Origin of the sequence: Streptomyces avidinii, from assembly GCF_045161815.1 — a bacterium.
GTDB classification, from domain to species: Bacteria; Actinomycetota; Actinomycetes; order Streptomycetales; family Streptomycetaceae; genus Streptomyces; species Streptomyces avidinii.
In genome coordinates this window covers 4,956,031-5,012,645 of the sequence record NZ_CP108863.1, presented here as the reverse complement: position 1 = coordinate 5,012,645, position 56,615 = coordinate 4,956,031, and the positions used below count along the sequence as shown (strand labels likewise).

Here is a 56,615-nt window from a genome sequence, read left to right as displayed (position 1 = left end):
CCTCTCGTCCCAGCGTGCTCAGCGTGGCGATCTCCGCCCCCAGCTCCGCTACACGGCGGTCACGACTCAAGGCTGACCACCGCCCCAGTGGACCCCGCCCGCAGGCGGCGTGCCGAGGGGATGAAGGCCCCGCGTGCGCAGGACCCGTACCCCGCACCCGCACCCGCCCCCACCCCCGCCCCTACAACCTGCTCAGTGACGCCGCCGCGAACAGGACGTCGCGGATCGCCTCGCGGTCCCCGTGCTGGCCCACCGCCGCCTCCTCCGGGGAGATGTGGCCCGCGGCCAGCTGGCAGAACTCGATGCCGTCCAGGGCGATCTCCGCGACCGTCCGTTCCGGCGACGGCTTCGCTCCGGGCGAGTCCAGCGCGATGTCCCAGCCGCCGCCACCCGCGCCCTCGATCTCCAGGTGCAGGGTCCGTCCGGGCGCGCCCGCCGCGACCAGGCCCCGCGGCGGGGCCGCCAGACCCGCACGCCTGCGCTGTGCCAGCGCGCCCGGCAGGAGCCGCGCCGCCAGGTCGATCATCCCGTGCAGGTGCGGCCCGGACGGCGGCTCGTACGGGTAGTCCACCGCCTCCGCGATGTCCCACGCGTGCACCCAGCACTCGAAGGCCCGTTCCAGGAACGCGTCCCCCAGCGGCAGGGCGAAGCCGCCGTAGTCCACGGCCAGCTCGGCGACTCCCCGGCCGGCGAAGGAGACCGTGCGCACCAGCGTGTGGCCCTGTTCCCGCCACGGGTCGCGGACCTGCCGGGTGACCGGGTTCGCCGACGCGCCCCAGAAGTGTTCCGTCCGCACGGTCGGACCGCCCTTCGGCGCGTCCGGACCCAGCGGGTCGTCCAGCCCCAGCGCCGAGGCGATCAGCCCGTCCACCGTCAGCAGATGACCGATCACCCCTGCCACCGTGGTCCGCTGCGACCGGCGCCGCTCCTCCTCGAACCATTTGAGCCGCACCGGGGTGTGCCACTCCGAGTCCCCGAAGTCCTGCAGCAACGCGTCGAGCCGCGCGGTCTCGGTGTCGTACGGACTCGCCCACACCGGCACCGGAATACGGGCCGGCCGCTTGCCCAGGCAGTCCTCCAGGACGCGCGAGCGCAGCAGCGGCTTCAGGTCGAGGTTCTCCTCCGGATGCAGCAGCCCGACGGCGTCGCGCAGCCGCAGCGCCTCCTCCGCGCAGGGCGCGCATTCGGTGAGGTGGTCCTCCACCGCCTGGGTCTCCTCGGCCGAGCAGGCTGCCAGTGCCCATGCCCCGAGCAGGGACTTCAGCACGGCGTGCGAGGGCGGCGGCGACGGATCGAGCACCGGCTCGGGCATCGATTCGCCCATCGGGTCACGCATCGGGGCCGGGTCCGGCAGCGCCGCGGGCGGCGACGCCGGTGACCCCGGCAGCGGCAGCGACTGCGGCGCGTGGCCCGGATCGAGATCGTCGGCGGCTCCGCGCGGACCCGGTATCCGCGCCTGGCCGCCGGGACGCGCGTATCCGTCATCGGGCGACTGGGGAGGGCCGTTCATCGAGGCGTTCCATATCCGGACCGGGCGGTCTCCTCCTGCGGGAGGGTGTTGGCGGTCGACAGCAACTGGAGCCCGAGCCGCAGCCTGCGCCGCGCCTCGTCCTCGCTGATCTGCAGGTCGGCGGCGGCCTGCCGGTAGTCGCGCCGCTTGAAGTACGCGAGTTCCAGCGCGGCGCGCAGGGGCGCGGGCATCGAGGTGACGATGTAGTCGGCGCGTGCGGCCGCGTTGGCACTGCGCACCTTCTGCTCCAGCTCCTCGCGCGAGCCGCGGCCCAGTTCGGCCTGGCGCAGCCGGGCCACCGCCTGGCCCTGGGTGATCCGGGCGACCCAGGAGCGCATGGAGCCCTGCTTGGGGTCGTAGGCGTCCGGGTTCTCCCAGATGTAGCCGAAGACCTCGCGGGTGATCCGGTCCGCCGCCTTCTCGTCGCCCAGCACCCGGTGCGCCAGGCTGTGCACGAGCGAGGCGAAGCGGTCGTACAGTTCCCCGAGCGCGGCGGCCTCGCCACGGGCGAGCCGCTGCTGCATGCGGCGGTCCCAGCGCGGTGGTGCGTCCTTCGGCATGAATGCCCCCAGCCGTGTGTCGACGCATCGAATGTACGGGGCACATGGCGGATCGCGCCTGTTTTGGGAGAACCTCACCCTGGAAGTGCGCCCTGCGTGATAAGGCCGTGGCAGGGTGTGAACGGTGCTACGGCCGAGGGCACATGGGGACAGGTGTACGCGCCCCACCGCGCTCCCCGTGCGCGGGTTCGATGCGCACGCCTCCTTGACCGCTTCGCTTAACGCGCTGGCCACGTAGGCCTTACGCTCCTGCCTTGTCTTGATCTGAACCCCACTGCACACGTGAAGGCGGAACGCCGAATATGGAAAGCGCAGAATACGAGCGCAAGATCGCCGCCCGATTCGCCACCTTCGACCAGGACGGGTCCGGCTACATCGACCGGGAGGACTTCAGCGCGGCCGCGAAGGCCGTCCTGGCCGAATTCGGCACCACCGCCCGGTCGGACAAGGGCCAGGCCGTCTTCGCGGGCGCCGAGGCCTTCTGGCAGGGCATGGCGGGCATCGCGGACGTCGACGGGGACCAGCGGGTCTCCCGGGAGGAGTTCATCACCGGGGCGGCGAAGCGGCTGCGCGACAACCCGCAGCGGTTCGCGGAGATCGCGCGGCCGTTCCTGCGGGCCGTGATCGCCGTGGCGGACGAGGACGGCGCGGGCGCGACCCCACCGAACGCGGCCCGGGTCCTGCGCGTCCTGGGCACGGCCCCGGAGCTGGCCACGCAGGTGGCGCAGGCCCTGGACGCCGACGGCGACGGCCGCATCTCGGAGGAGGAGATCCTGTCGGCCTTCGCGGGCTACTGCGGCGTGGAAGCCCCGGACGCGTAACGCGAACCCGGCCAGGCCGTACCGTACGGCCTCGCCGGCGCCGCGTCCTTCCGGCATGGCCGCGCCAATTCAGCCTCGCCGGCGTTTGAGGCGCGGGGTCCGGGGCGGCGCCCCCGGACCCGCGCCTCAAACGCCGGCGAGGCTGGATGCTGCGGCCATTCCGGAGTTGCGCGGCCCCCGGGGCTGGATGGTGGGGCGGCTACGCGAAGACCACCGTGCGGGCGCCGTTCAGCAGCACGCGGTGCTCGCTGTGCCACTTCACCGCCCGCGCGAGCGCCTGGCACTCCACGTCCCGCCCGATCGCCACCAGCTGGTCGGGCGTCACCTCGTGCCCGACCCGCTCGACCTCCTGCTCGATGATCGGCCCCTCGTCGAGGTTCGCCGTCACGTAGTGCGCGGTCGCGCCGATCAGCTTCACGCCCCGTGCGTGCGCCTGGTGATACGGCTTCGCTCCCTTGAAGCTCGGCAGGAACGAGTGGTGGATGTTGATGATCCGCCCGCTCAGCTCCGTGCACAGCTTGTCGGACAGCACCTGCATGTACCGCGCCAGCACCACCAGGTCGACGTTCTCGGCGCGCACGAGCTCCAGCAGCTGCTCCTCCGCCGCCGCCTTCGTGTCCTTCGTCACCGGGATGTGCACGAACGGGATGTCGTACGAGGCGACCAGCTCGGCGAAGTCGGTGTGGTTGGAGACCACGGCCGCGATCTCGACCGGCAGCGCGCCGATGCTCGAGCGGAAGAGCAGGTCGTTGAGGCAGTGCCCGAACTTGGACACCATGAGGATGATCCGCATGCGCTCCTCGGAGCGGTGGATCTGCCAGTCCATCTTGAACGAGTCGCCGATCGCGGCGAAGCTGGCGCGCAGTTTCTCGACCGTCACCGGGGGCTCGGCCTCGAAGTGCACCCGCATGAAGAAGAGCCCGGTCTCCCGGTCTCCGAACTGCTGGCTGTCCACGATGTTGCATCCGGTCATGAAGAGGTAACTCGACACGGCATGCACGATGCCCTGCTTGTCGGGGCAGGACATGGTCAGGACGTACTGGGGCTGGGCCTGGGCCTCGTTGTGCGGGTCGCTCATGACCGCACAGCCTTTCACACCGCGCGGGTCAGGATCCTCAGCACATCGAGCGAGGTGGGCCGCACGTCGGGGTCGTCCCCGTCCGCCTCCGCCAGCCGTACGTGCGCCTCGCGCGCGGCACGTACCGCCTCGGGCCACGCGTGGTGCTCCAGGTAGGCGGAGACGGGTGCGTCGGGCCCGACCTGGTGGAGGATGCGGAGCACCCGCAGCACGGCGAGGTCGACGAGGGTCGCCTCCTGCGAGTCGCGGAAGATCGTGCCGACGTACTTCTCGGCGGACCAGCTGTCGAGCCAGGTGTCCTCGACGAGCCGGTACACGGCGTCGGTGACGTCTCCGTACGCCTCGTCGCCGGTCAGCCAGGTGTCCTCGTGGAAGACCGGATCCGAAAGCATGTGCAGCGCCGAGCGCACGTTGCCGCGCCAGCGCCACCACGGCATGTCATTGAGGGGCATGCCGCCCATGGTGGAGGAGCGGCCACCGCGGCGGGAAGAGTTCTTCGAACCTTGGGCGAATGTCACGCTTTCGATCGTACGTTCCTGTTCGGGGCGATCTTCAGGCGCCCACGGGGGAACGCCCGCGCCCACCCACCCCCGCAATTCACCTGGGCGTCACCGCATGTTGTGCGCATCTCACTCGACAGTTACCGGTGGGGCGGAATGGTGCGTGGACATGACCGACTCGCGGCGCGACGCATCCCCCTCCCGCATCCTCGTGGCCACGGTGATGGGTGCATGTCTCATCGCCGGGTGCGGGGCCCTGCCCGGCGGCCCGGGGGGCTCCGGGAAGACCATCACCGTCATGACGTTCGCCCCGGAAAACACCAAGGCGACCAACATGCCTGGTATGACCGGCATGGCCAAGGCCTATGAGCGCTGGGTGAACTCCAAGGGCGGGATCAACGGTTACAAACTGCGCGTACTGACCTGCAACGAGAAGAACACGCCCACCGGCGCCGCCGACTGCGCCCGCAAGGCCGTCGCCGAGAAGGCCGTCGCCGTCGTCGGCTCCTACAGCCAGCACGGGCGCGCCTTCATGGCCCCGCTGGAGGCGGAGGGCATCCCCTTCATCGGCGGCTACGGAGTCTCCTCCGAGGAGTTCCAGTCCCCCCTGTCCTACCCGGTGAACGGCGGCCAGTCCGTCCTGATCGCCGGCGCCGGCCACCAGCTGGGACGCGCCTGCGACCAGGTCGCACTGGTCCGGCCCGACACCATCGCGGGCGACACGCTGCCGGTGCTGCTCAACGCCGGACTGCGGGCCAACAAGATGGCCGACGCCGCCGACATCCGGGCCGCCGAGGACTCCGCGGACTTCGGACCGCAGGCCCGCGAGGCCCTCACGCACACCAGCGGCACCGGCAAGGAGAAGGAGAAGGAGAAGGGCTGCGTCACCGCCGTCCTCGGCGAGCGCACCGAGACCTTCTTCGACGCCTTCCGCCGGACCGACGCCCAGCGCAAGAAGCCGCAGATCTCCTCCGTGCTGGGCAGTGTCAGCCAGTCCCTGGTGGACCGCACGGGCGGCAAGGAGAGCCCCTTCGAGGGCGCGTACCTGACCAGCTGGTACCCGGTCTCCTCCGACCCCGTCTGGGAGCCCATGCGCAAGGTGGTCGCCGACTTCGCCTTCGGTGACGACACCGTCGACCCCGACGACAGCGGCGCGCAGACCACCTGGATCGCCTACACCGTCTTCGGTGAGGTGCTGAAGCGCCTCAAGGAGGACGAGGCCGTCACCGCCCGCATGGTCAAGCGGTCGCTGAACGAGGCCCAGCCGATCAGGACCGGCGGCCTCACCCCCGACCTGAGCTGGCGCTACCAGGACATGCGCGCCGTCGCCGGCTTCCCCCGCATCGTCAACGGCCAGGTCACCTTCCAGATCGTGCAGGCCGGACGGGTCGTGGCCCAGCCCGGCGAGCAGTCCCTGGACATGACCCCGACCCTGGAGCAGGCCCCGCGCACGGCCTGAGCCCCGTCCGGTCCCGTCCGGACCCCGCCCGGACCCCGTCGGCCGCCGTTCAGCCTTTTTCGTAGTACTCCGCGCGGGGCCTCTGGTGGCCCCCCGGAACCTCGGTGCCGTCCGGGAAGGTGACGGTGGCGAAGCACGAGGCGGCCCACACCTGGATGCGCTCCGGCTCGTGGGCCGTCTCGAAGGGCCGGTCGCTCCAGTGCCCGTACGAGGTCACGATGAAGCTCTCGCCGGGCAGGAGCCAGTAGTCCTGCCCGAAGGGCTCCAGCCACAGCTCCAGGAGCCCCGTCCCGGCGTTCTCGACGAGCATCGGAACGGGGTTCCCCAGCCTCTGGATGCCCTCCATGCTGAAGTCCCCGTCGATCGCGGCCATGTTCCGGCTCAGGGGCTCCGTGATCTGCGCCATGCTCACGCCCTCCGGCTCCGGGCCCTGCCCCGAGGAGCCGCCGGGTCGCGGATCCCCACCGCCGAACAGCCGGCCCCACACGGCGCGCCTCGTCACAGCTGGGACTTGTCGCGCTTGGTGAGGCCGTACTTGGTCGCGATCGAGTTCCACAGGGTCGCGGCGGACTCCTTGGCCTTCGTCGCCTCGCCGCTGGACTTGTTGCCGTCGGCGGCGTTCTTGGTGGCCTTGGCCTTGCCGTCCTTGCACTTGTCGTCGTCGACGTCGTCCGCCCAGGCCGCGTAGCTGTTGTCGGCGTCCGCGGAGGACTGCCAGGCCTTCGTGAGGGACGCGGAGAGCTTGGCGTGGTCCGGGAGCCGGTCCAGCTTCAGCTCCTGGAGGCGGGTGACGAGCTCCTCGCGCTGGCGGGCCGCGTCGCGCAGGTCGGCGGCCGCCTGGTCGAGGTTGTTGCAGCCCTTGATGTCCTCCACGGCCTTGATCACCGCGGCCCGGCTGTCGTTGCTGTCCGCGAGGAGCTTGTCCAGCTGGACGGCCTGCGGGCGGGCCGGGTCCACGGGAGCCTCGCCACCGGGGGCCGCGGAGCCGCCGCTCGCGGTCGGGGTGCCGGCGACCGCGCCGGGGTCGTTGTTCTGCGGCTTGCCGTCGGCGAGCAGCGAACCGACGCCGAGCCCGACGACGGCCAGGCCGATGACCACCGCGCCGATGATCGCGGGCGAGACCCGGCGCGCGGGCTCCGGGGGCGGCGGGGGCGGGGCGTACTGCTGCTGAGGCGGCGGCTGCTGGTACTGCGGTTGTTGCGGCTGCGGCGGGCGTGGCTGCTGGGGCCGCCGCGGCTGCTGCCGCAGCACGGGCTCCTGGACGGGCGGCAGGTGCTGGGTCTGCCCGGCGGCGTCGTCGCCGCGGAAGAGCCCGTCGAACCCCTCGACGGCGGGAACCGGCGGTATGTACTGCGTCGCCGCCTCCTCGTGCGCGGGAACGGCCGGCACGGGCGGGATGTACTGGGTCGCGGCCTCGTCGTGCGCGGGGGCCGCGGGCACCGGCGGGATGTACTGCGTCGCCGCCTCCTCGTGCGCGGCGGCGGCCGGCACGGGCGGGATGTACTGGGTCGCGGCCTCGGGCAGCGGCGGGTAGCCGTAGCCGTGCGGAGCCCCCGGACCCTCGTAGCCGGGCCCGACCACGTGCCCGGGCTCGCCCTCCGGGGCGGGATAGGCCTGCGGGTACCCGTACGCGGCCCCGGGGTGCGGTGGCTGCGGCTGCTCCGGGTACGCCGGATATCCGGACGCCGGGTCCGGACCCCACGGGGCACCCGGCTGGGGGGCGCCCCCTTGTCCGCTCTGCGTCACCGGGACTCCTTCTCCGACTCGCCCGACCCTACGGAACCGTCGGGCCACGCTACCCCGTCACGCACCGCCACCGTGAGAGCACCCCGAACCCGGTCCACCCGGCCCACGCCGTGCACCCGGTCCCCCCGGTCCGGCCCCGTCGGCGTTCGGGGCGCGCGGTCCGGGGCGTCGCCCCGGCCGCAGGCCTACGCCGTCACCTCCGGCCGCGCCGCGAACTCCCGCACCGCCGCCTCCTCCCGGTACGGCTCCAGCCGGGCCCGGAAGTCGTCCAGGTACTCCACCCCCCGGTTCGAGCGGAGCCCCTCCAGCAGCTCCGCCGCCTTCGTCGCCGTCTGGCAGGCCTGTTCCACCTCCCGCTGCTGCACCTGCGCCGCCGCCAGCAGCAGCAGCCCGATGGCCCGGCGGCGCTCCTTGCCCGCCGGGAGACCCCGTAGCGCCTCCTCCGCCCGCCGGGCCGCCGCGTCCGCCTGGCCCAGATCGCGGTGGCAGTGCGCCAGCTCGTCCGCGAGGTACGCCGTGTCGAAGTGGCGGATCCACACCGGGTCGTCGTCCGACTCAGGCTCCGCCCGCTCCAGCGCGCTCACCGCCCGCCCGGACAGCACCGCCGTCGCCCGGGTGTCCCCGAGCAGCGCGTGCCCGCGCGCCTCGGCGGCGTAGAACATGGCCTCGACCCGCGGTGTGACCTGCCCCCGCGTCCCCTCCTGGGCGGCCCGCGCCAGCTGCGCGATCTCCCGCGGGTTGCCCAGTTCGGCCGCGAGGTGGCTCATGGACGCCGCGAGCACGTAGCCCCCGTACGCCCGGTCCCCCGCGGCCTGGGCGAGGCGCAGCGCCTGGATGTAGTAGCGCTGGGCCAGGCCGGGCTGGCCCGTGTCCACCGCCATGTAGCCGGCGAGCTCGGTCAGCCGGGCCACCGCCGCGAACAGGGCCCGCCCGACGGGTTCCCGGTACGAGCCGCCGATCAGCCCGGACACCACCGAGTTGAGGTAGTGCACGACCACCGGCCGGACGTGCCCGCTGCCGAAGCGGTGGTCGAGGTCCTTGAGGGCCTCGGTGGTCGCCCGGACCGCCTCGACGTCCGGCATGCCGACCCGCGAGCCGCCGCTGCGGGCGACCTGGGTGTCGGCCCCGGTGATCAGCCAGTCGCGGCTCGGCTCGACGAGCGCGGAGGCGGCCACGCTGGAGCCCGCGAGGAAGTCGCGGCGGCCGACGTCGCTGCGCCACAGCTCGCAGACCTGCTCGATGGCGCCGATGACGGTCGGGGAGAACTGCAGGCCGACGCCGGAGGCGAGGTTCTTCCCGTTGGCCATGCCGATCTCGTCGATGGTGACGGTCCGGCCGAGCTTGCGCCCGAGCGCCTCGGCGATGATTCCGGGGGCCCGGCCGCGCGGCTGCTGGCCGCGCAGCCACCGGGCCACGGAGGTCTTGTCGTAGCGGAGATCGAGGCCGTGCTCGGCCCCGCACATGTTCACGCGCCGGGCGAGCCCGGCGTTGGAGCACCCGGCTTCCTGGATGAGCGCCTGCAGCCGTTCGTTCGGCTGGCGGGCGACGAGAGGCCTGGCTGCCATGAAAACCCCCTGCTGACCGCGGGTGATCCGTTGGAATGATCACTTCCCGCCTGATGTGCGGAGAATCTTCCGCTCTGCGTCGTGTCGCTACCCAACTCCGGCGCCCCGGCCTCCTACGCGCCCCCACGCGTGCATCAGTGCGCCCCGTATGCAGGATCGATGCTCCGCCCGCCCCTTGGTTTACGCCCGTAACCCCGGGTGACCCGGGCAGTTGTGATGGGCGTGGAAGAGACCATCACAGTCACGGAGACCGCACCCATCCCCAAGCAGCGCGGCGAGCAGCTGCTGGACCATGCCGTGCGGTACGCGGAAGAACGGCACTGGGATGTCTTCGCCGGCACCTGGTTGGAGCCCGCAGACGGCCGCGAGGTGTGCTCCTGCGGGGCGGCGGACTGCCCGGCGCCCGGCGCGCACCCGGCGGTGAAGGACTGGGCGGCGCAGGCCACCGGCAGCGCGGTACAGGTCCGGCGGATCTGGGCGAAGCACCCGCAGGCCTCGATCCTGCTGCCGACCGGCCGGACCTTCGACGCGCTGGACGTGCCCGACTCGGCCGGATTCCTCGCGCTGGCCCGCCTGGAGCGGATGGAGCGCACCCTCGGCCCGGTCACCCTCACGCCCGACCACCGGATGCTGTTCTTCGTCCTGCCGGGCGCCGGCGTCAAGGTGCCCGACCTCGTGCGCAAGCTGGGCTGGCCGCCGGCCACGATCGACCTGGTCGCGCGCGGCGAGGGCGAGTACGTGGCGGCGCCGCCCACCCGCTTCGGCGGCCGCGGCTCGGTCCAGTGGGCGCGGCGGCCCACGCCGGCGAACCGCTGGCTGCCGGACACGGAGGAGCTGATCGACGCGCTCGCGTACGCCTGCGGGAGCGAGGCCGCGGCGGACCGGAAGCGGCGCCAGGACTGAGGCACCGACGTGACAACCCGCCCCGCCGGGCCTGCGATCCGGGGCGAAAACTGATGACATAAGTAACTGCTCAGGCCTCTCCCCCTCCTCCTATGGTGAAGAAGGAACGACCAACGGGGACGTAATGAGAGGCAGGCGCATGCCGGACCAGGGCGATGCGACGGGTGGGACGAACGGAACGGGTGGCGCGCGGTCCGCGCCGCCCGCCGTGCGGGTGGAAGGTCTGTGGAAGCGGTTCGGCGACCAGGTGGCCGTCGCCGGAATCGATCTGGAACTGCCCGCGGGCCGGTTCATCGGCCTGGTGGGCCCCAACGGCGCGGGCAAGACGACCACGCTGTCGATGGTGACCGGGCTGCTGCGTCCGGACATGGGACGGGTCCACGTCGCGGGGCACGACGTGTGGGCGGACCCGACCGAGGTGAAGGCCCGGATCGGCGTACTGCCCGAGGGACTGCGGCTCTTCGAGCGGCTGTCGGGGCGCGAACTGCTCGGCTACATGGGCCGGATGCGCGGGCTGCCGGGCGAGGAGACCGACAAGCGGGCGACGCAGCTGCTGGAGGTCCTCGACCTGGCGGGTTCGCAGCACAAGCTGGTCGTGGACTACTCGACCGGTATGCGCAAGAAGATCGGCCTGGCGGCGGCGCTGCTGCACAACCCCGAAGTGCTCTTCCTGGACGAGCCGTTCGAGGGCGTCGACCCGGTGTCGGCGCAGACCATCCGCGGGGTGCTGGAGCGCTACACCGCTTCCGGCGCCACCGTCATCTTCTCCTCGCACGTGATGGAGCTCGTCGAGTCGCTGTGCGACTGGGTGGCCGTGATGGCCGCCGGACGCATCCGCGCCGCGGGCCCGCTGGCCGAGGTACGGGGCTCCGCGCCCTCCCTGCAGGCCGCCTTCCTCGAACTGGTCGGAGCGCACGGGCGCCACGCGGCCGGGGACTCGCTGGAGTGGCTCGGCGGCGGCTCCGGGGCGGGATCGCGATGACCTCGCCCGCCGGCCCGGCCGCCGATCCGGCCGCCATAGCGACCACACCCTCCACGTCGAGCACCGCAAGCGTCGCCGGGGGCGCCGGGGGCGCCGGGAGCGCCGGGAGCGCCGGGAGCGCCGCGGCCTCTTCCCTCGCGGCCGTCCCGCTGACCCAGATCTTCGTCCGCCTGAAGCTGTCGCTTCTGCGCAACGGCCTGAAGGGCTCGTCGAAGCGCAAGGCCGCCTACTTCTCGTCGCTCGCCTTCGCCCTCGTCGTCGGCTTCTTCGTGACGCTCGGCCTGGCCCTGCTGCACGGCAACGTCCACGCGGGCACCGTCGTCGTCCTGCTGGCCGCGCTCCTGGCCCTCGGCTGGGCCTTCATGCCGCTGTTCTTCCCCACCGGGGACGAGACGCTCGACCCGAGCCGGCTGGTGATGCTGCCGCTGCGGCCGCGGCCGCTGGTACGGGCTCTGCTCGCCTCCTCGCTGGTCGGCATCGGGCCGCTGTTCACGCTGTGCCTGGCCGTGGGCTCCGTACTGGCCGTCGCGCGCGGCGCCGCCGGCGCGGTGGCCGCGGTGGTGGCCGCGCCCCTGCTCGTCCTCGGCTGCGTGACCCTCGCGCGGGCCGTGGCCACGGCCAACGTCCGGCTGCTGAGCAGCCGCAAGGGGCGTGACCTGGCGATCCTCAGCGGTCTGCTGATCGCGGTGGGCGGCCAGCTGGTCAACTTCGGCAGCCAGCGCCTGTTCCAGGCGGGCGGCCTCGCCGCGCTGGAGCCCGTCGAGGCCGTGGTGCGCTGGCTGCCGCCGGCGACCGCCATCGGCATGGTGGACTCCGCGAGCGAGGGCGCGTACGGGGTGGCGGCCGCCCAACTGGCCCTGACCGTCGCCGCCGTGACCGCCCTCCTGTGGTTCTGGGAGCGGAGCCTGACCCGGCTGATGGTCACCCCGGACGGCTCGACCATCGCAGCCGCCCGGCCGACGAAGGACCGTGGCGCGGGCGGCGTGTGGTCCCTGCTGCCCGCCGGCCGGACGGGCGCGGCCGTGCAGCGCACCCTGCGCTACGCCGTCCGCGACCCGAAGACCAAGGCCGCCTGGGTGACCGCGCTGGCGATCGGCATGATCATCCCGGTCTTCAACGCCCTCCAGGGCACGGGATCCGTCTACCTCGCCTGCTTCGGCGCGAGCATGCTCGGCATGCAGATGTACAACCAGTTCGGGCAGGACACCTCGGCCTTCTGGATGGTCGCGCAGACCATCTCGAACACGCGTGACGCCTACGTGGAGCTGCGCGCCCGGGCCGTCGCACTGGGCCTGGTCACCGTCCCGTTCACGGTCCTCGTCACCGTGGTCACGGCCGCCGTCATCGGCGACTGGTCGGCCTTCCCCGCAGCCACGGGCCTGTCCCTGGCCCTGCTGGGCTCGATGCTCTGCACCGGGGCGCTGGCCTCCGCCCGCTTCCCGTACTCCATCCCGTCGGACGGCGCCTTCAAGAACGTCGTCCCGGGGCAGGCCGGGCTCGCCTGGGCGGGCATCTTCGGCGGGCTGCTGGTCTCGGCGGTGATCTCCGCCCCGGTCATCGCCCTGACGATCTGGCTCAACGCGGCCGACCACCGGGCCATCTCCTGGATCGTGCTGCCGGTGGGCGTGGCCTGGGGCGCCCTGGCCACCTGGGCGGGCCTGCGGCTCTCGGCCCCGACGGTGGCGCGCAAGCTGCCGGAGATCCTGTCGGCGGTCAGCAAGGGCTGACCGCCGATCACCGACCACCGGCCGTACCCGATCGGGCCGGCCTCCTTTCCCTTGCGGGAGAGGAGGCCGGCCCGTTCTCGTGGGTCCGGCGCCGGGCGGGACCACTGGTGTCGGTGGGCGGTGGGCCGGACCGGCGCGGCCGCGGAGCCCGTGAGGACGACGGCGTGCCGGGGCGTGTCAGGGGGCTTCGGCCTTGATCCCGTCGAGGAAGGGTTCCACGACGGCGCGCCAGGCCGTCGGCTGGTCGTAGTGGAGGTAGTGACCGGCGTCGGGGATTTCCGCGTACTGGCCCGCCGGGAGGACGCGGACCATCTCCTGGGCCTCGGCCCGGCCCAGTTCGCCGTCGAGACCGCGGACCACCAGGGTCGGGCAGCGGACCTGGGCCAGCTCCTCCCAGTGCGCGTCGTGGACCCAGGTCTCACGGGCCGTGAGCATCTGGCGGCGGGAGAAGAGCGGGCGCCAGCCGTCCGGCGCCTCGTGCATGACCTCGGCGAAGAAGGCGCCGCGGCCGGGATCGGGCCGCTCCACCCGGGGGTCGTCCTCGCCGAACCAGCGGCGGGCCGCGTCCTGGGTGGGGAAGGGCAGCGGCCAGTGGTGGAACCAGTCCTCCCACTCCTCCTGGGAGGCCGCGCCCAGGGCGGAGGCACGCATGTCACAGATGACGAGGGCTTCGACGAGATCGGGGCGGCGGGCGGCGAGCTGCCAGGCCGTCAGGGCGCCCATGGAGTGGCCGATCAGGGTGACGGGGGCGAGACCGAGCTGCTCGACGGCGGTCTCGGCGTCGGCCACGAAGGCCTCGCGGCCCAGGGAGGTCGGGGTGTCGGCGGGCGGTCGGCCGCTCTGGCCGTGTCCGCGCTGGTCCAGGGCCACGACGCGGTGGCGCTCGCGGAGCCAGCGGGCGGTGCCGGCCCAGTGGAAGGCGCGGCCCATCAGGCCGTGCAGTAACAGCACCCCGGGGCGGGGGTCGGGCTCGGCCCCTGCTTCGCGGAACTCCCAGGCGGCCAGGCGCACACCCTCGGCCCCTGTCACATCGACGCGCTGTACCACCGCAGATGCACCCCCTTCGCTCCCCGCCAGACTATCGAACCCGTATTCGAAAACGGGTTTCTCGCCCACAACACCGCTCTTTCGAGTGACCTTGCTCAAGGATTGGCCGCCGCTGCCGATGGAGATCCTTTCAACAGGGAGGCGGGCCGCTCGGGGAAGACGGTCCGAGGGGACGACCTTGAGAGCTCGGGGCTCCGGGTCACAAGGGGAGGACCGGTCCCGGCGCCGAAAGGCGCCGGGACCGACCACACCAAGAGCTGATCACCGGTACGGGTCGGGCCCCGAAGGGCCACGGCTCGTGCAAACGCATCCACCGGAGGAGTCCGCGCCGGCCCGGCCGCCGAAGCGAACGCCGACGCACCGAGGTCAGCGCTTCGCCACGAACACGTGCGAGGCGACCTCCACGTCCAGCTCGGCCGCCTCGCCGCCACTGCCGACCAGAACACCGCCGGGCGACTCGGTCACACTCACCACCGAGCCGGGCTGTACCCCCGCCCGCCGGAGCGTATACATCAACTGGGCATCCGTCTGGATCGGCTCACCGATCCGCCGGACGACCACGGTCTTGCCCTCGGTCCCCGGGTCGAGCTCGGACAGGCTGACCATGCCGTCCTCCAGGAACGGGTCCGCCTCGGCCTTCTCACCCAGCTCCTCCAGCCCCGGGATCGGGTTCCCGTACGGCGACTCGGTCGGGTGACGCAGCAGCTCCAGCACCCGCCGCTCCACCGCCTCGCTCATCACGTGCTCCCAACGGCAGGCCTCCGCGTGCACCTGCTCCCACTCCAGGCCGATGACATCGACGAGCAGGCACTCCGCGAGCCGGTGCTTGCGCATGACACGCGTGGCCAGCCGTCGTCCCTCCTCCGTCAGCTCGAGATGCCGGTCGCTGGCGACGGCCACCAGGCCGTCCCGCTCCATTCGCGCCACCGTCTGGCTCACCGTCGGGCCGCTCTGGTCGAGCCGCTCCGCGATACGGGCGCGCATGGGGACCACGCCTTCCTCTTCCAGCTCGAGGATGGTGCGGAGATACATCTCCGTGGTATCGATCAGTCCGGACATTCGTGCCCCTCGGATTGCGTGCGCTGGCCCTGCCCCCAATTCTGACGCATCGGGCCGACAACCGTCCCGTGCCGACGGTCAAGACCGCTCCCGGACATCTCCCGGACACCCCCGCGAAGATCGCCCCGGGATGTCCCGGGCGCGCGACCGGGGCTTTCGGCCCGGGATTGACGTTCGTATTGACACGCCCTTGGTCCAGACCGCACGGTGAGCGGCGGACACGGACGCTCCCCCACCTCTGGAAGGGCCATCGGCGTATGAGCGAGAGCAAGCTGGCCGGTCAGTTCTTCGATGCCGCCATCGGTCTGCTGGAGCGCGTACGGGACGAGGAGGCCCCGCGGATCGCGGAGGCCGGCGCCCTCGTCGCCGACGCGGTCGCCGCCGGCAACCGGCTCTTCGCCTTCGGCGCCGGGCACTCCTCGCTGCCCGCCCAGGACGTGGTCTACCGGGCCGGCGGCCTGGCCCTGATGAACTTCCTCGCCGTCCCCGGCACCGCCGGCATCGACGTCATGCCCGCGACCCTCGGCAGCGCCCTGGAACGGGTCGACGGACTGGCCGGCGCCGTGCTCGACAGCAGCCCCGCCTCCGACGGCGACGTCCTCGTGATCATCTCCCTCTCCGGGCGCAACGCGCTGCCCGTCGAGATGGCGATGAACGCCCGCGCGATCGGCCTCAAGGTCATCGGGGTGACCTCGGTGGCGTACGCGACCGGGACGAAGTCGCGGCACGTCTCCGGCACGTTCCTGAAGGACCACTGCGACGTCGTCCTCGACAGCAAGATCGCGGTCGGCGACGCCGAGCTGACCCTCGACGGCATCGACGCACCCTTCGCCCCCGCCTCCACCGTCGTGACCAGCGCGATCATGCAGGCGGTCATGGCGGCGGCGGCCGGCGAACTCGCCGCCCGCGGGGTGGAGCCCCCGCTGCTGCGCTCGGGCAACGTCGACGGCGGCCACGAGTGGAACGGCCGCGTGATGCAGCAGTACGGCGACCGGATCTTCTTCCGGCACTGAGCCATTGGGGAAGGCGTCCTAGGAAGGCGTCCTGTCCGGGCCGACGGGACCTGCCGCCAGGTCCAGGTCGGCCGCCACCCGGGCCGCTACCTCCTCCGCGTACGCCGCGTCCGCGCGCTCGAAGGGCGCACGCGAGGGCCCGCGCACGAAGGTCAGCGCCCCCAGGGTCCGCCCCCGGCTCCGCAGCACCGTGCACAGCACGTGCGCCGCGCCCTCGGGCCACTGGCGGGCCCGCGCCCACTGCGCGTCCGGCTCCCCGCGCGGCGCGCTGGTCCGCACCGAGCCGATCCGGTCCAGGGCCTGGAGCGCCGGATGCCCGGCCGCGTACCGGACGGGGATCGACCCGGGCCCCGGCAGCACCGGCGGCGAGGCGGCCGACCGTACGAGCCTTCGCCGCTCGGGGTCGACCGAGGGGTCCAGCACGTCCAGCAGCGCCTGCTCTGCGAAGCCGGCGAGGGCGAAGTCCAGCCGTACGGCGGCGGCCTCGGCCGGATCCTCGCACTCGGCGGCGGCCCTCCCCGCCCGGTGGAGCTGGTGCGAGCGGAACCTGAGCTGCGCGGTGTCCAACTGCTCCTGACGGGCCTCGGTGACGTCCTGGAACAGCCAGCCGACGCCCAGCGGTACGGGCTCCTCCGCGAGCGGCGAGGCCAGCCGCAGGAACCCGCACCGCCAGCACCTGCGCCGCACCCCCTCCGGAGTGCGCACCGACACCCACAGCTCGACGGGCGCGGGCGGGGCCCCCTCGGCGAGCACGTGCTGGAGCGCGCCCTCCAGCTCCTCGACGCCCTGGGTCAGCAGTTCCCCGAGCGGCCTGCCGAGCAGCGCGGTGCGGCCGGTCCCGAAGGCCTGCGCGGCGTGCGCGTTGACCACGGCGGGGCGGAGATCGACGTCGACCAGGACGACACCCCACGAGGCGTCGTCCATGAGGGCCTCGCTGAGGGCGATGGAGCGTTCCAGGTCGATCTGGGCGTGCACCTCGCTGAACGCGCAGTACACCCCGGCGGGTTTCCCGTCCGCGCCCGGCACTCCGGCGGACTGGGTCCGTACGAGGACGCGCCCGCCGTCCTTGGTCAGCAGCGCGAACTCGTGCACCTGGCGGCCGGGCACGTGCTGGGCGGCCATCAGCCGGTCCTGGACGTCGTGCGCGTCGGCGGCCCGTACCGCCCACCCCTCGAAGCCCTTGCGTCCCACGGCCTCGGTGGCACTCCAGCCCAGGATCCGCTCGGCCTCACGGTTCCAGTGGGTGATCACCCCGTCGGAGTCGAACGCGCACAGCGCGGCGTCCATCCCGTCCAACAAGGCTGCGAGCAGATCGTCGGCGGTCTCGCTACGTCCGTAGGCACTCACCTGGCACCCCCTGCAGGTGTTCGCGTGTGCGGCACGTCAGATCATTGAACTGCAACGTGACCCAGCCCACACTGCATTCGGGGAAATCGACGTGCCCCCTGCACCTGGGAAGGCACGACCGGAACGCCCACACGTTCGAGTGACCTCTCCCCATCGTCCACACCTCGCAATGCCGGGCGCCGGTGTGGAACATGGGCGAGGGGAGACCGGCGCTCGATGCCCTGGCCACCGGAGTCTTCGACCACGCGCGAGGGGACGCCCTCGTCCGGGTACCCGCGCAGATCCTGGTGGTGGCGTCGACGGGGCGTGGTTCGTACGCCAGGACCACCCCTGACCGCTTCGGGTTCCCCCGCTTGCAGCGGCCGCGCGGCAAGGTCCACCACGGGTACTCGACCGGGGACCTGGTAGCGGCCGTCGTGCCCAAGGGAAAGCGGGCCGGCAGCTGGGTGGGACGCGTCGCGGTCCGGACCAGTGGTCAGCATCGGATCACGACGTTGACCAGCCGCTTTGATGTCTCCCACCGGAATTTGCGGCTACTCCAGCGAGCCGATGGATACAGCTACGGATTCACCGACGAAATTCGATTGAGCGGACGGCACAGGCCTGCCTAGAGTGGACACACACTGAAAGGAGGTGATCCCGGAAATGTATGAACTCCGGACGCGTGAGGTGACTGCGGGCTAAGCGCCCGTCGTCGCACGCACCCAGTGCGGTGCCCGGCGGGATCGCCAGGCGCCAATCCCAAGCAGTCACCCGACCCGCGGGCTCGCCGGTACGTCCGGCCGGCTTCTCTCACTGCAGGAGAGAAACCAGAGCCCGCGGGTCGCCTGCGTTTGCCGCCCGGCGCGGCACGGCTACGGGCAGAGGCGCTCGACGCGCCACTTCTCCCCGTCCAGGACGTAGCGCAGGCGGTCGTGCAGGCGGTTCTCGTGGCCCTGCCAGAACTCCATCGCCTCCGGGAACACGCGCAGGCCGCCCCACTCCGGGGGGACAGGCACCTGCTCGCCCTCCGGGTAGCGGGCCTCCAGCTCGGCGTAGCGGCGGTCCAGCTCGCCCCGGGAGTCGATCACGCTGGACTGCTCGCTCGCCCAGGCGCCCAGCTGCGAGCCGTGCGGACGGGAGCGGAAGTACGCCGCCGTCTCGTCGCGGCCGATCCGGGCCGCCGTACCGGTGACGATCACCTGGCGGGCGATGGGGTGCCAGGGGAAGAGCAGCGCGACATGCGGGTTCTCGGCCAGCTCGCGGCCCTTGCGGGAGGCGTAATTGGTGAAGAAGACGAAGCCCCGGCCGTCGAACTGCTTCATCAGCACGGTCCGCGAGCTGGGCCGTCCGTCGGGGGTGGCCGTCGATACGACCATGGCGTTCGGTTCGAAGAGGCGGGAGTCGGCGGCCTGCTGGAACCAGAGGGCGAACTGGTCCATCGGATTCTCGGTGAGGCTCCGCTCGTCGACGATCTCCGAGCGGTACTGCTTGCGCATCGTGGCGGGGTCAATGTCCTGATCGGTCACGCTGGCCATCCTGCCCCAGCAGGACCCGTCACGGTGTGCCGTATGTCACGCTTCCGCAGTCGGGGCGGAACGGCCAAAATCTTGGGGCCGGTCCGAAGGTCCCCAAGCGGGTGACCAACGGCCGTGCCGGGCATCAACGGGGATGACCGCGCCGGACCGCGAGTCACGCCGGGAGCCGCGCGTGTTCGCACTATCTGAGGAGCCGCCTGATGTCCGACTTCGTACCCGGGCTCGAAGGGGTCGTCGCGTTCGAGACGGAGATCGCCGAACCCGACAAGGAAGGCGGGTCGCTCCGCTACCGGGGCGTCGACATCGAAGACCTCGTCGGCCACGTCTCCTTCGGGAACGTCTGGGGCCTGCTGGTCGACGGTGCCTTCAACCCCGGCCTGCCGGCCGCCGAGCCCTTCCCCATTCCGGTCCACTCCGGTGACATCCGTGTCGACGTGCAGTCCGCGCTGGCCATGCTCGCCCCCGTGTGGGGCCTGAAGCCGCTGCTGGACATCGACGTGCAGACCGCCCGCGACGACCTCGCGCGCGCGGCCGTGATGGCACTGTCGTACGTCGCCCAGTCCGCCCGCGGCCAGGGCCTGCCCATGGTGCCGCAGCGGGAGATCGACAAGGCCGAGTCCGTGGTCGAGCGGTTCATGATCCGCTGGCGGGGCGAGCCCGACCCGCGGCACGTCAAGGCCGTCGACGCGTACTGGACCTCCGCCGCCGAGCACGGCATGAACGCCTCCACCTTCACCGCGCGGGTGATCGCGTCGACCGGCGCGGACGTCGCCGCGGCACTCTCCGGCGCGGTCGGCGCCATGTCGGGGCCGCTGCACGGCGGAGCACCGTCCCGCGTGCTCGGCATGATCGAGGAGATCGAGCGCACCGGCGACGCCGTGGCGTACGTGAAGAAGGCCCTGGACAAGGGCGAGCGGCTGATGGGCTTCGGGCACCGCGTCTACCGCGCCGAGGACCCGCGCGCCCGCGTGCTGCGGCGCACGGCCAAGGAGCTGGACGCGCCGCGCTACGAGGTGGCCGCCGCGCTGGAGAAGGCCGCGCTGGAGGAGCTGCACGCGCGCCGTCCCGATCGGGTCCTCGCCACGAACGTGGAGTTCTGGGCCGCGATCATGCTGGACTTCGCCGAGGTCCCGGCGCACATGTTCACCTCGATGTTCAGCTGCGCCCGTACCGCCGGCTGGTCGGCGCACATCCTGGAGCAGAAGCGCACGGGCCGCCTGGTGCGGCCGTCGGCCCGCTACATCGGGCCGGGGCGGCGCAACCCGCAGGAGATCGAGGGCTACGCGGACATCGCCGAGACCGCGTAGCGGCCCCGGTCGTGTCCTTGGGCGCCGTATCCCGCTCGCGGGGTGCGGCGCCCTTCTCGTTACCGCGCTTCAGCCCAGGCTCGCGTCGAGGATGCGGGACCACTGGGCCACCACCCGGGCCCGGCGGGCCGTGTCGTCGGTGAGCACGTTGGCCAGGCCCAGGCCCCGCGCCATGTCCAGCAGCCCCTGCACGGTCTCCCGTACGCCCGGCACCGACTCGTCCGCGCCCAGCAGCTCGACCGCGATCCGATGGGTCTCGCGGCCGACCCGGGCCTCCAGCTCGGTGACCTGCGGGCGCAGCTGCTCCTCGTTGGAGGCGGCCGCCCACAGCTGGAGCGCGGCCCGGAAGAGCGCGCCGGTGTACAGGTCGACGAGCGCCTCCACGACGGCCGGGCGGGCGGCCGGGCCGGCGTGGAAGAGGTCGCGCAGGGCGGTGGAGCGTTCCTCGGCGACGTACTCGACGGCCGCGGTGAACAGGTCCTCGCGGGTGGGGAAATGGTGCTGGGCGGCGCCGCGCGAGACCCCGGCCCGTTCGGCGACGACCGAGACGGTCGAACCGGCCCAGCCGTGCTCCGCCAGGCAGGACACGGCCGCCTCGAGGAGGTGGCGGCGGGTGACGCGGCTGCGCGCCTGCTTGGGGCCCTGCGTGGGGCCCTGCTTGGAGCCCTGCTTGGGGCCGGTCACAGCGACCATGAGGGTTCCCGGCGCTCGAAGCGGGCGGTGATGCCCTCGCGGGCCTCGGCGGAGGCGAACAGTCCTGCGGACAGCTCGGTGAGACGGGAGCCGTCGCGGGCGAGGGCCTCGCGTACGGCGGCGGCCGTCAGCGCCTTGGTCGCGGCCAGCCCCTGCGGGGAGGCCTTGCGCAGGCCGGCGAGTACGGGCTCCAGGGCGGCGTCCACGTCCTCGGCGGCCAGGGTGAGCAGGCCGATGCGGGCCGCTTCGGCGGAGTCGAAGGCCTCGGCGGTCAGGAAGTAGCGGGCGGCGGCCCGCGGGTCGAGGCGCGGCAGCAGGGGCATGGAGATCACCGCCGGGGCGAGGCCCAGGTGGGTCTCGGTGAAGGCGTACGAGGACTGCGGTCCGGCGGCGGCGATGTCGCAGACGCCGAGCAGGCCGAGGCCGCCGGCGCGTACGTGGCCGGTGACGCGGGCGACGACGGGCTTGGGCAGCTCGGCGGTCTCGCGGAGCAGGGCCACGAAGTCTGCGGGATCGCAGGGGGACTTGAGGTCGGCCCCGGCGCAGAAGGTATTGCCGGTGTGGGTGAGGACAACGGCGCGGACGGCGGGGTCCGCGGCGGCGGTGGCCAGGGCGGTGCGGAGTTCTGCGACGAGGTCGGCGGAGAGGGCGTTGCGGTTGCCCGGGGAGTCCAGGGTGAGGGTGGCGATGCCGGTCGCCTGGGCGGCGTGCACGAGTGGGGCCATGTCTCCTCCGGAGCGGTGTGCGGTGGGGTTCTCCCCGGCAGACCCGGGCGGGGTCCCTCCGGGAGGGTACGCGTTGCCCTGCGGGCGGTTTGGCGGTATTCGGGGGCAGCACCCCCACGGGGTGCCCTGCGGGCGGCTCGGGGGGTGGGCCGGTGCCCCGCACGGTCTCCTCGACCCGTACCCCTGCGGGGTGCTCGGCGGTGTCCTGGTGTGGGTCGGTGCCCCGCACCAGGGTCTCCTCGACCCGTACCCCTGCGGGGTGCTCGGCGGTGTCCTGGTGTGGGTCGGTGCCCCGCACCAGGGTCTCCTCGACCCGTACCCCTGCGGGGTGCTCGGCGGTGTCCTGGTGTGGGTCGGTGCCCCGCACCAGGGTCTCCTCGACCCGTACCCCTGCGGGGTGCTCGGCGGTGTCCTGGTGTGGGTCGGTGCCCCGCACGAGGGTCTCCTCGGCTCGGCGCGCGCGGGCACGGTCCAGCCGTACGGGGTGGTCGCGCCTCGTCCTGCGGGGACCCTCCTGCGTGTCCCCGCCCCACGCCCGGGCTTCGGCAGTACTGGGCATCCCCGACACCGCGGCTGGGACGGCGGAGGGGAGTGGGGACGTGCCGGGGTGTCCCCGCAGGACGAGGCGCGACCACCCCGAGCATCCCCGAGATGCCCGCGCGCGCCGAGCCGAGGAGACACCCCGGCACGGCCCCACGCACCGACCCCCGCCGACCCCGCCGCACCATCCAGCCTCGCCGGCGATTGAGGCGCGGGTCCGGGCAGCGCCCGGCACACGACGCGAGCCGCACACCGAGCCGCCCGCAGGGCAACCCGCGGGTCCGGGCAGCGCACGGCACACGGCCGCGACTGCCCCGGGGGGTCAGTACGACTTGGGGAGGCCGAGGGTTTGGTGGGAGATGAAGTTGAGGATCATCTCGCGGCTGACCGGGGCGATGCGGGCCACGCGGGAGGCGGTGATGAGGGAGGCGAGGCCGTACTCGCGGGTGAGGCCGTTGCCGCCGAGGGTGTGGACGGCCTGGTCCACGGCCCGCACGCACGCCTCCCCTGCCGCGTACTTCGCCATGTTCGCCGCCTCGCCCGCCCCCATGTCGTCCCCCGCGTCGTACAGGCGGGCAGCCTTCTGCATCATCAGGCGGGCCAGTTCCAGCTCGATGTGCGCCTGGGCCAGCGGGTGGGCCACGGCCTGGTGCGCGCCGATGGGGCTCTTCCACACCTGGCGGGTCTTCGCGTAGTCCACGGCCTTGGCCAGGGCGTGGCGGCCCATCCCGATGGCGAAGGCGGCCGTCATGATCCGCTCGGGGTTGAGTCCGGCGAACAGCTGGAGCAGGCCCGCGTCCTCGTCGCCGACCAGGGCGGACCCGGGCAGGCGGACGTCGTCCAGGGTGAGCTCGAACTGCTTCTCCGCCGCCTGCAGTTCCATGTCTATGACGGTGCGGCCGAAGCCGGGTGCGTCGCGGGGCACGATGAACAGGCAGGGCTTGAGGCTGCCCGTGCGGGCGTCCTCGGTGCGGCCGACGATGAGGGTGGCGTCGGCGATGTCGACGCCGGAGATGAAGACCTTGCGGCCGGTGAGGATCCAGTCGTCGCCGTCGCGGCGGGCCGTGGTGGTGATCCGGTGGGAGTTGGATCCGGCGTCGGGTTCGGTGATGCCGAAGGCCATGGTGCGGCTGCCGTCGGCGAGGCCGGGCAGCCAGGCCTCCTTCTGGGCGTCGGTGCCGAAGCGGGCGATGACCGTGCCGCAGATGGCGGGCGAGACGACCATCATGAGGAGGGGACAGCCCGCGGCCCCGAGTTCTTCCAGGACGATGGACAGTTCGGCGATGCCGCCGCCTCCGCCGCCGTACTCCTCGGGAAGGTTGACCCCGAGGTAGCCGAGCTTCGCGGCGTCGGCCCACAGCTCGTCGGGGTGGCCGCCTTCGCGGGCGACGCGGGCGAGGTACTCGCGGCCGTAGCGCCGGCCGAGCGCGGCGACGGCGGTGCGCAGGGCCTGGTGTTCTTCGGTTTCGATGACGGGGCTCATGCTTGCGGTTCCTCCTGGACTACGGCGAGCAGGGCGCCGAATTCGACCTGTTGGCCGGTGGCGACGTGGAGCGCGGTGAGCGTGCCGGAGGCCGGAGCGAGGATGCGGTGCTCCATCTTCATGGCCTCCAGCCAGAGCAGGGGCTGGCCGGCGGTGACGGGGCTGCCGGGGGCCAGGCCCTCGGCGATGCGGACGACGGTGCCGGGCATGGGGGCGAGCAGGGAGCCCGGTTCCGTGCGGTCCTGGGGGTCCGGGAAGCGGGGAACGGGGGTGAAGGTATGGGCGCCGAGCGCGGAGTCCACGTAGATCTCGGTCTTGTTCGAATTTTGTTTCACGTGGAACGCCCGTCGGATTCCCTCGACTTCGAGGGTGACGAGGGTGGGGGTGGCGGCCACGACCCGGATCCCGGGGTGGTTCACCGGGTGGTACTGGACCTCGTGCTCGACGCCGGCGGACCGGTAGCGGCGGGTGTGCGGCTGGGAGCGGACGTTGCGCCAGCCGCCGAGGCGGGCGGCGAGGGGGGCGTCCGGAGTGGGGGCGGCTTCGGCGAGGGCGGCGGCGAGGGCCGCTGCGGTGGCGTCCGGGGCGCCGCCGGTGAGGGTGTCGAGGTGGCGTTCGTAGAAGCCGGTGTCGAGTTGTCCGGCGGTGAACTCCGTGTGCCGCAGGGAGCGTACGAGGAGTTCGCGGTTGGTGGTGAGACCGTGGATGCGGGCTCCGGCGAGGGCGTGGGCGAGGGCGCGGACGGCCTCGGCGCGGGTGGGGGCGTGGGCGACGACCTTGGCGAGCATGGGGTCGTAGTGGATGCCGACGGTGTCCCCGTCGGTGAAGCCGGTGTCGACGCGGACCTCGCCGGGGATGGCGAGGGTGTGCAGGGCGCCGGTCTGCGGGCGCCAGTCCTGGGCCGGGTCCTCGGCGTAGAGGCGGGCCTCGACGGCGTGGCCGGTGGGCTGCGGGGGCTCCGGGCGCAGGGCCGCGCCCTCGGCGATGCGCAGCTGGAGCGCGACGAGGTCGAGGTCGAAGACGGCTTCGGTGACGGGGTGTTCGACCTGGAGGCGGGTGTTCATCTCCAGGAAGTACGGGCGGCCGTCGGCGGTGACGAGGAACTCGACGGTGCCCGCGCCCCGGTAGGAGACGGCTCGGGCGGCGGCGACGGCGGCTTCGTGGAGGGTGGTGCGCAGGGCTTCGGACAGGCCCGGGGCGGGGGCTTCCTCGATGACCTTCTGGTGGCGGCGCTGGAGGGAGCAGTCGCGGGTGCCGAGCGCCCAGACGGTGCCGTGGGCGTCGGCGAGGATCTGCACCTCGACGTGGCGGCCGCGTTCCACGTAGGGCTCGGCGAAGACCTCGCCGTCGCCGAAGGCCGAGCGGGCCTCGGCGACGGCCGCGTCGAGGGCTTCCCCCAACTGGTCGAGGTCGCGGACCACGCGCATGCCGCGGCCACCGCCGCCGGCCGCGGCCTTGAGGAGCAGGGGCAGGTCGGCGGGGGTGGCGGCGGCCGGGTCGACGGGGTCGAGGAGCGGTACTGCGGCGGCGCGCATCAGTTCCTTGGCCCGGGTCTTGGAGGCCATGGCCTCGATGGCCTCGGGGGGCGGGCCGATCCAGGTCAGGCCGGCGGCCAGGACCTCGCGGGCGAAGTCGGCGTTCTCGGAGAGGAAGCCGTAGCCGGGGTGCACGGCGTCGGCGCCCGCGGCGAGGGCGGCCTTGATGATCAGGTCGCCGCGCAGGTAGGTGTCGGCGGGGGCCGCGCCGGGCAGGCGTACGGCCGCGTCGGCGTCGCGGACGTGCAGGGCGTCGGCGTCGGGGTCGGAGTGGACGGCGACGGTGGCCAGGCCCAGGGCGCGGGCGGTGCGGAAGATCCGGACGGCGATCTCGCCGCGGTTGGCGACGAGGAGGGAGGTCAGGTTCGTCATGTGCGGGCTCACATCCGGAAGACGCCGAAGCCGCCACGGGCGCCCTCGACGGGGGCGTTGTGGACGGCCGACAGGCACAGGCCGAGGACGGTACGGGTGTCGCGCGGGTCGATGACCCCGTCGTCGTACAGCCGCCCGGACAGGAACATCGGCAGGGACTCTGACTCGATCTGGGCCTCCACGAAGGCGCGCATCCCGGCGTCGGCCTCTTCGTCGTACGGCTGCCCCTTGGCGGCGGCGGACTGCCGGGACACGATGGAGAGCACGCCGGCCAGCTGCTGGGGGCCCATGACGGCGGACTTGGCGCTGGGCCACGCGAAGAGGAAGCGGGGCTCGTAGGCGCGGCCGCACATGCCGTAGTGGCCGGCGCCGTAGCTGGCGCCGATGAGCACGGACAGGTGCGGGACCTTGGAGTTGGCGACCGCGTTGATCATCATCGAGCCGTGTTTGATGATGCCGCCCTGCTCGTACTCCTTGCCGACCATGTAGCCGGTGGTGTTGTGGAGGAAGACGAGGGGGATGTCGCGCTGGTTGGCGAGCTGGATGAACTGGGCGGCCTTCTGGGACTCGGCGCTGAACAGCACGCCCTGCGCGTTGGCGAGGATGCCGACCGGGTAGCCGTGCAGGGTGGCCCAGCCGGTGACGAGGCTGGGGCCGTAGAGGGGCTTGAACTCGTCGAAGTCGGAGGCGTCGACGATCCGGGCGATGACTTCGCGCGGGTCGAAGGGGGTCTTGAGGTCGGGCGGGACGATGCCGAGGAGTTCCTCGGGGTCGTGGAGGGGTTCCTCGGCGCGGGGCGGGTCCGCGTGCGGCTTGCGGTGGCTCAGCCGGGCGACGACGCGGCGGGCCCGGCGGATGGCGTCGTACTCGTCGAGGGCGTAGTAGTCGGCGAGTCCGGAGGTGCGGGCGTGCATGTCGGCCCCGCCGAGGGACTCGTCGTCGCTCTCCTCGCCGGTGGCCATCTTGACCAGGGGCGGACCACCGAGGAACACCTTGGAACGGTCCTTGATCATGATGGTGTGGTCGGACATGCCGGGGATGTACGCGCCTCCGGCGGTGGAGTTGCCGAAGACGACGGCGACGGTCGGGATGCCCTCGGCCGAGAGCCGGGTGAGGTCGCGGAAGATCGCGCCGCCCGGGATGAAGATCTCCTTCTGGGAGGGCAGGTCGGCGCCGCCGGACTCCACGAGGCTGATGCAGGGGAGGCGGTTCTGCCGGGCGATCTCGTTGGCCCGCAGCGCCTTCTTCAGCGTCCAGGGGTTGGAGGCGCCGCCGCGGACGGTGGGGTCGTTGGCGGTGACCAGGCACTCGACGCCCTCGACGGTGCCGATGCCGGTGACCATGGAGGCGCCGACGGGGTAGTCGCTGCCCCACGCGGCGAGCGGGGACAGCTCCAGGAACGGGGTGTCCGGGTCGAGGAGCAGCTCGATGCGCTCGCGCGCCAGGAGCTTGCCGCGGGCCCGGTGTCGGGCCGTGTACTTCTCGCCGCCGCCCGCGAGGGCCTTGGCGTGTTCGGTGTCGAGGGCGGCGAGGCGCTCCAGCGCTGCGTTACGGGCCTGCGCGTGCTCGGGGGCGTGCGGGTCGACGGTGGTGCCGAGGCGGGTCATGGGGTGGCCTCCGGGGCCGGGAGGAGAGCGACGGGGATGTCGAGGTGGCGGGCGCGGAGCCATTCGCCGAGGGCCTTGGCCTGGGGGTCGAAGCGGTGGCCGGAGGCGACGCCGTCGCCGAGGATGCCGGTGACGGTGAAGTTGAGGGCCCTCAGGTGCGGGAGTTCGTGCCGGGTGACGGGGAGGTCTCGGGTCTCCGGGAGCAGCTCCTGGAACACCTCGGCGGTGAGGGTGCGGTGCAGCCACTCCCAGGCGGGCTCGGTCTCGACCCAGACGCCGACGTTGGCGTCGCCGCCCTTGTCGCCGCTGCGGGCCCCGGCCACTGCGCCGAGGGGGGCGCGGGTGGTGGGCCCGGAGACCCGCGATCTTCCCGAACCGGGGCTCCGCCCCGGACTCCGCGCCTCGAACGCCGGCGGGGCGGAGTCCCGGGATGCAGCGGGCACCGGTACGCGGGTGCCGTCCGGGAGGACCGCCATGTGCGGCACCTCGTCCGCCGGGGCGGGGGTGGACGTGAAGACGCCGTAGGGCTGCGCCGGGCCGGGTGGGGCGGTGACGTGGAAGCCCGGGTAGCTGCCGAGGGCGAGTTCGATCGCCGCCGAGGTCAGGGCGCGGCCCACCCGGTCCGGGGACGGGTCGCGGACCACCAGTCGCAGCAGGGCGGAAGCCGTCTCCTGCGTGTCGGCGTCCTCGTGGTCGGTACGGGCCAGGGTCCAGGTGGCATCGGCCACCCCATCCAACACGTCGGCGAGTTGGGTGCGGACGAGGTCCGCCTTCGCCTCGATGTCCAGGCCGGTCAGGACGAAGACGACCTCGTTGCGCCAGCCGCCGATCCGGGTGACGCCCACCTTGAGGGTGGGCGGCGGGGCCTCCCCGCGCACGCCCGAGATCCGTACGCGGTCGGCGCCCTCGTCGGTCAGCCGGACGGTGTCCAGGCGGGTGGTCACGTCGGGGCCGAGGTACCGGACGCCCTGGGTCTCGTAGAGGAGTTGGGCGGTGACGGTGCCCGTGGTGACGGCGCCGCCCGTGCCCGGGTGCTTGGTGATGACCGCCGAGCCGTCCTCGGCGATCTCCGCGAGCGGGAAGCCGGGGCGGCGGACGTCGTGCCGGGCGAAGAAGGAGTAGTTGCCGCCGGTGGCCTGCGTTCCGCACTCCAGGACGTGGCCCGCGGCCACCGCCCCCGCCAGCCGGTCGTGGTCGCCGGGGTCCCAGTCGAACCACCAGGCCGCCGGGCCGCTGACCAGCGCCGCGTCCGTGACCCGGCCGGTCACCACCACGTCCGCCCCGGCGCGCAGGCAGGCCGTGATCCCGGCGCCCCCGAGATACGCGTTGGCCGTCAGGGCCCCGTCCACCTGCGCGGTGAGGTCGTCGCCCTCGACGTGGGCGACCCGCACCGGGACCCCGGTCTTCGCCGCCAGGGCCCGTACCGCGTCGGCGAGTCCGGCCGGGTTGAGGCCGCCGGCGTTCGCGACGATCCGTACGCCCCGCTCGTGCGCGAGCCCGAGCCCCTCCTCCAGCTGGCGCAGGAAGGTCTTGGCGTAGCCGAGTTCCGGGTTCTTCAGGCGGTCGCGGCCCAGGATCAGCATCGTGAGCTCGGCCAGGTAGTCCCCGGTCAGCACGTCCAGCGGGCCACCGGTGAGCATCTCGCGCAGGGCGTCGGAGCGGTCCCCGTAGAAGCCCGAGGCGTTGCCGATGACCAGTGGGCGCCGGGTCACCGGGAGGCCGCCGGTTCCCGGCCGGGCCCCGCGGGGCCGGCGAAGGCCTGGGCGATGTCCAGCCAGCGGTCCGCGTCGGGGCCGGTCGCGGTGAGGTCGAGGTCGGCGCGGTGGGCGCGCTGGGTGACCAGCAGGCAGAAGTCGAGCGCGGGGCCGGTGATCCGCTGCGGGGCGTCCGGCGGGCCGTACGTCCACATCTGCGGGCCGTCGGGGGCCGTCAGCTCCACCCGGAACTCCTCGGTGGGGGCGGGCAGGGCGCGTACGGCGTAGGCGTAGTCGCGGGCCCGTACGCCGATCCGCGCGACGTGCCGCAGCCGCGCGGTCGGGGTGCGGCGCACGCCGAGCGCGTCGGCGACGTCCTGGCCGTGCGCCCAGGTCTCCATCAGCCGGGCGCTGGCCATCGAGGCGGCCTTCATGGGCGGCCCGTACCAGGGGAAGCGGGTGTCGGGCGAGGCCGCGGCCAGTGCCGCGTCGAGGGCGCCGCGCGTGGCCCGCCAGCGGGCGAGCAGCTCGGCGGGCGCCAGTTCCGCGCCTTCGCGGGCGCCCTCGTCGACGAAGGTGTCGGGGGCCTTCAGGGCTTCCTCGACCATGCGTCCGAAGCCGGTGGCGTCGGTGAGGGAGAGCAGCGAGGCCCGGTCGGTCCAGTGCAGGTGGGCGATCTGGTGGGCGACGGTCCAGCCGGGCGCCGGGGTGGGCCGGGCCCAGTCGGGAGCGGCCGACTCGCTGACGAGGGAGTCCAGTTCATGACCCTCTTCGCGCAGGTCTGCGAAGACGGCGACGGCTGCGCGGGCGGCGGACGGATCGGGCACGGTGCGCTCCCCTTCTCGGCGTGAGGGGAACACTGGCAGCACCCACCAAAACAATCAAGCATGCTTGCATGATTTTTTCCGGTGTCGGCACCTTCCCGCCACGCGCACCAAATCGGCACAGCCGAAAGGCAGTTGCTTCCCCGCCCACCGGCCGCAGGTCCCGCCGCACGGCGGCCTGCGGGCACGGAGGGGGCGAATTCGGCCGCAACCCGGAAACTCGCGATACGTCACCGGATGTCCCGTCGATACTGAACGTTCCGCTCCGGCCCGGACGGGCGCACACACCACGCACCGCACCCCCACGTTCGTGTCACTCGAACCGCTCGACGACGAAGACGACGACGAAGAGGATGGACTGACGTGACTCCAGCCGCCCGAACTCCCTTCTCCCTCTATCCCGAACTCGACGCGACCGCCCTCACCGCCTTCGTCGCCGCCCTGGAGAGCGGCGACGTCACCGGCCTCGCCCCCGCCCGCGCCGCCGAGATCGCCGAGGTCCGCTCGGTCGCCGTCTTCACCCGCGGCAAGGTGACCGGGGCCGACGGGGACCTCCTCGACGCCGCGCTCTGGCGGCACACCGGGACCCAGCCCCGCCCCGCGATCGTCATGCCCTCGCCCTGGTCCGGCCTGGGCTGGCTCCCGTACGCCGTCCAGGCCTCCCTCTTCGCGGCCCGCGGCTACAACGTCCTCGCCTACTCCACCCGCGGTTTCGCCGGCTCCGAGGGCCAGGTCGACGTCGCGGGCCCGCTCGACGTCGCCGACGGCAGCCGCGCCCTGGACCACCTCATCGAGCGCAGCACCGGGACCGTGACGAAGATCGGCTTCCTCGGGGACTCGTACGGCTCCGGCATCAGCCAGCTCGTCGCCGCGCACGACACCCGCATCGACGCCGTCGTCGCCCTCAGCACCTGGGGCGACCTCGGCGAGGCCTTCTACGAGAACTCCACGCGGCACGTCGCGGCCGTACGGGCCCTGCTCGACGCGGCCGCGAAGGCCCGGCTGAGCCCGCAGACGCAGAGCGTCTTCGACAACGTGCTCGCCAACCGCGACGTCCAGGGCACCCTGCGCTGGGCGGAGACCCGCTCGCCCTTCTCCCACATCAAGGAGCTCAACCGCCGCCAGGTGCCGGTGTTCTTCTCGCACGCCTGGCACGAGACGCTCTTCCCGCCCAACCAGACGCTGAAGATGTTCAACGAACTGACCGGTCCCAAACGCCTCGCCGTCTCCATCGGCGACCACTCCGGCCCCGAGATGACCGGCATGCTCGGCCTGCCCAACCGGATCTGGACGGACGCCCACCGCTGGCTCGACCGCCACCTCAAGGACATCGACAACGGCATCGACGCCGAGGGTCAGGTGCTCGGCGAGATCATGTGGAGCAAGACCCTCGAACCCCGCCCCACCTGGCCCTCCCTCACCGAACGCGTGGAACGGCTGCACCTGGCGGACGACGGCGAGCTCGGCGAGGAGCCGCAGCCCGGCTGGACCTCGACCGTGCTGTGCGGGGTGGACACCCCGGCGACCGTCGCCGACCAGGTGGTGCAGTCCGGCTACGCGGAGATCGCCGGCCGCCCGAAGATCTACCGGACCCAGGACATCGACCGCACCGTCGCCGCCGTGTGGACCGCGGACCCCGTCGCCGAGACCACCCGGCTCCGCGGCATACCGAGGCTGCGCGTGACGTACCGGGCGGCGAACCCGGGATCCACCTTCGTCGCGTACCTCCTCGACACGGCGCCCGACGGGACGGCGCACATCGTCACGCACGCCCCGTACACCGACCTCGACTCCCCGCCCGACAGCCTGATCAGCGCGGACATCGAACTCCAGGCCACCGCCTACGACGTGCCGCGCGGCCACCGGCTGATGCTGGTGATCGACGCCCGCGACCCCTTCTACGGCGACGCGAACCTCCCGCGCGCCACCCTGGCGTTCACCTCCCCGGACGCCACCCCGTCCTACCTGGACCTCCCCCTCGGCTGACCCGCCCACCCGCCCGGCCGGTCCTCCGACCGGCCGGGCCGGACCCTGGACGTTCGACAAGGTCCGGCGGAAGGCCCCGGCTGCGTGCGGGGGTGCCGAGGGGGTGAAGGCTCCGCGTGCCCGGGTCCCGTACCGCGCTCAGCAGACCTCGCCCGGGACCGCCCGGGCCGTCGCACGCAGGAGGTCCCGGAGGAGGTCGAAGTCGACCTCGGCAGGGTTGCGGAAGCGGAGGCAGGCCTTGCCCATGTCGTGCGGGGCCAGGCGGGACGCGAAGGCGTCCCGGATGTCCGTGCGCATCAGGTAGAAGGAGATGTACTGCTTCTGGTTCGCCCAGGCGATCTCGCCGGCGGTCGCGCCCGCCCGCACGTACACCGGCATCCCGTACGCGATCCCCTCCTCGAACCCGGTCAGCTCCTCCAGACACAGCTCCCGCAGCCGCACCAGGGCACCCCGACGGGCCTCCGGGGCCGCGGCCAGGTAGGTGGCGACGTCCATCAGGCGGCCTTCCTACGGATCTGCGAGCGGACCGCGCCCATGCTGGCCGCGATCACGAGGGCGATGGCCAGCGCGTCCAGTGCGGACATGGCCTGGTTCAGGACGAGGAAGCCCGCGGTGGCGGCGATCGCCGGCTCCAGGCTCATCAGGATCGCGAAGGTCGGAGCCGGCATCCGCCGCAGCGCGAGCAGTTCCAGGGTGTACGGGAGGACCGACGACAGGACGGCCACGCCCAGGCCGAGGGCCAGCGTGCTCGGGACCAGCAGGTCCGAGCCGGCTTCGGCGATGCCCAGCGGCAGCGAGACGACCGCGGCCACCGCCATCGCGAGGGCCAGCCCGTCCGCCTGCGGGAAGCGACGGCCGGTACGCGCGCTGAACACGATGTACGCCGCCCACATCGCGCCCGCCCCGAGCGCGTACGCCGCGCCCAGCGGGTCGAGGGAGCCGAAGCCGAGGCCGCCCCCGCCGTGCCCGGACAGCAGGACCACACCGCCGAGTGCGAGGCCGGCCCACAGCAGGTTGACCAGGCGCCGCGAGACGATGACGGAGAGGGCGAGCGGCCCGAGGACCTCCAGGGTGACGGCCGGGCCGAGCGGGATCCGGTCGATGGCCTGGTAGAAGAGGCCGTTCATACCGGCCATGGCGGCGCCGAAGGCGAGCACCGTGCCCCAGTCGGAACGGGAGTGGCCGCGCACCTTCGGGCGGCACAGGAGCAGCAGTACGAGCGCCGCGGCCGCGAGGCGCAGGGTGACCACGCCCGCCGCGCCCGCCCTCGGCATGATCATGACCGCGAGGGCGGCGCCGAACTGCACCGAGATCCCCGCCGAGATCACCAGCGCCACGGGCCCCAGTCCGGAGCCGGAGCCGGAGCCCGACGCGGAACCGGAAACGGAGCCCTCGGCGGTCGACGGAACCGGCGCCGGAGCCGCTTCGGTGGCGGCCGTGGGCGAGCTCGTCGGGGACGAAGAGGAAGGTGCGGGCATCTGTCCAGCCTAAGGGTCCGTAAGGAGTGTTGCCGTATGTCCTGCCTTACAACCCCTCCGCCAGCAGTTCCGCCAGGTGCCGGGCCCGGCCCCCGCCCAGCTGTGCGATCTGCGTACGGCACGAGAACCCGTCCGCCTGGATCACGGCGTCCCGCGGGGCCGCGCGCAGGGACGGGAGCAGCTGTTCCTCCGCGCAGGCCACGGACACCTCGTGGTGCCCGGGCTCGAAGCCGAAGTTGCCCGCCAGGCCGCAGCAGCCCCCGCTGAGCTCGCCCACCAGCCCGGCCCGCTCGCGCAGCCGCCGGTCGGGGCCGTCCCCGAGCACCGCGTGCTGGTGGCAGTGGGTCTGGCCGACCACCGCCCGGTCCAGCCGCGGCGGCCGCCAGTCCGGGGCGTACTCCTCCAGGGTCTGCGCGAAGGTCCGCACCGCCGCCGCCATGCGGGCTGCGCGGGGGTGGTCGGGGAGCAGCGCGGGCAGGTCGGTGCGCAGGGCCGCCGCGCAGCTCGGTTCCAGGACCACGAACGGCCCGGGTGCGTCTCCCAGCACGTCCAGCGTCCGGCGCAGGACCCGGCGGGCCCGGTCGAGGCGGCCGGTGGAGACGTACGTCAGGCCGCAGCAGACCCGGCCGCCACGGGGGACGGACACATCCAGGCCCGCGGCCCGGAGCACGCGGAGCGCGGCGTGGCCGGCCTCGGGGGCGAGGTACTCCGTGAACGTGTCGGGCCAGAGGGTGACGGCGAGACCGGGCGCGGGACCGGAACCGGGCGGCGGGTCGGCCGCCGCCCCGCACCCCGCCGCCTCGGGCCGGTGGCCCGTACCGCGCGTGAACGGCCGCTTCGCGAGTTCCGGCAGGGCCCGCTCCGGGGTCAGCCCCGGCACCGGTACCGGCAGCAGGCGCGCGGCCGCGTTGACGGCCCCCGCCGCCCGCAGGCGGGCGATCAGGCGGAGCCAGGCCGGCAGCCCGCCCAGCGTGTAGTGGGACAGCGGGCGGATCCGGCCCGCCCAGTGCCGGTCCAGGAACTCCGCCTTGTACGCGGCCATGTCCACACCCACCGGGCAGTCGCTGCGGCAGCCCTTGCACCCCAGGCACAGGTCGAGCGCCTCGGCGACCTCCGCCGAGCGCCAGCCGTCCGTGACGATCTCCCCGGCCAGCATCTCGTGCAGCAGCCGCGCCCGGCCCCGCGTGGAGTGCCGCTCCTCGCCCGTGACCCGGTAGGAGGGGCACATCACGCCGGGCCCGCCCGGCTCGGTCGTACGGCACTTCGCGACCCCCACGCACCGTGCGACCTCGCCCGCGAACGAGGTGGCCGGCAGCACCGCGAAGCGCAGGTTCTCGTCCAGCCGCGCCGGCCTGACCAGCATTCCCGGGTTCATGCCGCCCGCCGGGTCCCACACGTCCTTGTAGGCGCCGAAGAGCCGGATCACCTCCGCGCCGTACATCTTCGGCAGCAGTTCCGCCCGCGCCTGCCCGTCCCCGTGCTCCCCCGACAGGGAGCCGCCGTGCGCGACGACCAGATCGGCCAGTTCCCCGGAGAAGTCCCGGAAGCGCGCGATGCCCGCCGCCGACACCAGGTCGAAGTCGATGCGTACGTGCACACAGCCCTCGCCGAAGTGCCCGTACGGGGATCCGCGCAGCCCGTGCGCCGCCAGCAGCGCCCGGAACTCCCGCAGGTACGCCCCCAGCCGGGCCGGCGGCACCGCGCAGTCCTCCCACCCCGGCCAGGCCATCCCTCCGTCCGGCATCCTCGTCGCCGTGCCCGCCGCGTCCTCGCGGATCCGCCACAGCGCCCGCTGCGCCGCCGGGTCGGTGACGACCGTCGCGTCGAGCGGGTCGGCGGCCCGTACGAGGGCCCGCGCCCCGCCCTCGTCCGGCATCTCCACGAACAGCCATGCCCCGCCGCGCGGCAGCGCCGGTGCCCCGCCCGGCACCAGGTCCTCGGCCATCCCCTCCACCGTGAGCGGCCCGTACGGCAGCAGCCCCGCCGCCGCGTCCGCCGCCGCGCTCTCGTCGGGGTACCCGAGCACCGCGAGCACCGGCGCGGACGGCGCCTCCACCAGACGCACCACCGCCTCCGTCACCACCCCGAGCGTGCCCTCGCTCCCGCAGAACGCCCGCGCGAGCTGCACCCCGTGCTCGGGCAGCAGTGCGTCGAGACCCCCGTAGCCGGAGATCCGCCGCGAGAAGGCGGGCGCCGTCCCGCCGGCCGCCATTCCGCCGGCCGCCATTCCGCCGGGCGCCGTCCCGCCGGGCCGCATCCCGGTGCGCAGCAGTCCGAGGTGCGCGGTGACCAGTGCCCGCAGCCCGTCGGGGGCACCCGTCCAGCCCGTTCCGATCCGGTGGGCGGTGCCCCCGTACGCCGTCACCGCGAGCTCGGTCACGTTGTCGGCGGTGGTGCCCCAGGCCACCGAGTGGGCCCCGCACGCGTTGTTGCCGATCATGCCGCCGAGGGTGCAGCGCGCGTGCGTGGACGGGTCGGGCCCGAAGGTCAGCCCGTACGGGCGCACCGCGTCCCGCAGCCGGTCGAGGACCAGCCCCGGCTGGACCACGGCGGTGCGCGCCGCCGGGTCCACCGAGACGAGGGCGTTCATGTGCCGGGTGAGGTCGAGCACCACGCCCACCCCGGTGGCCTGGCCCGCGATGGAGGTCCCGCCGCCGCGCGGTACGACGGGCACCCCGGCGCCGGCGCACACGGCGAGTGCGGCCGCCACGTCCTCGGCGTCGCGCGGGGCGACCACGCCCACCGGCACGCGGCGGTAGTTGGAGGCGTCCATGGTGGTCAGGGCCCGTGCGGCGGCGCCGAAGTCGACTTCCCCGCGCAGGTTCTCCCGCAATGTCCGTTCGAGTTCACCGGGTGACGTCACGGCCCCAGCCTCCCACCGGCCGGAGCCGTCTCATCCGGTGGACGCGCGTCCGGAGCGCGGACCGGGACCCGATACGCTCCGCTCGTGGCTGAGATCCAGATTCCCGCTGACATCAAGCCCGCCGACGGACGCTTCGGCGCGGGCCCCTCCAAGGTGCGGACCGAGGCGCTGGACGCCCTCGCCGCCACCGGTACCTCCCTGCTCGGAACCTCACACCGCCAGGCCCCGGTCAAGAACCTGGTCGGCTCGGTGCGCCAGGGCCTCCGGGACCTCTTCTCCCTCCCCGAGGGGTACGAGGTGATCCTGGGCAACGGCGGCTCCACCGCCTTCTGGGACATCGCGACCGCCGGTCTGATCGAGCAGAAGTCCCAGCACCTCACCTTCGGCGAGTTCTCCTCGAAGTTCGCCACGGCCGCGAAGCTCGCGCCGTGGCTGGACGCGCCGTCCGTGATCTCCTCGGAGCCGGGTACGCACCCGGAGCCGGTGGCCGAGGCGGGCGTGGACGTGTACGCGTACACGCACAACGAGACCTCGACGGGTGTGGCGGCGCCGATCAAGCGCGTCGCGGGCGCCGATGCCGGGTCCCTCGTTCTGGTGGACGCGACCTCGGGCGCCGGCGGTCTGCCGGTGGACATCACCGAGACGGACGTCTACTACTTCGCCCCGCAGAAGTCCTTCGCCTCGGACGGCGGCCTGTGGCTGGCCGCGTTCTCCCCGGCGGCCCTGGAGCGCGCGGCCCGCGTGCACGCGTCCGGCCGGCACATCCCGGAGTTCTTCTCGCTGCCGACGGCGATCGACAACTCGCTGAAGAACCAGACGTACAACACCCCGGCGCTGGCCACCCTCTTCCTGCTGGACCAGCAGCTGGAGTGGATGAACAGCCAGGGCGGCCTGGAGTTCACCACCGGCCGTACGGCGGCCAGTGCGCGCAATCTGTACGGCTGGGCGGAGGCGTCGAAGTACGCGACCCCGTTCGTCGTGGACGCCGACAAGCGCTCCTCCGTCATCGGGACGATCGACTTCTCGGACGACATCGACGCGGCGGCCGTCGCCAAGGTGCTGCGCGCCAACGGGATCGTGGACACCGAGCCGTACCGCAAGCTCGGCCGCAACCAGCTCCGTATCGCGATGTTCCCGGCGATCGACCCGGCGGACGTGCAGGCGCTGACCGCCTGCATCGACCACGTGATCGAGAAGCTCTGACCATCACCCGCCCGGTACGACGCGAAGCCCCCGGTGACCTGCTGTCGCCGGGGGCTTCGGCGTTCCCCGGACACCCCGAAGGCCACCGGCGTAGGGGGTCTCCCGCACGCGGTACCTTCAGGGGTCCGGAGGCGAATCATGGAGGCAGCGGCGTGAGCGTGCGAGTGACGGCGGCCCAGAGCGGCGTGGATCCCTTCGGCACGGCCCGGCTGCGGCGCGGGGTGCTCGACGCGTGGGGTGCGGGCCCGGCCCGGTTCCGCGAGGACGCCAACGCCGAGGAGGACCTCGCGCTCGGCGGCTACCGGGACCGGCTCGTCATCGAGCTGGCGCAGAACGCCGCCGACGCCGCGGCCCGCGCCAAGGTCCCCGGCCGGCTGCGGCTCACCCTGCACCCGGGCGAGGGCGGGCACGCCCTGCTGGCCGTCGCCAACACCGGTGCCCCGCTGGACGCGACGGGCGTGGAGTCGCTGAGCACCCTGCGCGCCTCCGCCAAGCGGGAGCCCTCCGGGGACAGCGTCGGCCGCTTCGGCGTCGGCTTCGCGGCCGTGCTGGCCGTCTCCGACGAGCCCGCCGTGCTCGGCCGCCACGGCGGCGTCCGCTGGTCCCTGGCCGAGGCCCGCGAACTGGCCCGGGACGCCTCCGTCGGCAGCCCCGGCCTCGGCGACGAACTGCGCCGCCGCGACGGGCACGTCCCGCTGCTGCGCCTCCCGTTGCCCGCCGAGGGCACCGCCCCCGAGGGCTACGACACCGTCGTGGTCCTCCCGCTGCGCGACTCCGCCGCCGAGGCGCTGGTGGAGCGACTGCTGGCGGGCATCGACGACGCCCTGCTGCTCACGCTGCCCGGGCTGCGCGAGGTCGTTGTGGAGACCGCGGCCGACGGCACGCGCACGCTGTACCGGCGCGACGAGGGCCCGTACACCGTCATCGAGGACACCACCGCTTCCGGCACCGTCACCCACCGCTGGCGTACCGTCCGTCACGGCGGCCCCATCGAGCGCGCGCTGCTCGCCGACCGGCCCGTCGAGGAGCGGCTGCGGCCCGCCTGGGCGGTGTCCTGGGCGGTGCCCGTCGACACCGACGGCGCCCCGGTGCGCCCGGTCACGGCCCCCGTGGTGCACGCGCCGACCCCCACCGACGAGCCGCTGGGCATCCCGGCGCTGCTCATCGCGACCCTGCCGCTGGACACCACCCGCCGGCACCCGGCGCCGGGGCCGCTGACCGACTTCCTCGTGGAGCGCGCGGCCGACGCGTACGCCGAACTCCTCGGCGCCTGGGACCCGGTGACCACCGAGCTGGTGGACCTGGTGCCCGGCCCGCTCGGCAAGGGCGAGCTCGACGGGGCCCTGCGCGCCGCCGTGCTCCAGCGCCTCCCCCGTACGGCCTTCCTCGCTCCCGCCGCCCCGCCCGAGCACGCGGAGGAGCGCGCCGCCCTGCGCCCCTTCGAGGCCGAGGTGGTGGAGGGCGCGGGCGCCGACACCGTACGCGTCCTCGCCGAGGTCCTGCCGACGCTGCTGCCCGCGGGCCTGGAGCGCCGCGCCGAGCTGCGCACCCTGGGCGTGGGCCGGCTCCCTCTGGGCGATGCCATCGAGCGGATCGCGGGCATCGAGCGGACGCCCGACTGGTGGCACCGGCTCTACGACAGCCTCGCCGGGGTGGATCCGGACCGGCTGTCGGGGCTGCCCGTGCCGCTCGCCGACGGCCGTACCTCGATCGGCCCCCGGCACATCCTGCTGCCGGGCGCGGACACGCCCACGAGCCTGGCCCGGCTGGGGCTGAAGGTCGCGCACCCCGACGCGGCGCACCCGCTGCTGGAGAAGCTCGGCGCGCTCCCGGCCACGGCACGGGCGGTCCTGACGACCCCGCAGGTGCGGGCCGCCGTCGCCGCCTCGCTGGACGCCGGGGAGATCTGGGACGAGGACGCGGACGCCCTGGACGCGGACGAGCTGGCCGAGGTGGTCCTGGGGCTGGTCCGGGATGCCGATCTGGCACCGGGCGACGAGCCGTGGCTCGGCGCACTGGCCCTGCCCGACGAGGACGGCGAACTGGTTCCGGCGGGCGAACTGCTGCTGCCCGGCAGCCCGCTGGCCTCTGTGATCCGCGAGGACGAGGTCCCGTACGTGGACGCGGACCTGGCGGAGCGGTGGGGCGCCGGACCGCTGACCGCGTGCGGGGTACTGGCCACCTTCCAGCTGGTCCGCGCCACCGATGTGGTCCTCGACCCGGACGAACTGGAGCCGCGCGAGGGGGACTTCGCGGAGCCCGACGACGCGGGGCTGCTGGATGCGGTGGACGTGTGGTGCGAGGACGTCCTGGACCAGCTGCCGGACACCCCGGTGCCGCCGGTGGCGACCGAGCTGATCGCCGTACGGGACCTCGACCTGGTCGACGACGACTGCTGGCCGCAGGCCCTGGCCATGCTCGCGCAGCCGCCGCTGCGCGACGCGCTGACCCAGCCCGTACGGATCCTGCTGCCGGACGGCACCACGCAGTCGGTGCGCCCGTACACCGCCTGGTGGCTGCGCGACCACCCGGTGCTCGACGGCCGCCGCCCGGCGGGCCTGCGCGCGGCGGGCGGCGACCCGCTGCTGGCGGGCCTCTACACCTCGGCGGACGCCACGGGCTTCGAGGACGAGCAGGTCCTGCGGGCGCTCGGAGTACGGACCACGGTGGCGGCGCTGCTGGACGAGCCCGGCGGCGCGGCCGAGCTGCTGGGCCGGCTCGCCGACCCGGAACGCGAGGTGACGGGCCACCAGCTGCACGGCCTGTACGGCGCGCTGGCCGATCTGGACCCCGAGCAGGTCACCCTGCCGGACGAGCTGCGTGCGGTGGTGGACGGCGAGGTCGTGGTGGTGGACGCGGCGGAGGCGCTGATCGCGGACGCCCCGGACCTGCTCCCCCTGACGGCGGGACTGCCCCTCCTGCCCGTCTCCCCGTCGAGGGCCGCGGACCTGGCGGACCTCCTCCAGGTCCGGCGGCTCTCGGACACGGTCCCGGCGGAGGTGACCACGCCCGGCGAGGAGCACGAGGTGCCGGAGTCGGTGGCGCTGCTGCTGGGCCCGGCCACCCCGGCGACGTACATCGAGCACGAGGAACTGGTCGCGGGCGGCACGGAACTCGACTGGCGCCGCACCCCCGACGGCACCCTCCACGCGTCCACCCTGGAGGGCGTGGCCGCGGGCCTGGCCTGGTCGGCGGGCCAGTGGCCCCGCCGCTTCGAGGTGGCGGCCCTCCTGGAGGACCCCTCCCGCACGGCGGAACTGGCCCGCGACCGCTGGTTCGACTAGCAGCCGCCCGGCCCGGCCGAGACGACTCGGCCGGGCCGGGCGGCCTCAGACGGCCGGGCCGAAGCCGGTGACCGTGGGGTGCGGGGCGGTCGTGCCCGTACCCGGGAGGACGGTGACCCTGCCGGTGGCGTCCGCGGACCAGAGGTCCGGCAGGCCGTCACCCGTGAGGTCGCCGTCGGAGCCGAGGCGCGGGTGCGCGGCCGGCGTCAGGGTGGACAGGACCGGCCCGGCGGCCGGGTCGGCGAAGGCGGAGAAGTCCGGTGCGTCCGCGGCGCCCTTGATGGAGAAGGCGCGGATCGTGCCGTCCGCCCGGGAACGGGCCCACAGGGTCGGGAAGTCCGTGCCCTGCGCGCGGCCCGGGGTGAGCAGGTCGTAGCCGGACCAGCGGGTGTCGTTGCCGGAGAGGAGCGTGGCCGACCGCAGTCGGATGCCGCCCAGCTTCGCGAGCCACAGCCGCCCGTTCTCGACGAACAGCAGGGAGCTGCGGGGCAGGAGGCCGTCGACCGCGCTGTCGCCGGTGGGCGATCCGTACGCGGCGATCTGCGTGACCTGCGACCAGTCCGAACCGAACCCGTGCTGGGCGCAGTCGATGGCCGAGCCGGCCGTGTCCAGGCACGTGGCGGGCTTGTTCACGGCGCTCGGGGCCTGGTCCGTGAAGCGGCCCGCCCCGTCGTTGTCGAACCGGTAGAGGTTGCTCTCCCCGGGGGCATGGGCCAGCAGGTCGTCGACCCTGCTCTCGCCGAGGGCTCCGCGGTGGGTGTACTGGACGCCGGCCCAGCTCTCGCTGCTGCCCGGGGCGGCCAGGTGGTGGGCGTTCGCGGGGTCCAGCGGGCTCGCGCCCCACCGGCGGAGGTCGCCCTCGGCGTCCGGGACGAGGACGTCCGGCTTTCCGTCGGCGTCGATGTCACCGAAAGCGGCGGGCTTGGTGGCGGGCTGCGCGTAGTAGTCCACCTGCGCCTGGCCGAGGTTGCCCGCGTTGTCCATCGTCTGGAGGTGGACGGACTGGCTGCCCCACGTGGCGGGCTTGACCTTGATGTCGACCGAGCCGTCCGTCAGCCGCACCACGCGGGAGTCGGTCGCCCCGTCCGCGCAGCTCCAGCCGACCGGGAAGACCGGGCTCGTCTGCCAGCGGGCGCAGGCGATTCCCGAGCCGCTGTCGGCGCCCTTCACGGTGAAGTTGGCCTCCTCGCCGACCTTCTTGGGGGCCTCGTCCGTGGTGACCTCGGCGGTGGGCCGGGTGTGGTCCACGCGGAAGTAGCACCAGGCCGTGTACGGGCTGGTCAGCTTCCCGTCGGTGGCGCGCGCCCGCCATGCGTACTGGCCGCCGTCCTTCAGCAGGTCGCGGGAGACGGTCGTGGCGGCCTCGGGGTGGGAGGACCACACCGTCGCGAGGTCGGTGCGCCTGCCCCCGTACGAGGTGTCCCAGAGCTGGAACGTCGTCTGCAACTGGGCACCGGACGCCGAGGTGGCGGTGACCTTGGTCGTGATGACATCGCTCAGGCCGATCCAGCCGGCTCCGGATCCGGAGTAGGGGTCGGTGTAGCAGTCGGAGTACTGGTCCTCACCGGCGAAACCGGGGACCGGGCTGGTGCGGGGCGCGGTGACCTTGGGTGTCGCCGGGTCGGCGGCGGCCGCGGCCGGCGCCGCGGCGGCCAGGCCGAGCGCCAGCGACAGGGCCGCCGCGGGCAGGGCGCGCAAGGGTGCCTTGGGTGTCATGTGTGCGAAATCCCCCCTGGGACTACTGCTGTTGACCGATTCGATCAGTTGCAGTGTTCCTGAATGGGTTAGCAGATCGCACTGACATTTGATTGAGCGGGCGCTCAGGCCGGGCCGAACGGCAGGAGTTCCGGCCGCTTGGCGGTGCGGCCGTCGCCCGAGGAGCGGCCGCGGAGGCGGCGGCCCAGCCAGGGGCCGAGGAAGGCGGCCGCCCAGCGCAGCTCGGCCGCCATGGTGGAGGCGCCGGCGGTGGGCGGCTGCGGCGGGAGCGGGTGCGTCCAGGTGTCGTCGCTGCCGGGCAGGCCGACGGCGTGGGCGAGGGCCGCGGCGATCCGGGCGTGGCCGACGGGGCTGGCGTGGAGGCGGTCGGTGGTCCACATCCGCGGGTCGGTCACGGCGACCGGCCGGGCGGTCTCGGCGACGGTGACGCCGTGGCGGGCGGCCGCGGCGCGGATGCGGTCGTTGAGGTCGGCTATGCGGGGTGCGACGGGCCGGGCGAGGGGCACGAGCACGCTGAGGTCGGGGAAGGTCACGGTCGCCACGTGGGCCCCGGCGGCCGTGAGCACGGCGAACATCTCCTCCAGGTGCGCGGCGACCTCGGCGGCGTCGAACCTGGGCCGGAGGATGTCGTTGACCCCGGCGACGACGGTGGCCAGGTCGGGGCGCAGGTCCAGGGCGGGGCCCAGTTGTTCGGCGCGGACCTGCCCGGCGAGGCGTCCCCGTACGGCCAGGTTGGCGTACTGGAGGCCGGGGTTGGCGGCGGCGAGGTGCGCGGCGAACCGGTCGGCGAAGCCGCGCAGGCCCACGGCGTCGTCCCCGTCGCCGAGGCCTTCGGTCTGACTGTCGCCCAGGGCGACGTAGCGCAGGTACTCACCGTTCGGCACGGTTCATCCTCTCCCTCAGGACGGCCGCACTGCGGCGGCACCAGTCGCGGTGTCCCTGTTCGAAGGCGAGGCCGCGCAGGCCGGTGAGATACCCGCCGATCCGCTCGCCGTGGAGCAGGAACTCCTCCTCGTCCGTCTCTCCGCGCATCTTGCGCAGCACCTTGCCGAGCAGCTCGATCTTGGCGTCGGCGGCGACCGCGCGCGCTTCGAGCTGTTCGATCACCGGCTCGATGCCGATCCGGTCGGCGGTCTGCACCTTGACGAGGAGGTCGTCGCGGATGACGGAGGACTTCAGGGGGGCCGCGGCGAACTCCGCCAGTTCGGTGCGGCCGGCTTCGGTGACCTGGAAGAGGCGTTTGTTGGGCCGGCTCTCCTGGACCACCTCGCGGCCCTCGACCAGCCCTTCCTTCTCCAGCTTGGCGAGCTCGGCGTACAGCTGCTGGGGCAGGGCGTGCCAGAAGTTCGCGACGCCGATGTCGAAGGACTTGGCCAGTTCGTAGCCGCTGTACTCGCCGTCCAGCAGCGCCGCCAGTACGGCATGCCTCAAAGCCATTCCGGCCACCTCTTCCGCTTCACCGCCTGTCCCGGCATCATACTCATGAAAGTGACTAGTCAGATTCATGAGTATGAGTGTGAGTACGAGGAGGGGTCATGGAGACTGCCGAACGCTTCCGCGCCGCCGTGGAGAAGCGGGATCTCACTGCGATGGAGGACCTGTTCACCGAGGACGTCCGGCTCTACAGCCCGGTGAAGTTCACCCCCTTCGAGGGCCGGCCCATGGTGCTGGGGCTCTTCGGGGTTCTGCTGCGCGTCTTCGAGGACTTCCGCTACGTCGGCCGCTTCGAGGGCGCCGCCGAGACCGGCGCCGACGGCACGGAGGCCCCGGCGGAGGTCCTGCTCTTCCGGGCCACCGTGGACGGCAGGGAGATCCACGGCATCGACCTGCTCCACTTCGACGGGGCGGGCCGGATCAAGGAGTTCACCGTGATGGTCCGCCCGCAGTCCGCCGTGCAGGCCCTCGGCCAGGCGGTCCTCGCCGGCCTGGTCGCCGACGGCCTCGCCTAGGCCACCCGCCACCGGCCACCCGCCACCCCGCCCTAGGCGGGGAACTTGCGGTCGACCCACCTGAAGGTGAACTCGATCAGGACCGCGGCGGCGACCGCGACGGCCACCGCGATCCACGGCACCGTGGCGCCGACCAGCTTGAGCTGGAAGAAGTCCTGCAGCCACGGCACGACGAGGACGATGAGGAAGGCCCCGCCCATCGCGCCGACCAGGGCCACCCGCCACCAGGTGTACGGCCGGGCGATGATCGCCAGTACCCACATCGAGGTCAGGAACAGCGTCAGCGTGGCCGCGCTGGACTCGGCCTCCAGGGCGCCCTGGCCCGTGTAGTGGTGTCGGGCGATCAGGTACGACACGAAGGTGGCCACGGCCGCGATGACACCGCCGGGGATCGCGTACCGCATGACCCGCTTCACGAAGTGCGGTTTCGCGCGCTCCTTGTTGGGGGCCAGGGCCAGGAAGAAGGCCGGGATGCCGATGGTGAGCGTGGACAGCAGGGTCAGGTGGCGCGGCAGGAACGGGTACTCGACCTGCGAGCAGACCACCAGGATGGCCAGCAGCACCGAGTAGACCGTCTTGGTGAGGAAGAGCGTGGCCACCCGGGTGATGTTGCCGATGACCCGGCGGCCCTCGGCGACCACCGAGGGCAGGGTCGAGAAGCTGTTGTTGAGGAGGACGATCTGGGCCACCGCCTTCGTCGCCTCCGAGCCGGAGCCCATGCTCACGCCGATGTCGGCGTCCTTGAGGGCGAGCACGTCATTGACGCCGTCGCCCGTCATGGCGACCGTGTGGCCCTGGGACTGGAGGGCCCCGACCATGTCCCGCTTCTGCTGCGGGCTCACGCGCCCGAAGACGGAGTTGGCGTCGAGGACCTTCGCCATGTCCTCCCGGTCGTTGGGGAGCTTGCGGGCATCGACGGTGTTCTCCGCGCCCGGCAGCCCCAGCTTGCCGGCGACCGCACCGACGGAGACCGCGTTGTCGCCGGAGATGACCTTCGCCCGGACGTTCTGGTCCTCGAAGTAGCGCAGCGTGTCGGCGGCGTCGGGGCGCAGCCGCTGCTCCAGCACGACGAGGGCGGTCGGCCGGACCCCGGTGGCGACGGCCGCGTCGTCGAGTTCGCGGGCGGAGCGCGCCAGCAGGAGGACCCGCAGTCCCTGTTCGTTGAGGTCGTTGATCTCGTCGAGGGCCGGGTCCCCGGCGGGGAGCAGCACGTCGGGGGCGCCGAGCAGCCAGGTGTTGTTCTCGCCGTCGCCCTCGCTGAAGCTGGCGCCGCTGTACTTGCGGGCGGAGGAGAAGGGCAGGGACTCGGTGCAGCGCCACTCCGCGCTGTCCGGGTAGGCGTCGATGATCGCCTGGAGGCTGGCGTTGGGGCGGGGGTCCGACTCGCCGAGCGCGCCGAGCACCTTCTTGACGTACGCGGGTTCCGCGCCGCCGAGCGGACGCAGCTCGGTGACGTCCATGCCGCCCTCGGTGAGGGTGCCGGTCTTGTCGAGGCAGACCACGTCGACGCGTGCGAGGCCCTCGATGGCGGGCAGCTCCTGGACCAGGCACTGCTTGCGGCCGAGCCGGATGACGCCGATCGCGAAGGCCACGGAGGTGAGCAGGACGAGCCCCTCGGGGATCATCGGGACGATGCCGCCGACAGTCCGGGCGATGGAGTCCTTGAGGTTGTTGTCCTTGACGAGGAGCTGGCTGATGATCAGGCCGATCGAGGTCGGGATCATCATCCAGGTGACGTACTTGAGGATGGTGGAGATGCCGGAGCGCAGCTCGGAGTGGACGAGCGTGAAGCGGGAGGCCTCTTCCGCCAACTGGGCGGCGTAGGCCTCGCGGCCGACCTTGGTGGCGGTGAAGGCGCCACCGCCCGCGACCACGAAGGAGCCGGACATGACCGCGTCCCCGGGCTTCTTCAGGACGGGGTCGGCCTCGCCGGTGAGCAGGGACTCGTCGATCTCCAGGCCGTCGGCCTCGCCGACGGACCCGTCGACGACGACCTTGTCGCCGGGGCCGAGTTCGATGACGTCGCCGAGGACGATCTCGGAGGTGGAGATCTCGGCGGTCCGGCCGTCGCGGCGCACGCTGGGTTTGGCCTCGCCGATGACGGCGAGGCTGTCGAGGGTCTTCTTGGCGCGCAGTTCCTGGATGATGCCGATGCCGGTGTTGGCGACGATCACGAAGCCGAAGAGGCTGTCCTGGATCGGTGCGACGAAGAGCATGATCGCCCAGAGCACGCCGATGATCGCGTTGAACCGGGTGAAGACGTTGGCGCGGACGATATCGGTGGTGGAGCGGCTGCTCCGGACGGGAACGTCATTGACCTCGCCCCGCGCGACACGCTCCGCGACCTCGGCGGTAGTCAGTCCGGCCGGCTTGAAACGGGGTGCGGGCGGCCGCATCGGGTGTACGGGGTCCAGCTCCGCTCCCGCGTCGATGGCGGGAGCGGCCGTCCCGCCACCCGGCTCCGGCCCGTCGGATTCGGTTCCAGCCCGCTGCGTCATGCCTTCGACGTTAAGCGGGCTTCTTGCGCTTCACCCGCCGAGAAGTCCGAAGATCCGACTTCGGGATGACCCGAATCGTCCCCTGGTAGCCCTGCGGGCCGACGCCTCTCCGGGATGTCCCCCGCAGACCGAGCGAACCCACTGCCGGCCCCGTGCCGACCGGGCCCGGGGTCCGCGGGCCGAAGAGCCGTGCCGTGGGGCGGGGACACTCCGGGACGTCCCCGCAGGCCGAGCGAACCCGCCGCCGAACCACGGGCCGATCCGGCCAAGGGTTCGCGAGCCGAGGAGACGTCCCGGAGGGGCACCGCCCCACCCGAAACCGCGCCGCCGCGGCCTAGGCCTGCGGCCCCGAGCCCGTCTGACCGTCCCGCTCGGACTGCCCCGCCTGCCCGTCCCGCTCGGCCTGCCCCGCCTGCCCGTCCCGCTCGGCCTGCTCGGCCTGCGCAGCAGCATCGGCCTCGGCCTCGGCGGCGTGGCGCTTCAGCGCCGCGTCCCGCCCCCGGACGTACCAGATGCCGATCAGGCCGAGGAAGCCACCGGCCGCACACGTCCAGACCCACCACAGCTGGCCCCGGTCCGCGAACCATCCGTAGAAGGGCAGCTGGACCAGGAAGAGGGCGAACCACAGGATCGTGCCACCTGTGACGGTGGCGACGACGGGGCCCTCCAGGGGCTCGGGCGCCTCGTGCTTCGCAGTCCATTTGGCCATGCGGCAAGTCTAGGCGGCCCGAAACGCCATCTACGCGCGGAGATGGACGCACTTTCGTTCATGTGTTCATACTGAAACGGTTTGGGCGCGGCCCATTTTCTTCGTATGAACCACCCAATGAGGACCGTATGAGCACCCCGGCCCCCGCCCCCGCAGACACCGCCCCGGAGCCTTCCCCCCGGGGACCCGCCGGCGGACTGGACCGCTGTTTCAAGGTCTCGGAGCGCGGCTCGACCCTCGGCCGCGAGGTCCGCGGCGGCTTCGCGACCTTCTTCGCCATGGCCTACATCATCGTGCTCAACCCGATCATCCTGGGCAGCGCGAAGGACATGTACGGGCACCAGCTCGACTCCGGCCAGCTGGTGACGGCCACCGTCCTGACGGCCGCCTTCACCACGCTCCTCATGGGTGTGATCGGCAACGTCCCGATCGCGCTCGCCGCCGGTCTCGGCGTGAACACGGTCGTCGCGCTCCAGCTCGCCCCGCGCATGAGCTGGCCCGACGCCATGGGCATGGTGGTCCTGGCCGGCTTCGTGGTGATGCTGCTGGTCGCCACCGGACTGCGCGAGCGGGTCATGAGCGCCGTGCCGGTGGGCCTGCGCAAGGGCATCGCGATCGGTATCGGCCTGTTCATCATGCTGATCGGCCTGGTCGACGCGGGCTTCGTCTCCCGCATCCCGGACGCCGCGCACACCACGGTCCCGCTCCAGCTCGGCACCACCGGTCACCTGGACGGCTGGCCCGTCCTGATCTTCGCGGTCGGCGTGCTGCTCACCCTCGCCCTGCTGATCCGCAAGGTCCCGGGCGCGATCCTGATCTCCATCGTGGCCATGACCCTGGTCGCCGTCGTCGTCCAGCTGATCGCGAAGGTGCCCGACTCGGGCTGGGGCCTGACCGTCCCGGAGTGGCCGGGCAACCCGGTGTCCAGGCCCGACTTCGGGCTCGTCGGCGAGGTCAGCCTGTTCGGCGGCTTCGCCAAGGTCGGGATGCTGACCGGCATCCTCTTCGTCTTCACCGTGCTGCTGTCCTGCTTCTTCGACGCCATGGGCACGATCCTCGGCGTCGGCGACGAGGCGAACCTGATCGACAAGACGACCGGCGAGTTCCCCGGGATCAACCGCGTCCTGCTGATCGACGGCCTGGCGGTCGCCTCGGGCGGCGCCACCTCCTCCTCCGCGACCACCTGCTTCGTGGAGTCCACGGCCGGTGTCGGCGAGGGCGCCCGTACGGGTCTGGCGAACGTCGTGACGGGCGGTCTCTTCGCCGTGGCGCTGTTCCTGACCCCGCTGGCCACCATGGTCCCGTCCCAGGCGGCCACCCCGGCGCTCGTGGCGGTCGGCTTCCTGATCCTGGCGGGCTCGGTCAAGGACATCGACTGGAGCGACTTCACCATCGCCGTCCCGGCCTTCCTGGCCATGGTGATGATGCCCTTCACGTACTCGATCACCAACGGCATCGGCATCGGCTTCATCAGCTTCTGCGCGCTGCGTCTGGCGACCGGCCGGGGCCGTGGGGTCCCGGTCGCGATGTACGTGGTGGCGGCGGTGTTCGTCTTCTACTACGCGATGCCGGCCCTCGGCCTCGGCCAGTAGCTCACGTCAGCCCGTAGAACTTCTCTGTCTCGTCGACGGCCGCCTTGAAGCGCTCGTCGAAGTCATCGCGAATGAGCGTCCGGACGACATAGTCCTGGACGCTCATTCCGCGTTTGGCCGCATGGATCCGGAGCCTGTCGAGGAGCTCCCCGTCTATGCGCATGCTCAGCACATGTGTCCCCATGCCGAAAGAGTCGGGGCAGAGGGTGCGTACGCGTGTCGCTTTCAGCCGCCGACTCACCCGTACGAGTGACCCCGGGCATGAGGCGGAAAACCGGTGTTCCTTAGGAAGAGTAATGAGTTACTCTAAACACATGCATGACCTTTCCCATGGCGACGACCTTGCCGCCGTGAACGACCTCCGCTCCGCCGTCATGCGGCTGGGGCGACGCCTGAAGCACCAGCGCGTCGACGAGTCGCTGAGCCCGACCGAGATGTCGGTCCTCGGCACCCTCGCCCGCTGCGGCCAGGCCACACCCGGAGAGCTCGCCCGCCGCGAGCACGTCCAGCCGCCGTCGATGACACGCATCGTCGCGTTGCTGGAAGCCAAGGGACTGGTCACGCTGGAACCGCACCCCGACGACCGCCGCCAGAAGGTGGTCCGCCAGACGGAGGAGGCCGAAGCGATGCTCGAAGAGAGCCGCCGCAAGCGCAACGCCTTCCTGGCCGGGCTCGCGGCCGAGCTGACCGAGGACGAATGGGCCAAGCTGCGCGCGGCCGCACCCGTCCTGGAGAAGCTCGCGCACCTGTAGGAACGACGCCAGGAGGCGAACGCTTTTGAGTACGGGAACCGGAGCAGACTCCGCACCCGGCCACATATCCACCCCCACTACCGCCGCGACCGCCGACCGGGCCGTCGCAGCACCCGCGGGCAAGGGCTCCATGTTCAGCTCGCTGCGGATCCGGAACTACCGGCTCTTCGCCACCGGCCAGGTCGTCTCCAACACGGGCACCTGGATGCAGCGCATCGCCCAGGACTGGCTGGTCCTCTCACTGACCGGCTCCGCCTCCGCCGTCGGCATCACCATCGCCCTGCAGTTCCTGCCGATGCTGATGTTCGGCCTCTACGGCGGCGTACTCGCGGACCGGCTGCCCAAGCGGCCGCTGCTCCTCGCCACCCAGAGCGCGATGGGCCTGACCGGCATCGCCCTCGCCGCGCTCACCCTGGCCGGACACGTCCAGGTGTGGCACGTCTACCTCGCCGCCTTCGCGCTCGGCCTGGTCACCGTCGTCGACAACCCGGCCCGGCAGACCTTCGTGTCCGAGATGGTCGGCAAGGAGCAGGTGGCCAACGCCGTCAGCCTGAACTCCGCCAACTTCCAGTCCGCGCGGCTGGTCGGCCCGGCGATCGCCGGTGTGCTGATCACCGCCGTCGGCTCCGGCTGGGCCTTCCTGCTGAACGGACTGTCCTTCGCGGCGCCCATCGCCGGCCTGCTGATGATGCGGACGCACGAACTGCACCCGGTCGAACCGCGGCCCCGCGCCAAGGGCCAGCTGCGCGAGGGCCTGCGCTACGTCGCCGGCCGCCCGGAGCTGATCTGGCCGATCGTGCTCGTGGGCTTCATCGGCACCTTCGGGTTCAACTTCCCGATCTGGCTCTCCGCGTACGTGAGCGACGTCTTCCACGGGGACGCGGGCACCTACGGGCTCTTCAACACCCTGATCGCGGCCGGCTCCCTGGCGGGCGCGCTGCTCGCCGCCCGGCGCGGACAGTCCCGCCTGCGGGTGCTGGTGGTCGCGGCCGCGCTGTTCTCGGTCCTGCTCCTGGTGACCGCCTTCGCACCCGGTTTCTGGCTGTTCGCCGCCCTGCTCGTGCCCATCGGGATCTTCGGCCTGACGGTCAACGTCACGGCCAACTCCAGCGTGCAGATGGCGACCGACCCCGAGATGCGCGGCCGGGTCATGGCCCTGTTCATGATGGTCTTCACCGGCGGCACCCCGCTGGGCGCCCCGCTGCTGGGCTGGATCACGGACACCTACGGCGCCCGGATCGGCATGGCCGCGGGCGGTGCGATCTCCCTGGTGGCCTCCCTCGCGATCGCGGTGGTCCTGGCCCGCGTCGGCAACCTCCGGCTCCGCGTGAACCGCCGCGGCGTGACCTTCGTCCCGGCCGTTCCGCGCCGCCGCGAACTGGTGACGGTGGCCTGACCCCGCGGCCCGGGTTCCCGGGGCTCGGCCCCGGACCCAGCGCCTCAAACGCCGACCAAATCCAGCCTCGCCGGCGTTTGAGGCGCGGGGGTCCGGGGGCGGAGCCCCCGAAAACGGCGCCGCGCACGGCTACGCTCGCCGCATGAGACTGTTCGTAGCCGCCCTCCCGCCGGACGAGGCCGTCGCCGAGCTGGCCCGGGCCGTCGACGAGGTCCACGACGACCGGCTGACCTGGACCGGGAGGGACGGCTGGCACTTCACCCTCGCCTTCCTCGGCGAGGTACGGGACGAGGTGCTCCCGGAGCTGTACACACGCCTGGAGCGGGCCGCCCACCGCACCGCCCCCTTCGCGCTGCGGCTGCGCGGCAGCGGCCACTTCGGGGAACGGGCCCTGTGGGCCGGCGCCGCCGGTGAGCTCACCGCCCTGCGGATGCTCGCCGAACGGGCCGATGCCGCCGCCCGGCGGGCCGGGGTACCGATGGACCAGCACCGCCGGTACACCCCGCACCTCACCCTGGCCCGCAGCCACCACGCCGCCACCCCGCTGAAGCCGTACCTGGACGCCCTCGCGGAGTTCGAGGGCACGCCCTGGCAGGTGGACACGCTCAGCCTGGTCCGCAGCAACCTCCCCGTCAGCGGGGTGCCGGGCGAGCAGCCCCGGTACGAGACCGTCCGCGCCTGGCCGCTCGGCGGCTGAGCCCGGACGGTCCCGCAGCGGCGTCACCCACCGGCCGCCGGCCCTCGGCACCCCGGCCGCCCACGGGCGGGCCGGACCGTGATCCACGCCACGGCCGGCAGCGCACTCCACCACGGCACAACCCCTGCGTCCACGGTGCAGGGGCCGCCGCGTTACGCTCGACGGGTGGATCCCAAGACCCGAAACCGTGTGATGGCCGGTGTGCTCGTGCTGATGTTCGTCGTCGTGGCCGTGGCGGCTGCCGTCGGCCAGTAGCCCCCCGCCGCCTACCAGGCGAAGGCCTCCGGCGACGCCCCGGGACCGGGGAAGATCTCCTCCAGGCCCGCCAGGACCTCCTCCGACAGCTCCAGCTCCACCGCGCGCAGCGCCGAGTCGAGCTGCTCCTGCGTGCGCGGCCCGACGATCGGCCCCGTGACCCCGGGACGCGTCAGCAGCCAGGCCAGCCCGACCTCGCCCGGCTCCAGGCCGTGCTTGTCCAGCAGGTCCTCGTAGGCCTGCACCTGCGCCCGTACGGCGGTGTTGGCGAGCGCTTCCGCCGACCGGCCGGAGGCACGGCGGCCGCCCTCGACCTCCTTCTTGATGACCCCGCCCAGCAGGCCCCCGTGGAGCGGGGACCACGGGATGACCCCGAGCCCGTACGCCTCGGCGGCCGGGATGACCTCCATCTCGGCGCGCCGCTCGGCGAGGTTGTAGAGGCACTGCTCGCTGACCAGGCCGAGCCGGCCGAGGCGGGCCGCGGTCTCGTTGGCCTGGGCGATCTTCCAGCCGGGGAAGTTGGAGGAGCCCGCGTAGAGGATCTTGCCCTGCTGGACCAGGACCTCGACGGCCTGCCAGATCTCCTCGAAGGGGGTCAGCCGGTCCACGTGGTGGAACTGGTAGACGTCGATGTGGTCGGTCTGGAGCCGCTTGAGGCTGGCGTCGACGGCCCGGCGGATGTTCAGCGCCGAGAGGCGGTCGTAGTTGGGCCAGGTGTCGCCCTCGCGGGACATGGATGCATAGACCTTGGTGGCGAGGACCGTCTTCTCCCGGCGGTCGCCGCCCTGGGCGAACCAGGTGCCGATGATCTCCTCGGTGCGGCCCTTGTTCTCACCCCACCCATACACATTGGCGGTGTCCACGAAATTCAGACCCGCGTCGAGGGCGGTGTCCAAGATGCTGTGGCTGGTCGGTTCGTCTGTCTGCGGACCGAAGTTCATTGTGCCGAGAACGAGTCGGCTGACCTTGAGTCCGGTGCGTCCGAGCTGCGTGTACTTCATGGGTCACTAGCCAACTGCTTCGAGTGCGCTCGAAGCAAGACCCCGCCGTGACGGGCGTGTTACAGCCCCCGGGCGGGCCGGTAGGGGCCGCCGATCCCCCACGCCTGGTGCAGGACCGCCGCGAACTCGCCCGCCAGCCGGTGCTCGCCCGAGGCGTTCGGGTGCGTGCCGTCGTAGGTGTCGCGGTGGATGTCGTACGCCTCCGGGCGCGCGGCCAGCAGGATCGGCGAGGCGTCGGTCGTCAGGTCGGCGACCGCCTTCGCGAGGAGCTCGTTGAAGCGGGCCACCTCGGCCGCGAAGGGCGCGTCCTCCTCGGCCCGGCTGTTCGGGATGACCGGCAGCAGGACCATCCGGACCCCGGGGCGGGCGGCGCGGGCCCCGGCGACGAACCGGCGGGCGTTGGCGGCGGTCTGCTCGGCGTCGGTGTAGAAGCCGAGGTCGATCAGCCCGAGGGAGACCAGCAGGACGTCGGCGCCGGTGGCGGCGACCGCGGGGCCTATCAGGGGGGCCATGTGCTGCCAGCCCTCGCCCCAGCCGGCCAGGTGGCTGCGGGCGTGCTCCGGAAAGCCCGGGTCGGCGTACGCGTGACTGGTGGGCGTGTCGGCGACGGTGTCGTACAGCTCGCAGCGCGGGCCGACGATCCGGTAGGGACCGCCGAAGGTCGAGCTGAGGTGCTGCCACATCCGGTAGCGCCAGGTGTAGTCGCCGGCGCGTCCGATGGTCATGGAGTCACCGACGAACATGAAACGCATCCGGTCATCATCGCGGATCGCGCGACAGAAACCCCTGTGACGCCGGACACGCGGCACGTACTGGCAGGCTGGGGGAATGCGCCTGTCCCTGCCGTCCGCCGCCGCGGCCGCCGCCGTCACCGCCTCCGTCGCCGCCGCCCTCGCCGTGCCGGCGGGCCCGGCCGTCGCGGCGGAGACCCCCGCCGCGGCCTCCTTCACCATCTCCGACCCGCGGATCAAGGAGTCGAGCGGCCTGGCCGCCAGCCGGATCCACCCGGGCGTGTACTGGACGCACAACGACAGCGACGACGGCCCGTACATCTACGCGGTGGACTCGGCCACGGGCCGGACGGTGGCCCGGGTGACGCTGACCGGCATCGGCACACCGCGCGACGTCGAGGCGATCTCCCTGGGAGCGGACGGCCAGCTCTACGTCGGCGACATCGGCGACAACCGGGGCGGCACCTGGGACCACGTGTGGATCTACCGCTTCCCGGAGCCGAAGCAACTGGGCGACGTCACCGTCAAGGCCACCCAGTTCACGGTGAAGTACGCGGACGGGCCGCGCAACGCGGAGGCCCTGATGGTGCATCCGGTGACCGGGCGCGTCTACATCGCCAGCAAGGACGAGAACAAGGGCGGGCTGTACGAGGGGCCCGCGGAGCTGTCGGCGGGCGGCGCGAACGTCTTCCGGCGGGTCGCCGACGTGCCGTGGGTGACGGACGGGACCTTCTCCCCCGACGGCACCCGGCTGACGCTGCGCGGCTACTTCATGGCCCGTACCTACCCGTGGAAGGACGGCCTGCCGGTGGGCGGGGGCGAGCGGGTGGACGCGCCGTGGCAGGGCCAGGCGGAGTCGGTGACGTACACGCCGGACGGCTCCACGCTGATGTTCGGCGCGGAGGGCGAGGGCAGCCGGGTCATCGCGGTCCCGGTCGCAGCAGCCCCCTCCGCCTCACCCCAGCCGGGCTCCCCGCCGGAGGCGGCCCCCCTGACGGAGCCGACGGGCAGCTTCGGCAAGGGCGCCCTTGTCCTGGCGGGGGGCCTGGTACTGGTCTTCGGCGCGAAGCGACTGTTCCGGCGGCGCTGAATCCAGCCCCGCCGGCGTTTGAGGCGCCCACCTCAGCCCCGCCGGCGTTCGAGGCGCGGGAGTCCGGGTGCGGCGCCCCCGGCGGCGGCGCCGCACCCGGAACCAGGCGGTTCGGCGCCCGCGCCGTTGCCGGGGCTCCGCCCCGAACCCCGCTCCTCAAACGCCGGAGGGGCTCAATTTTCCTCGCGGATCGGGATCCGGCCGTTCACCGGTGGGGACGCGGGGGACGGGGTGCCCGGCGTCGGGGTCTGGCCCATCGAGGCCAGCAGCTGGCGGGCCACGCCCAGGCCCGTACCGCCCATCGTGAGCGCCTTCGCGAACATCTCCGACATGCCCTCGGCCCCGTTCAGCAGGACCATGTGCTCCACGTTCCCGAAGGCCCCGGCGCCCGCCTCGACGATCGCAGGCCAGTTCTCGGCCAGCTGCTGCGCGACCACCGCCTCCTGGTTCTCCGCCAGCGCGGCGGCCCGCGCCTTGATCGACTCCGCCTCGGCCAGACCGCGGGCCTTCGCCGACTCCGCCTCCGCGAGGCCCCGCGCCTGCGTGGCCGCCGCCTCCGCCTCACCCGTCGCCCGCGTGGCCTTCGCCGACGCGATACCCCGCGCCTCCACGGCCTGGGCGTCGGCGGTCGCCGCCGTCGTCACCCGCGTCGCCTCGGCGGCCGCCGCGAGCTCGGTCTCCCGCGCCTTCGCCTGCGCCGCCGAGATCCGGGCGTCGCGCTCCGCCTCGGCCCGGGTGCGGGTCTCGTACGCCGCCGCGTCCGCGGGCTTGCGTACGTCCGCCTGCAGCTGCTGCTCGCGCCGGTGCGCCTCCAGCTCCGCGACCCGGGTCTCCTGGACGACGACCTCCTGGCGGGCGGCCGCCTCCGACAGCGGGCCAGCCTGACGGGCCGTCGCCGCCGCCTTGTCCCGTTCGGCCTGGTAGCCGGCCTGCAGGATCTCGCTGTCCCGGGTCGCCTCGGCCATCCGGGCGAAGGCGGCCTGCTCGGCCTCCGTGGCCAGCCGGTTCGCCTCGGCCTGCGCGATCCGCGCGTCCCGCTGCACGGCCGCCGCGTGCGGCATCGCCAGGTTCTTGATGTAGCCGGTCGGGTCCTCGATCTCGTGGATCTGCAGCGAGTCGACGATCAGGCCGAGCTTCTCCATCTCGGTACCGCAGGCCATCCGGGTCTGGCCCGTCAGCTTCTCCCGGTCGCGGATCATGTCCTCGACCGTCAAACCGCCCACGCTGGACCGCAGATGACCCGCGAAGACGATGTGCACGCGTTCGGGCATCATCTTCTGCTGGTCCAGGAAGCGGCGGGCCGCGTTGGCGATCGACACGAGGTCGTCGCCGACCTTGAAGATGACGACGCCCTTCACCCGCAGCGGGATGCCCTGGTGGGTGACGCAGTCCACCGACAGCTGGGTCTCGTTGAGGTCCAGGGACAGTTTCCGCACCGCCTGGACGCCCGGAAGCACGAGCGTCCCCCGCCCGGTGACGATCCGGAAGCCCATGCCCTGACCGAGGCCCTCGGTCTTGTGCGTGGAGCCGGAGATGACGAGTGCCTCGTTCGGTTCGGCCACCCGCCACATGAGCTTGAACAGGCCGATCAGAGCCACGATTGCGGCGGCTACGATTCCCGCCACGACGCCGATAGCCATCGGCAACGCCCCCTTAGCGCGGTGCCGTTCGGCACCGACGAGGGCGAGTCTGCGCCTGCCGCCGCCCCTCCGGAAGACGTGGGCCGCGTCTTGTCGCCATCCTGATACGTACAGGTGGGACGGGGCGTCAGTTGTCGTAGGCCGCCATGACGTACACCGTG

The 56,615-nt window shown here is 72.9% G+C and carries 48 protein-coding genes (1 of these 48 running past the window's edge); 17 read left to right on the top strand and 31 right to left on the bottom strand.

The window, feature by feature from the left end; translation table 11 throughout:
* Window positions 1-181: 181 nt before the first annotated feature.
* Together OG373_RS22520 and OG373_RS22515 are read right to left on the bottom strand one after the other, a co-directional pair.
* Entirely contained in the window at window positions 182-1,510 is a 1,329-nt protein-coding gene (locus tag OG373_RS22520) for a maleylpyruvate isomerase N-terminal domain-containing protein (protein ID WP_405439924.1), read from the bottom strand.
* Window positions 1,507-2,070 carry a sigma-70 family RNA polymerase sigma factor gene (locus tag OG373_RS22515; RefSeq protein WP_033223709.1) on the bottom strand — a complete coding sequence of 188 codons (564 nt, stop codon included), beginning with the start codon at window positions 2,068-2,070 and terminating at the stop codon, window positions 1,507-1,509. Before OG373_RS22515 ends, OG373_RS22520 begins: the two co-directional genes overlap by 4 nt.
* A gap of 302 nt (window positions 2,071-2,372) precedes the next feature.
* Between OG373_RS22515 and OG373_RS22510 the strand changes: the two genes are divergently transcribed.
* Entirely contained in the window at window positions 2,373-2,891 is a 519-nt protein-coding gene (locus OG373_RS22510; RefSeq protein ID WP_397739334.1) for an EF-hand domain-containing protein, read from the top strand.
* A gap of 199 nt (window positions 2,892-3,090) precedes the next feature.
* Here OG373_RS22510 and purU read toward each other — a convergent pair whose 3' ends face one another.
* Together purU and OG373_RS22500 are read right to left on the bottom strand one after the other, a co-directional pair.
* Window positions 3,091-3,969 (bottom strand): formyltetrahydrofolate deformylase, encoded by an 879-nt coding sequence (gene purU, locus OG373_RS22505; RefSeq protein ID WP_189974431.1) that lies wholly within the window; start codon window positions 3,967-3,969, stop codon window positions 3,091-3,093.
* 14 nt (window positions 3,970-3,983) lie between these two features.
* Window positions 3,984-4,430 carry an SCO4402 family protein gene (locus OG373_RS22500; protein ID WP_189974460.1) on the bottom strand — a complete coding sequence of 149 codons (447 nt, stop codon included), beginning with the start codon at window positions 4,428-4,430 and terminating at the stop codon, window positions 3,984-3,986.
* Window positions 4,431-4,638: 208 nt separating this feature from the next.
* On the opposite strand from OG373_RS22500, the gene OG373_RS22495 reads away from it, so the two are divergent.
* Window positions 4,639-5,928 carry an ABC transporter substrate-binding protein gene (locus OG373_RS22495; protein WP_405439923.1) on the top strand — a complete coding sequence of 430 codons (1,290 nt, stop codon included), beginning with the start codon at window positions 4,639-4,641 and terminating at the stop codon, window positions 5,926-5,928.
* Between the two features lie 49 nt (window positions 5,929-5,977).
* Here the strand turns inward: OG373_RS22495 and OG373_RS22490 are convergent, their stop codons facing one another.
* The 3 genes from OG373_RS22490 to OG373_RS22480 all read right to left on the bottom strand — a co-directional run bounded on the left by OG373_RS22490 (window position 5,978) and on the right by OG373_RS22480 (window position 9,239).
* On the bottom strand, window positions 5,978-6,334 hold the full coding sequence (locus OG373_RS22490) for a hypothetical protein (protein ID WP_405439921.1): 357 nt from the start codon (window positions 6,332-6,334) through the stop codon (window positions 5,978-5,980).
* A 92-nt stretch (window positions 6,335-6,426) separates the two neighbouring features.
* Window positions 6,427-7,674, bottom strand: a complete 1,248-nt coding sequence (locus OG373_RS22485; RefSeq protein ID WP_405439920.1) for a hypothetical protein — start codon at window positions 7,672-7,674, stop codon at window positions 6,427-6,429.
* Between the two features lie 185 nt (window positions 7,675-7,859).
* Window positions 7,860-9,239, bottom strand: a complete 1,380-nt coding sequence (locus tag OG373_RS22480; RefSeq protein WP_405439919.1) for a transcriptional regulator — start codon at window positions 9,237-9,239, stop codon at window positions 7,860-7,862.
* A 222-nt stretch (window positions 9,240-9,461) separates the two neighbouring features.
* On the opposite strand from OG373_RS22480, the gene OG373_RS22475 reads away from it, so the two are divergent.
* From OG373_RS22475 to OG373_RS22465, 3 genes are all read left to right on the top strand, one after another.
* Entirely contained in the window at window positions 9,462-10,142 is a 681-nt protein-coding gene (locus OG373_RS22475) for a bifunctional DNA primase/polymerase (protein ID WP_405439918.1), read from the top strand.
* 139 nt (window positions 10,143-10,281) lie between these two features.
* Window positions 10,282-11,124 (top strand): ABC transporter ATP-binding protein, encoded by an 843-nt coding sequence (locus tag OG373_RS22470; protein ID WP_397739322.1) that lies wholly within the window; start codon window positions 10,282-10,284, stop codon window positions 11,122-11,124.
* Window positions 11,121-12,851 carry a transporter gene (locus tag OG373_RS22465; protein WP_405439917.1) on the top strand — a complete coding sequence of 577 codons (1,731 nt, stop codon included), beginning with the start codon at window positions 11,121-11,123 and terminating at the stop codon, window positions 12,849-12,851. The genes OG373_RS22470 and OG373_RS22465 overlap by 4 nt, the downstream gene beginning before the upstream one ends.
* Window positions 12,852-13,028: 177 nt before the next feature.
* On the opposite strand, the gene OG373_RS22460 is transcribed toward OG373_RS22465, so the two are convergent.
* Window positions 13,029-13,898 carry an alpha/beta fold hydrolase gene (locus OG373_RS22460; RefSeq protein ID WP_405439916.1) on the bottom strand — a complete coding sequence of 290 codons (870 nt, stop codon included), beginning with the start codon at window positions 13,896-13,898 and terminating at the stop codon, window positions 13,029-13,031.
* Window positions 13,899-14,264: 366 nt separating this feature from the next.
* Complete coding sequence (locus tag OG373_RS22455) at window positions 14,265-14,957, bottom strand: metal-dependent transcriptional regulator (RefSeq protein ID WP_030390665.1); 693 nt, start codon at window positions 14,955-14,957, stop codon at window positions 14,265-14,267.
* 257 nt (window positions 14,958-15,214) lie between these two features.
* On the opposite strand from OG373_RS22455, the gene OG373_RS22450 reads away from it, so the two are divergent.
* Window positions 15,215-15,970 (top strand): SIS domain-containing protein, encoded by a 756-nt coding sequence (locus tag OG373_RS22450; RefSeq protein WP_397739316.1) that lies wholly within the window; start codon window positions 15,215-15,217, stop codon window positions 15,968-15,970.
* Window positions 15,971-15,988: 18 nt separating this feature from the next.
* Here OG373_RS22450 and OG373_RS22445 read toward each other — a convergent pair whose 3' ends face one another.
* Window positions 15,989-17,317 (bottom strand): PAS domain-containing protein, encoded by a 1,329-nt coding sequence (locus tag OG373_RS22445; protein WP_405439915.1) that lies wholly within the window; start codon window positions 17,315-17,317, stop codon window positions 15,989-15,991.
* 854 nt (window positions 17,318-18,171) lie between these two features.
* The gene (gene pdxH, locus OG373_RS22440) at window positions 18,172-18,834 is read right to left on the bottom strand and encodes a pyridoxamine 5'-phosphate oxidase (RefSeq protein WP_397739312.1); all 663 of its coding nucleotides are present in this window, start codon (window positions 18,832-18,834) and stop codon (window positions 18,172-18,174) included.
* Between the two features lie 200 nt (window positions 18,835-19,034).
* Here pdxH and OG373_RS22435 point away from each other — a divergent pair, with 200 nt between their 5' ends.
* Window positions 19,035-20,141 carry a citrate synthase 2 gene (locus OG373_RS22435; RefSeq protein ID WP_030009579.1) on the top strand — a complete coding sequence of 369 codons (1,107 nt, stop codon included), beginning with the start codon at window positions 19,035-19,037 and terminating at the stop codon, window positions 20,139-20,141.
* A gap of 69 nt (window positions 20,142-20,210) precedes the next feature.
* Here OG373_RS22435 and OG373_RS22430 read toward each other — a convergent pair whose 3' ends face one another.
* Window positions 20,211-20,834 (bottom strand): TetR/AcrR family transcriptional regulator, encoded by a 624-nt coding sequence (locus OG373_RS22430; protein WP_405439914.1) that lies wholly within the window; start codon window positions 20,832-20,834, stop codon window positions 20,211-20,213.
* Window positions 20,822-21,559 carry an enoyl-CoA hydratase family protein gene (locus OG373_RS22425; RefSeq protein ID WP_397739308.1) on the bottom strand — a complete coding sequence of 246 codons (738 nt, stop codon included), beginning with the start codon at window positions 21,557-21,559 and terminating at the stop codon, window positions 20,822-20,824. Before OG373_RS22425 ends, OG373_RS22430 begins: the two co-directional genes overlap by 13 nt.
* Before the next feature lie 190 nt (window positions 21,560-21,749).
* Here OG373_RS22425 and OG373_RS22420 point away from each other — a divergent pair, with 190 nt between their 5' ends.
* Window positions 21,750-22,307: a hypothetical protein gene (locus tag OG373_RS22420; protein WP_405439913.1), complete on the top strand. Its 558-nt coding sequence runs from the start codon at window positions 21,750-21,752 to the stop codon at window positions 22,305-22,307.
* Between the two features lie 114 nt (window positions 22,308-22,421).
* Here the strand turns inward: OG373_RS22420 and OG373_RS22415 are convergent, their stop codons facing one another.
* From OG373_RS22415 to OG373_RS22395, 5 genes are all read right to left on the bottom strand, one after another.
* On the bottom strand, window positions 22,422-23,582 hold the full coding sequence (locus tag OG373_RS22415; protein WP_405439912.1) for an acyl-CoA dehydrogenase family protein: 1,161 nt from the start codon (window positions 23,580-23,582) through the stop codon (window positions 22,422-22,424).
* A complete protein-coding gene (locus OG373_RS22410; protein ID WP_405439910.1) occupies window positions 23,579-25,489 on the bottom strand; it encodes a biotin carboxylase N-terminal domain-containing protein in 1,911 nt (636 codons plus the stop codon). Before OG373_RS22410 ends, OG373_RS22415 begins: the two co-directional genes overlap by 4 nt.
* A gap of 8 nt (window positions 25,490-25,497) precedes the next feature.
* Window positions 25,498-27,096, bottom strand: coding sequence for an acyl-CoA carboxylase subunit beta (locus OG373_RS22405; RefSeq protein WP_397736840.1), 1,599 nt, complete (start codon window positions 27,094-27,096; stop codon window positions 25,498-25,500).
* Entirely contained in the window at window positions 27,093-28,736 is a 1,644-nt protein-coding gene (locus tag OG373_RS22400) for an acyclic terpene utilization AtuA family protein (protein WP_405444154.1), read from the bottom strand. Before OG373_RS22400 ends, OG373_RS22405 begins: the two co-directional genes overlap by 4 nt.
* A gap of 68 nt (window positions 28,737-28,804) precedes the next feature.
* Window positions 28,805-29,617: a TIGR03084 family metal-binding protein gene (locus tag OG373_RS22395; protein ID WP_405439908.1), complete on the bottom strand. Its 813-nt coding sequence runs from the start codon at window positions 29,615-29,617 to the stop codon at window positions 28,805-28,807.
* Window positions 29,618-29,977: 360 nt separating this feature from the next.
* On the opposite strand from OG373_RS22395, the gene OG373_RS22390 reads away from it, so the two are divergent.
* A complete protein-coding gene (locus tag OG373_RS22390) occupies window positions 29,978-31,600 on the top strand; it encodes a CocE/NonD family hydrolase (protein ID WP_405439907.1) in 1,623 nt (540 codons plus the stop codon).
* Window positions 31,601-31,738: 138 nt separating this feature from the next.
* Here the strand turns inward: OG373_RS22390 and OG373_RS22385 are convergent, their stop codons facing one another.
* The 3 genes from OG373_RS22385 to OG373_RS22375 are packed head-to-tail and all read right to left on the bottom strand — an operon-like array spanning window position 31,739 to window position 35,941.
* A complete protein-coding gene (locus tag OG373_RS22385) occupies window positions 31,739-32,095 on the bottom strand; it encodes a DUF1801 domain-containing protein (RefSeq protein ID WP_405439905.1) in 357 nt (118 codons plus the stop codon).
* Window positions 32,095-33,078 (bottom strand): EamA family transporter, encoded by a 984-nt coding sequence (locus OG373_RS22380; RefSeq protein ID WP_405439903.1) that lies wholly within the window; start codon window positions 33,076-33,078, stop codon window positions 32,095-32,097. The genes OG373_RS22385 and OG373_RS22380 overlap by 1 nt, the downstream gene beginning before the upstream one ends.
* Before the next feature lie 46 nt (window positions 33,079-33,124).
* Window positions 33,125-35,941 (bottom strand): FAD-binding and (Fe-S)-binding domain-containing protein, encoded by a 2,817-nt coding sequence (locus tag OG373_RS22375; RefSeq protein WP_405439901.1) that lies wholly within the window; start codon window positions 35,939-35,941, stop codon window positions 33,125-33,127.
* A gap of 84 nt (window positions 35,942-36,025) precedes the next feature.
* Here OG373_RS22375 and serC point away from each other — a divergent pair, with 84 nt between their 5' ends.
* Together serC and OG373_RS22365 are read left to right on the top strand one after the other, a co-directional pair.
* Complete coding sequence (serC, locus tag OG373_RS22370) at window positions 36,026-37,144, top strand: phosphoserine transaminase (protein WP_189973056.1); 1,119 nt, start codon at window positions 36,026-36,028, stop codon at window positions 37,142-37,144.
* Window positions 37,145-37,296: 152 nt separating this feature from the next.
* Window positions 37,297-40,428 (top strand): sacsin N-terminal ATP-binding-like domain-containing protein, encoded by a 3,132-nt coding sequence (locus OG373_RS22365; protein ID WP_405439899.1) that lies wholly within the window; start codon window positions 37,297-37,299, stop codon window positions 40,426-40,428.
* A 45-nt stretch (window positions 40,429-40,473) separates the two neighbouring features.
* Here the strand turns inward: OG373_RS22365 and OG373_RS22360 are convergent, their stop codons facing one another.
* The 3 genes from OG373_RS22360 to OG373_RS22350 all read right to left on the bottom strand — a co-directional run bounded on the left by OG373_RS22360 (window position 40,474) and on the right by OG373_RS22350 (window position 43,581).
* Window positions 40,474-42,144, bottom strand: coding sequence for a hypothetical protein (locus tag OG373_RS22360; protein WP_405439897.1), 1,671 nt, complete (start codon window positions 42,142-42,144; stop codon window positions 40,474-40,476).
* Between the two features lie 104 nt (window positions 42,145-42,248).
* On the bottom strand, window positions 42,249-43,028 hold the full coding sequence (locus OG373_RS22355; RefSeq protein ID WP_405439895.1) for an SGNH/GDSL hydrolase family protein: 780 nt from the start codon (window positions 43,026-43,028) through the stop codon (window positions 42,249-42,251).
* Window positions 43,015-43,581, bottom strand: a complete 567-nt coding sequence (locus OG373_RS22350) for a PadR family transcriptional regulator (protein WP_405439893.1) — start codon at window positions 43,579-43,581, stop codon at window positions 43,015-43,017. The genes OG373_RS22355 and OG373_RS22350 overlap by 14 nt, the downstream gene beginning before the upstream one ends.
* Window positions 43,582-43,679: 98 nt before the next feature.
* Here OG373_RS22350 and OG373_RS22345 point away from each other — a divergent pair, with 98 nt between their 5' ends.
* The gene (locus OG373_RS22345) at window positions 43,680-44,093 is read left to right on the top strand and encodes a nuclear transport factor 2 family protein (RefSeq protein ID WP_405439891.1); all 414 of its coding nucleotides are present in this window, start codon (window positions 43,680-43,682) and stop codon (window positions 44,091-44,093) included.
* 32 nt (window positions 44,094-44,125) lie between these two features.
* Here the strand turns inward: OG373_RS22345 and OG373_RS22340 are convergent, their stop codons facing one another.
* Window positions 44,126-46,591 carry an HAD-IC family P-type ATPase gene (locus OG373_RS22340; RefSeq protein WP_405439889.1) on the bottom strand — a complete coding sequence of 822 codons (2,466 nt, stop codon included), beginning with the start codon at window positions 46,589-46,591 and terminating at the stop codon, window positions 44,126-44,128.
* A 334-nt stretch (window positions 46,592-46,925) separates the two neighbouring features.
* The gene (locus tag OG373_RS22335; protein ID WP_405439888.1) at window positions 46,926-47,300 is read right to left on the bottom strand and encodes a DUF2530 domain-containing protein; all 375 of its coding nucleotides are present in this window, start codon (window positions 47,298-47,300) and stop codon (window positions 46,926-46,928) included.
* 128 nt (window positions 47,301-47,428) lie between these two features.
* On the opposite strand from OG373_RS22335, the gene OG373_RS22330 reads away from it, so the two are divergent.
* Window positions 47,429-48,892 (top strand): NCS2 family permease, encoded by a 1,464-nt coding sequence (locus tag OG373_RS22330; RefSeq protein ID WP_405439886.1) that lies wholly within the window; start codon window positions 47,429-47,431, stop codon window positions 48,890-48,892.
* Window position 48,893: 1 nt separating this feature from the next.
* Here the strand turns inward: OG373_RS22330 and OG373_RS22325 are convergent, their stop codons facing one another.
* The gene (locus OG373_RS22325) at window positions 48,894-49,076 is read right to left on the bottom strand and encodes a hypothetical protein (RefSeq protein WP_030010567.1); all 183 of its coding nucleotides are present in this window, start codon (window positions 49,074-49,076) and stop codon (window positions 48,894-48,896) included.
* Between the two features lie 130 nt (window positions 49,077-49,206).
* Here OG373_RS22325 and OG373_RS22320 point away from each other — a divergent pair, with 130 nt between their 5' ends.
* From OG373_RS22320 to thpR, 3 genes are all read left to right on the top strand, one after another.
* Entirely contained in the window at window positions 49,207-49,644 is a 438-nt protein-coding gene (locus tag OG373_RS22320) for a MarR family winged helix-turn-helix transcriptional regulator (protein WP_030387373.1), read from the top strand.
* Window positions 49,645-49,669: 25 nt separating this feature from the next.
* Window positions 49,670-51,040 (top strand): MFS transporter, encoded by a 1,371-nt coding sequence (locus OG373_RS22315; RefSeq protein ID WP_405439883.1) that lies wholly within the window; start codon window positions 49,670-49,672, stop codon window positions 51,038-51,040.
* A 142-nt stretch (window positions 51,041-51,182) separates the two neighbouring features.
* Window positions 51,183-51,737, top strand: a complete 555-nt coding sequence (gene thpR / locus OG373_RS22310) for an RNA 2',3'-cyclic phosphodiesterase (RefSeq protein ID WP_397736874.1) — start codon at window positions 51,183-51,185, stop codon at window positions 51,735-51,737.
* Window positions 51,738-52,003: 266 nt separating this feature from the next.
* Here the strand turns inward: thpR and OG373_RS22305 are convergent, their stop codons facing one another.
* Window positions 52,004-52,993 (bottom strand): aldo/keto reductase, encoded by a 990-nt coding sequence (locus OG373_RS22305; protein ID WP_405439881.1) that lies wholly within the window; start codon window positions 52,991-52,993, stop codon window positions 52,004-52,006.
* A gap of 59 nt (window positions 52,994-53,052) precedes the next feature.
* Window positions 53,053-53,745 (bottom strand): GDSL-type esterase/lipase family protein, encoded by a 693-nt coding sequence (locus OG373_RS22300; protein WP_405439879.1) that lies wholly within the window; start codon window positions 53,743-53,745, stop codon window positions 53,053-53,055.
* Between the two features lie 76 nt (window positions 53,746-53,821).
* Between OG373_RS22300 and OG373_RS22295 the strand changes: the two genes are divergently transcribed.
* Window positions 53,822-54,814, top strand: coding sequence for a WD40 repeat domain-containing protein (locus OG373_RS22295; protein WP_405439877.1), 993 nt, complete (start codon window positions 53,822-53,824; stop codon window positions 54,812-54,814).
* Between the two features lie 173 nt (window positions 54,815-54,987).
* Here OG373_RS22295 and OG373_RS22290 read toward each other — a convergent pair whose 3' ends face one another.
* Together OG373_RS22290 and OG373_RS22285 are read right to left on the bottom strand one after the other, a co-directional pair.
* Window positions 54,988-56,454 carry a flotillin family protein gene (locus OG373_RS22290; RefSeq protein WP_405439876.1) on the bottom strand — a complete coding sequence of 489 codons (1,467 nt, stop codon included), beginning with the start codon at window positions 56,452-56,454 and terminating at the stop codon, window positions 54,988-54,990.
* Window positions 56,455-56,581: 127 nt separating this feature from the next.
* Window positions 56,582-56,615, bottom strand: the 3' portion of a protein-coding gene (locus OG373_RS22285; protein ID WP_405439874.1) for a hypothetical protein. Its footprint extends 203 nt past the window's final position; the window shows 34 of its 237 coding nt (coding positions 204-237); its start codon lies off the right edge, out of view; it ends in the stop codon at window positions 56,582-56,584.

Coding starts and splice junctions, on each gene's coding strand:
- OG373_RS22520 (WP_405439924.1), bottom strand. CDS start 1,510: ATGAACGGCCCTCCCCAGTCGCCCGATGACGGATACGCGCGTCCCGGC.
- OG373_RS22515 (WP_033223709.1), bottom strand. CDS start 2,070: ATGCCGAAGGACGCACCACCGCGCTGGGACCGCCGCATGCAGCAGCGG.
- OG373_RS22510 (WP_397739334.1), top strand. CDS start 2,373: ATGGAAAGCGCAGAATACGAGCGCAAGATCGCCGCCCGATTCGCCACC.
- purU (WP_189974431.1), bottom strand. CDS start 3,969: ATGAGCGACCCGCACAACGAGGCCCAGGCCCAGCCCCAGTACGTCCTG.
- OG373_RS22500 (WP_189974460.1), bottom strand. CDS start 4,430: ATGGGCGGCATGCCCCTCAATGACATGCCGTGGTGGCGCTGGCGCGGC.
- OG373_RS22495 (WP_405439923.1), top strand. CDS start 4,639: ATGACCGACTCGCGGCGCGACGCATCCCCCTCCCGCATCCTCGTGGCC.
- OG373_RS22490 (WP_405439921.1), bottom strand. CDS start 6,334: ATGGCGCAGATCACGGAGCCCCTGAGCCGGAACATGGCCGCGATCGAC.
- OG373_RS22480 (WP_405439919.1), bottom strand. CDS start 9,239: ATGGCAGCCAGGCCTCTCGTCGCCCGCCAGCCGAACGAACGGCTGCAG.
- OG373_RS22470 (WP_397739322.1), top strand. CDS start 10,282: ATGCCGGACCAGGGCGATGCGACGGGTGGGACGAACGGAACGGGTGGC.
- OG373_RS22465 (WP_405439917.1), top strand. CDS start 11,121: ATGACCTCGCCCGCCGGCCCGGCCGCCGATCCGGCCGCCATAGCGACC.
- OG373_RS22455 (WP_030390665.1), bottom strand. CDS start 14,957: ATGTCCGGACTGATCGATACCACGGAGATGTATCTCCGCACCATCCTC.
- OG373_RS22450 (WP_397739316.1), top strand. CDS start 15,215: ATGAGCGAGAGCAAGCTGGCCGGTCAGTTCTTCGATGCCGCCATCGGT.
- pdxH (WP_397739312.1), bottom strand. CDS start 18,834: ATGGCCAGCGTGACCGATCAGGACATTGACCCCGCCACGATGCGCAAG.
- OG373_RS22435 (WP_030009579.1), top strand. CDS start 19,035: ATGTCCGACTTCGTACCCGGGCTCGAAGGGGTCGTCGCGTTCGAGACG.
- OG373_RS22430 (WP_405439914.1), bottom strand. CDS start 20,834: ATGGTCGCTGTGACCGGCCCCAAGCAGGGCTCCAAGCAGGGCCCCACG.
- OG373_RS22425 (WP_397739308.1), bottom strand. CDS start 21,559: ATGGCCCCACTCGTGCACGCCGCCCAGGCGACCGGCATCGCCACCCTC.
- OG373_RS22415 (WP_405439912.1), bottom strand. CDS start 23,582: ATGAGCCCCGTCATCGAAACCGAAGAACACCAGGCCCTGCGCACCGCC.
- OG373_RS22410 (WP_405439910.1), bottom strand. CDS start 25,489: ATGACGAACCTGACCTCCCTCCTCGTCGCCAACCGCGGCGAGATCGCC.
- OG373_RS22405 (WP_397736840.1), bottom strand. CDS start 27,096: ATGACCCGCCTCGGCACCACCGTCGACCCGCACGCCCCCGAGCACGCG.
- OG373_RS22400 (WP_405444154.1), bottom strand. CDS start 28,736: ATGCTCACCGGTGGCCCGCTGGACGTGCTGACCGGGGACTACCTGGCC.
- OG373_RS22385 (WP_405439905.1), bottom strand. CDS start 32,095: ATGGACGTCGCCACCTACCTGGCCGCGGCCCCGGAGGCCCGTCGGGGT.
- OG373_RS22380 (WP_405439903.1), bottom strand. CDS start 33,078: ATGCCCGCACCTTCCTCTTCGTCCCCGACGAGCTCGCCCACGGCCGCC.
- OG373_RS22360 (WP_405439897.1), bottom strand. CDS start 42,144: ATGACACCCAAGGCACCCTTGCGCGCCCTGCCCGCGGCGGCCCTGTCG.
- OG373_RS22350 (WP_405439893.1), bottom strand. CDS start 43,581: ATGGCTTTGAGGCATGCCGTACTGGCGGCGCTGCTGGACGGCGAGTAC.
- OG373_RS22345 (WP_405439891.1), top strand. CDS start 43,680: ATGGAGACTGCCGAACGCTTCCGCGCCGCCGTGGAGAAGCGGGATCTC.
- OG373_RS22340 (WP_405439889.1), bottom strand. CDS start 46,591: ATGACGCAGCGGGCTGGAACCGAATCCGACGGGCCGGAGCCGGGTGGC.
- OG373_RS22335 (WP_405439888.1), bottom strand. CDS start 47,300: ATGGCCAAATGGACTGCGAAGCACGAGGCGCCCGAGCCCCTGGAGGGC.
- OG373_RS22330 (WP_405439886.1), top strand. CDS start 47,429: ATGAGCACCCCGGCCCCCGCCCCCGCAGACACCGCCCCGGAGCCTTCC.
- OG373_RS22325 (WP_030010567.1), bottom strand. CDS start 49,076: ATGGGGACACATGTGCTGAGCATGCGCATAGACGGGGAGCTCCTCGAC.
- OG373_RS22320 (WP_030387373.1), top strand. CDS start 49,207: ATGCATGACCTTTCCCATGGCGACGACCTTGCCGCCGTGAACGACCTC.
- thpR (WP_397736874.1), top strand. CDS start 51,183: ATGAGACTGTTCGTAGCCGCCCTCCCGCCGGACGAGGCCGTCGCCGAG.
- OG373_RS22305 (WP_405439881.1), bottom strand. CDS start 52,993: ATGAAGTACACGCAGCTCGGACGCACCGGACTCAAGGTCAGCCGACTC.
- OG373_RS22300 (WP_405439879.1), bottom strand. CDS start 53,745: ATGCGTTTCATGTTCGTCGGTGACTCCATGACCATCGGACGCGCCGGC.
- OG373_RS22295 (WP_405439877.1), top strand. CDS start 53,822: ATGCGCCTGTCCCTGCCGTCCGCCGCCGCGGCCGCCGCCGTCACCGCC.
- OG373_RS22290 (WP_405439876.1), bottom strand. CDS start 56,454: ATGGCTATCGGCGTCGTGGCGGGAATCGTAGCCGCCGCAATCGTGGCT.